Annotated in this window: 58 protein-coding genes, 2 tRNA genes and 1 other RNA gene (2 of these 61 running past the window's edge); 35 read left to right on the top strand and 26 right to left on the bottom strand. The window is 31.7% G+C overall.

The window, feature by feature from the left end; translation table 4 throughout:
• From H6411_RS01600 to tsf, 17 genes are all read left to right on the top strand, one after another.
• Positions 1-394: the final stretch of an FGGY family carbohydrate kinase gene (locus tag H6411_RS01600; protein ID WP_216082894.1), read on the top strand. Its footprint begins 1,031 nt before the window's first position; 394 of the gene's 1,425 nt are visible here — the last part of the coding sequence; its start codon lies beyond the left edge, outside the window; the stop codon is at positions 392-394.
• A gap of 21 nt (positions 395-415) precedes the next feature.
• On the top strand, positions 416-1,600 hold the full coding sequence (gene tuf / locus H6411_RS01605) for an elongation factor Tu (protein ID WP_216082895.1): 1,185 nt from the start codon (positions 416-418) through the stop codon (positions 1,598-1,600).
• A gap of 24 nt (positions 1,601-1,624) precedes the next feature.
• Entirely contained in the window at positions 1,625-2,899 is a 1,275-nt protein-coding gene (locus tag H6411_RS01610; protein ID WP_216082896.1) for an adenylosuccinate synthase, read from the top strand.
• Positions 2,900-3,715 (top strand): GTPase, encoded by an 816-nt coding sequence (locus H6411_RS01615; protein WP_216082897.1) that lies wholly within the window; start codon positions 2,900-2,902, stop codon positions 3,713-3,715.
• Positions 3,716-3,718: 3 nt separating this feature from the next.
• Positions 3,719-4,312 (top strand): hypothetical protein, encoded by a 594-nt coding sequence (locus tag H6411_RS01620; protein ID WP_216082898.1) that lies wholly within the window; start codon positions 3,719-3,721, stop codon positions 4,310-4,312.
• A complete protein-coding gene (gene mnmE / locus H6411_RS01625) occupies positions 4,313-5,611 on the top strand; it encodes a tRNA uridine-5-carboxymethylaminomethyl(34) synthesis GTPase MnmE (protein ID WP_216082899.1) in 1,299 nt (432 codons plus the stop codon).
• Positions 5,612-5,643: 32 nt separating this feature from the next.
• On the top strand, positions 5,644-6,585 hold the full coding sequence (locus H6411_RS01630) for a hypothetical protein (RefSeq protein ID WP_216082900.1): 942 nt from the start codon (positions 5,644-5,646) through the stop codon (positions 6,583-6,585).
• Entirely contained in the window at positions 6,585-7,337 is a 753-nt protein-coding gene (locus tag H6411_RS01635; protein ID WP_216082901.1) for a TatD family hydrolase, read from the top strand. Before H6411_RS01630 ends, H6411_RS01635 begins: the two co-directional genes overlap by 1 nt.
• Positions 7,338-7,616, top strand: a complete 279-nt coding sequence (locus tag H6411_RS01640; protein ID WP_246307723.1) for a hypothetical protein — start codon at positions 7,338-7,340, stop codon at positions 7,614-7,616. It abuts the gene before it with no gap.
• Positions 7,564-8,400 (top strand): protein kinase family protein, encoded by an 837-nt coding sequence (locus tag H6411_RS01645; protein ID WP_216082902.1) that lies wholly within the window; start codon positions 7,564-7,566, stop codon positions 8,398-8,400. Before H6411_RS01640 ends, H6411_RS01645 begins: the two co-directional genes overlap by 53 nt.
• Positions 8,382-9,539: a ribosome biogenesis GTPase Der gene (der, locus tag H6411_RS01650; RefSeq protein ID WP_246307724.1), complete on the top strand. Its 1,158-nt coding sequence runs from the start codon at positions 8,382-8,384 to the stop codon at positions 9,537-9,539. The genes H6411_RS01645 and der overlap by 19 nt, the downstream gene beginning before the upstream one ends.
• A gap of 44 nt (positions 9,540-9,583) precedes the next feature.
• Positions 9,584-9,706 (top strand): hypothetical protein, encoded by a 123-nt coding sequence (locus H6411_RS05860; RefSeq protein ID WP_246307732.1) that lies wholly within the window; start codon positions 9,584-9,586, stop codon positions 9,704-9,706.
• Positions 9,707-9,778: 72 nt separating this feature from the next.
• On the top strand, positions 9,779-10,084 hold the full coding sequence (locus H6411_RS01655; RefSeq protein ID WP_216082903.1) for an HU family DNA-binding protein: 306 nt from the start codon (positions 9,779-9,781) through the stop codon (positions 10,082-10,084).
• A gap of 118 nt (positions 10,085-10,202) precedes the next feature.
• The gene (locus H6411_RS01660) at positions 10,203-10,415 is read left to right on the top strand and encodes a hypothetical protein (RefSeq protein ID WP_216082904.1); all 213 of its coding nucleotides are present in this window, start codon (positions 10,203-10,205) and stop codon (positions 10,413-10,415) included.
• Positions 10,378-11,835: an amidase family protein gene (locus H6411_RS01665; protein WP_216082905.1), complete on the top strand. Its 1,458-nt coding sequence runs from the start codon at positions 10,378-10,380 to the stop codon at positions 11,833-11,835. Before H6411_RS01660 ends, H6411_RS01665 begins: the two co-directional genes overlap by 38 nt.
• Before the next feature lie 9 nt (positions 11,836-11,844).
• On the top strand, positions 11,845-13,248 hold the full coding sequence (gatB, locus tag H6411_RS01670; protein WP_246307725.1) for an Asp-tRNA(Asn)/Glu-tRNA(Gln) amidotransferase subunit GatB: 1,404 nt from the start codon (positions 11,845-11,847) through the stop codon (positions 13,246-13,248).
• Between the two features lie 19 nt (positions 13,249-13,267).
• On the top strand, positions 13,268-14,098 hold the full coding sequence (gene tsf / locus H6411_RS01675) for a translation elongation factor Ts (protein ID WP_216082906.1): 831 nt from the start codon (positions 13,268-13,270) through the stop codon (positions 14,096-14,098).
• Here tsf and H6411_RS01680 read toward each other — a convergent pair.
• The 3 genes from H6411_RS01680 to H6411_RS01690 are packed head-to-tail and all read right to left on the bottom strand — an operon-like array spanning position 14,095 to position 16,638.
• Positions 14,095-14,508 (bottom strand): SsrA-binding protein, encoded by a 414-nt coding sequence (locus H6411_RS01680; RefSeq protein WP_216082907.1) that lies wholly within the window; start codon positions 14,506-14,508, stop codon positions 14,095-14,097. The genes tsf and H6411_RS01680 overlap by 4 nt on opposite strands.
• Positions 14,509-16,401 carry a VacB/RNase II family 3'-5' exoribonuclease gene (locus H6411_RS01685; RefSeq protein ID WP_216082908.1) on the bottom strand — a complete coding sequence of 631 codons (1,893 nt, stop codon included), beginning with the start codon at positions 16,399-16,401 and terminating at the stop codon, positions 14,509-14,511.
• A 3-nt stretch (positions 16,402-16,404) separates the two neighbouring features.
• Entirely contained in the window at positions 16,405-16,638 is a 234-nt protein-coding gene (locus H6411_RS01690; protein ID WP_216082909.1) for a preprotein translocase subunit SecG, read from the bottom strand.
• A gap of 18 nt (positions 16,639-16,656) precedes the next feature.
• Between H6411_RS01690 and H6411_RS01695 the strand changes: the two genes are divergently transcribed.
• From H6411_RS01695 to H6411_RS01710, 4 genes are read left to right on the top strand one after another with little or no spacing between them, the layout of a single operon-like run.
• On the top strand, positions 16,657-16,821 hold the full coding sequence (locus H6411_RS01695; RefSeq protein ID WP_216082910.1) for a hypothetical protein: 165 nt from the start codon (positions 16,657-16,659) through the stop codon (positions 16,819-16,821).
• Positions 16,821-17,306, top strand: a complete 486-nt coding sequence (locus H6411_RS01700; protein ID WP_216082911.1) for a hypothetical protein — start codon at positions 16,821-16,823, stop codon at positions 17,304-17,306. Before H6411_RS01695 ends, H6411_RS01700 begins: the two co-directional genes overlap by 1 nt.
• 31 nt (positions 17,307-17,337) lie before the next feature.
• A complete protein-coding gene (gene ybeY, locus H6411_RS01705; protein ID WP_369408478.1) occupies positions 17,338-17,739 on the top strand; it encodes an rRNA maturation RNase YbeY in 402 nt (133 codons plus the stop codon).
• Complete coding sequence (locus H6411_RS01710; protein ID WP_216082912.1) at positions 17,739-19,511, top strand: lyase family protein; 1,773 nt, start codon at positions 17,739-17,741, stop codon at positions 19,509-19,511. Before ybeY ends, H6411_RS01710 begins: the two co-directional genes overlap by 1 nt.
• Here H6411_RS01710 and H6411_RS01715 read toward each other — a convergent pair.
• The 5 genes from H6411_RS01715 to H6411_RS01735 all read right to left on the bottom strand — a co-directional run bounded on the left by H6411_RS01715 (position 19,504) and on the right by H6411_RS01735 (position 23,088).
• Positions 19,504-20,280, bottom strand: coding sequence for a HemK family protein methyltransferase (locus H6411_RS01715; protein WP_216082913.1), 777 nt, complete (start codon positions 20,278-20,280; stop codon positions 19,504-19,506). The two genes, H6411_RS01710 and H6411_RS01715, sit on opposite strands and share 8 nt — an antisense overlap.
• Positions 20,281-21,369, bottom strand: a complete 1,089-nt coding sequence (gene prfA, locus H6411_RS01720; RefSeq protein WP_216082914.1) for a peptide chain release factor 1 — start codon at positions 21,367-21,369, stop codon at positions 20,281-20,283. It lies immediately after the preceding gene.
• A gap of 2 nt (positions 21,370-21,371) precedes the next feature.
• Positions 21,372-21,614 (bottom strand): 50S ribosomal protein L31, encoded by a 243-nt coding sequence (gene rpmE / locus H6411_RS01725; protein WP_216082915.1) that lies wholly within the window; start codon positions 21,612-21,614, stop codon positions 21,372-21,374.
• Positions 21,615-21,664: 50 nt separating this feature from the next.
• Positions 21,665-21,919, bottom strand: a complete 255-nt coding sequence (locus H6411_RS01730) for a hypothetical protein (protein WP_216082916.1) — start codon at positions 21,917-21,919, stop codon at positions 21,665-21,667.
• 185 nt (positions 21,920-22,104) lie between these two features.
• Positions 22,105-23,088 carry an adenosine kinase gene (locus H6411_RS01735; RefSeq protein WP_216082917.1) on the bottom strand — a complete coding sequence of 328 codons (984 nt, stop codon included), beginning with the start codon at positions 23,086-23,088 and terminating at the stop codon, positions 22,105-22,107.
• A gap of 72 nt (positions 23,089-23,160) precedes the next feature.
• On the opposite strand from H6411_RS01735, the gene H6411_RS01740 reads away from it, so the two are divergent.
• From H6411_RS01740 to lon, 10 genes are read left to right on the top strand one after another with little or no spacing between them, the layout of a single operon-like run.
• Positions 23,161-25,023: a hypothetical protein gene (locus H6411_RS01740; protein WP_216082918.1), complete on the top strand. Its 1,863-nt coding sequence runs from the start codon at positions 23,161-23,163 to the stop codon at positions 25,021-25,023.
• Positions 25,007-25,558: an MPN555 family protein chaperone gene (locus H6411_RS01745; protein ID WP_216082919.1), complete on the top strand. Its 552-nt coding sequence runs from the start codon at positions 25,007-25,009 to the stop codon at positions 25,556-25,558. Before H6411_RS01740 ends, H6411_RS01745 begins: the two co-directional genes overlap by 17 nt.
• Before the next feature lie 38 nt (positions 25,559-25,596).
• Positions 25,597-27,303 (top strand): phosphopyruvate hydratase, encoded by a 1,707-nt coding sequence (gene eno / locus H6411_RS01750; protein WP_216082920.1) that lies wholly within the window; start codon positions 25,597-25,599, stop codon positions 27,301-27,303.
• Positions 27,304-27,326: 23 nt separating this feature from the next.
• Complete coding sequence (locus H6411_RS01755) at positions 27,327-28,325, top strand: ATP-dependent 6-phosphofructokinase (protein WP_246307726.1); 999 nt, start codon at positions 27,327-27,329, stop codon at positions 28,323-28,325.
• A gap of 13 nt (positions 28,326-28,338) precedes the next feature.
• Positions 28,339-29,949: a pyruvate kinase gene (gene pyk / locus H6411_RS01760; protein WP_216082921.1), complete on the top strand. Its 1,611-nt coding sequence runs from the start codon at positions 28,339-28,341 to the stop codon at positions 29,947-29,949.
• 10 nt (positions 29,950-29,959) lie between these two features.
• Positions 29,960-34,195, top strand: coding sequence for a DNA-directed RNA polymerase subunit beta (gene rpoB, locus H6411_RS01765; protein WP_216082922.1), 4,236 nt, complete (start codon positions 29,960-29,962; stop codon positions 34,193-34,195).
• 8 nt (positions 34,196-34,203) lie between these two features.
• Complete coding sequence (gene rpoC / locus H6411_RS01770; RefSeq protein ID WP_216082923.1) at positions 34,204-38,139, top strand: DNA-directed RNA polymerase subunit beta'; 3,936 nt, start codon at positions 34,204-34,206, stop codon at positions 38,137-38,139.
• Between the two features lie 22 nt (positions 38,140-38,161).
• Positions 38,162-38,617, top strand: a complete 456-nt coding sequence (locus tag H6411_RS01775; RefSeq protein WP_216082924.1) for a RuvX/YqgF family protein — start codon at positions 38,162-38,164, stop codon at positions 38,615-38,617.
• A 9-nt stretch (positions 38,618-38,626) separates the two neighbouring features.
• Complete coding sequence (locus tag H6411_RS01780) at positions 38,627-39,817, top strand: trigger factor (protein ID WP_216082925.1); 1,191 nt, start codon at positions 38,627-38,629, stop codon at positions 39,815-39,817.
• 49 nt (positions 39,818-39,866) lie between these two features.
• Positions 39,867-42,272, top strand: a complete 2,406-nt coding sequence (gene lon / locus H6411_RS01785; protein WP_216082926.1) for an endopeptidase La — start codon at positions 39,867-39,869, stop codon at positions 42,270-42,272.
• Between the two features lie 14 nt (positions 42,273-42,286).
• On the opposite strand, the gene rnpB is transcribed toward lon, so the two are convergent.
• The 11 genes from rnpB to H6411_RS01840 all read right to left on the bottom strand — a co-directional run bounded on the left by rnpB (position 42,287) and on the right by H6411_RS01840 (position 48,855).
• Positions 42,287-42,623, bottom strand: an RNA gene (gene rnpB / locus H6411_RS01790) — RNase P RNA component class B.
• Between the two features lie 58 nt (positions 42,624-42,681).
• Positions 42,682-43,380 (bottom strand): tRNA (guanosine(37)-N1)-methyltransferase TrmD, encoded by a 699-nt coding sequence (gene trmD, locus H6411_RS01795; protein ID WP_216082927.1) that lies wholly within the window; start codon positions 43,378-43,380, stop codon positions 42,682-42,684.
• Positions 43,380-43,769, bottom strand: a complete 390-nt coding sequence (locus tag H6411_RS01800; RefSeq protein ID WP_216082928.1) for a 50S ribosomal protein L19 — start codon at positions 43,767-43,769, stop codon at positions 43,380-43,382. The genes trmD and H6411_RS01800 overlap by 1 nt, the downstream gene beginning before the upstream one ends.
• Positions 43,769-44,008, bottom strand: coding sequence for a 30S ribosomal protein S16 (gene rpsP, locus H6411_RS01805; protein WP_216082929.1), 240 nt, complete (start codon positions 44,006-44,008; stop codon positions 43,769-43,771). The genes H6411_RS01800 and rpsP overlap by 1 nt, the downstream gene beginning before the upstream one ends.
• Positions 44,009-44,469: 461 nt before the next feature.
• The gene (locus H6411_RS01810) at positions 44,470-45,075 is read right to left on the bottom strand and encodes a hypothetical protein (protein ID WP_216082930.1); all 606 of its coding nucleotides are present in this window, start codon (positions 45,073-45,075) and stop codon (positions 44,470-44,472) included.
• A gap of 130 nt (positions 45,076-45,205) precedes the next feature.
• Positions 45,206-45,403 carry a hypothetical protein gene (locus H6411_RS01815; protein WP_216082931.1) on the bottom strand — a complete coding sequence of 66 codons (198 nt, stop codon included), beginning with the start codon at positions 45,401-45,403 and terminating at the stop codon, positions 45,206-45,208.
• Complete coding sequence (locus H6411_RS01820; RefSeq protein WP_216082932.1) at positions 45,403-45,819, bottom strand: hypothetical protein; 417 nt, start codon at positions 45,817-45,819, stop codon at positions 45,403-45,405. The genes H6411_RS01815 and H6411_RS01820 overlap by 1 nt, the downstream gene beginning before the upstream one ends.
• Before the next feature lie 4 nt (positions 45,820-45,823).
• Positions 45,824-46,687 carry a hypothetical protein gene (locus tag H6411_RS01825; protein WP_216082933.1) on the bottom strand — a complete coding sequence of 288 codons (864 nt, stop codon included), beginning with the start codon at positions 46,685-46,687 and terminating at the stop codon, positions 45,824-45,826.
• Positions 46,688-46,689: 2 nt separating this feature from the next.
• A complete protein-coding gene (locus H6411_RS01830; RefSeq protein WP_216082934.1) occupies positions 46,690-47,598 on the bottom strand; it encodes a deoxyribonuclease IV in 909 nt (302 codons plus the stop codon).
• The gene (locus H6411_RS01835) at positions 47,589-48,020 is read right to left on the bottom strand and encodes an iron-sulfur cluster assembly scaffold protein (RefSeq protein ID WP_216082935.1); all 432 of its coding nucleotides are present in this window, start codon (positions 48,018-48,020) and stop codon (positions 47,589-47,591) included. The genes H6411_RS01830 and H6411_RS01835 overlap by 10 nt, the downstream gene beginning before the upstream one ends.
• Before the next feature lie 547 nt (positions 48,021-48,567).
• Positions 48,568-48,855, bottom strand: a complete 288-nt coding sequence (locus H6411_RS01840; protein WP_216082936.1) for a hypothetical protein — start codon at positions 48,853-48,855, stop codon at positions 48,568-48,570.
• Between H6411_RS01840 and H6411_RS01845 the strand changes: the two genes are divergently transcribed.
• Together H6411_RS01845 and H6411_RS01850 are read left to right on the top strand one after the other, a co-directional pair.
• Positions 48,856-50,928: a cysteine peptidase family C39 domain-containing protein gene (locus H6411_RS01845; RefSeq protein ID WP_216082937.1), complete on the top strand. Its 2,073-nt coding sequence runs from the start codon at positions 48,856-48,858 to the stop codon at positions 50,926-50,928. It abuts the gene before it with no gap.
• Positions 50,919-51,284 carry a hypothetical protein gene (locus tag H6411_RS01850; protein ID WP_216082938.1) on the top strand — a complete coding sequence of 122 codons (366 nt, stop codon included), beginning with the start codon at positions 50,919-50,921 and terminating at the stop codon, positions 51,282-51,284. Before H6411_RS01845 ends, H6411_RS01850 begins: the two co-directional genes overlap by 10 nt.
• On the opposite strand, the gene H6411_RS01855 is transcribed toward H6411_RS01850, so the two are convergent.
• From H6411_RS01855 to gmk, 3 genes are read right to left on the bottom strand one after another with little or no spacing between them, the layout of a single operon-like run.
• Entirely contained in the window at positions 51,281-51,799 is a 519-nt protein-coding gene (locus H6411_RS01855) for an NADPH-dependent FMN reductase (RefSeq protein ID WP_216082939.1), read from the bottom strand. The two genes, H6411_RS01850 and H6411_RS01855, sit on opposite strands and share 4 nt — an antisense overlap.
• Entirely contained in the window at positions 51,759-52,631 is an 873-nt protein-coding gene (locus tag H6411_RS01860) for an HAD-IIB family hydrolase (protein WP_216082940.1), read from the bottom strand. Before H6411_RS01860 ends, H6411_RS01855 begins: the two co-directional genes overlap by 41 nt.
• On the bottom strand, positions 52,631-53,197 hold the full coding sequence (gene gmk / locus H6411_RS01865) for a guanylate kinase (protein ID WP_216082941.1): 567 nt from the start codon (positions 53,195-53,197) through the stop codon (positions 52,631-52,633). Before gmk ends, H6411_RS01860 begins: the two co-directional genes overlap by 1 nt.
• On the opposite strand from gmk, the gene H6411_RS05865 reads away from it, so the two are divergent.
• Both H6411_RS05865 and H6411_RS01870 read left to right on the top strand, forming a co-directional pair.
• Complete coding sequence (locus tag H6411_RS05865; RefSeq protein ID WP_246307727.1) at positions 53,191-53,880, top strand: class I tRNA ligase family protein; 690 nt, start codon at positions 53,191-53,193, stop codon at positions 53,878-53,880. The genes gmk and H6411_RS05865 overlap by 7 nt on opposite strands.
• 107 nt (positions 53,881-53,987) lie before the next feature.
• Positions 53,988-55,868, top strand: a complete 1,881-nt coding sequence (locus H6411_RS01870; RefSeq protein ID WP_369408480.1) for a class I tRNA ligase family protein — start codon at positions 53,988-53,990, stop codon at positions 55,866-55,868.
• Here H6411_RS01870 and H6411_RS01875 read toward each other — a convergent pair.
• The 4 genes from H6411_RS01875 to H6411_RS01890 all read right to left on the bottom strand — a co-directional run.
• Positions 55,828-56,916 carry a calcium:cation antiporter family protein gene (locus H6411_RS01875; RefSeq protein WP_216082942.1) on the bottom strand — a complete coding sequence of 363 codons (1,089 nt, stop codon included), beginning with the start codon at positions 56,914-56,916 and terminating at the stop codon, positions 55,828-55,830. The genes H6411_RS01870 and H6411_RS01875 overlap by 41 nt on opposite strands.
• A 9-nt stretch (positions 56,917-56,925) precedes the next feature.
• Positions 56,926-57,001 (bottom strand) — tRNA-Trp (locus H6411_RS01880).
• 35 nt (positions 57,002-57,036) lie between these two features.
• Positions 57,037-57,127: transfer RNA gene (locus H6411_RS01885), tRNA-Ser, on the bottom strand.
• Positions 57,128-57,139: 12 nt separating this feature from the next.
• A protein-coding gene (locus tag H6411_RS01890; protein ID WP_216082943.1) for a DHH family phosphoesterase crosses the window boundary here: on the bottom strand, positions 57,140-57,671 show its 3' portion. Its footprint extends 527 nt past the window's final position; the window shows 532 of its 1,059 coding nt (coding positions 528-1,059); its start codon lies off the right edge, out of view; the stop codon is at positions 57,140-57,142.

Consider the following 57,671-nt stretch of genomic DNA (forward strand, 5'->3'; position numbering starts at 1 on the left):
GTCGGATGGAATAGATTTGAGTAAAGATAGAGGGGAGATAGTTTTTAAAGCTTATTTAAATGGTTTGGCTTGTTTGACTAAAGAAATGTTGAAGTGTTTTCAAGTTTTGGATTTTGATTTGAATGAGATATATGTGAATGGTTTAATTTCTACTTCTGATTATTTGAGAAAAGTTCAGTCTTTGATTTTGAATAAGCAGATAATTGCTTCTAAAGATGCTTTGGATAGCGCCTTAGGTGTTGCATATTTAGTTGGCTTATATAGCGGGATTATTACATGGGATCAAATACATGATTGGAATTCATTAGATGTCAAAACTGATTATCCTATTGATGATTTTTCTGCAACAAAAACTCTTGAAATGAAGTGAGAAAAATACAAATCTTCTTTATAATTATTTACAGATATTAATTAGATGTCAAAAGAAAAATTCGATCGTTCAAAAGATCATATTAATGTTGGTACAATAGGCCACATTGACCATGGTAAAACAACTTTAACAGCTGCAATTTGTACAGTTTCTGCTAAGCTAGGTTTAGCTGAGGCTAGAGACTATGCTTCTATTGATAGAGCGCCTGAAGAGAGAGCAAGGGGAATTACTATTAACACTTCTCACGTTGAATACGAAACAAAAACTAGACACTATGCACACGTTGACTGTCCCGGTCACTCTGACTACATCAAAAACATGATTACTGGTGCTGCTCAAATAGATGCAGCTATTTTAGTTGTTTCAGCAACAGATGGTACCATGCCACAAACAAGAGAACATATTCTTCTTGCTAGACAAGTGGGTGTTGAGAGAATGGTAGTTTTTTTAAATAAATGTGACATGGTTGAAGATGTTGAAATGCAGGAGTTGGTTGAAATGGAGATTAGAGATTTACTTACTTCATATGGTTATGATGGGGCTAATACTCCTGTTATTAAGGGTTCAGCCCTTAAGGCTCTTGAAGGAGATCCTAAGTATGAAGAATCTATAAAAGAACTTCTTAACTGTCTGGATGAGTATGTTCCTTTACCTGTTAGGGAAGTTGATAAGCCTTTCCTTCTTTCAATTGAAGATGTTTTAACTATTACAGGTAGAGGTACTGTTGTTACTGGTAGATGTGAAAGAGGTACTCTTAAAGTTAACGATGAAGTTGAAATTGTTGGTTTGAAGCCTACAACTAAAGCGGTTGTTACTGGTATTGAGATGTTTAGAAAACCACTTGATGAAGTATTAGCTGGTGATAATGCTGGTATTCTTCTTAGGGGTGTTGCAAAAGAAGAAGTTTCAAGGGGACAAGTTTTAGCTAAACCAAAAAGTATCACACCTCATAAGAAATTTACAGCTCAGATATATGCTCTTAAGAAAGAAGAGGGTGGAAGACATACAGCTTTCACTAAGGGTTATAAACCTCAGTTCTATTTCAGAACAACTGACGTAACAGGAACTATTGATTTACCTGAAGGTGTTGAAATGGTTATGCCTGGTGATAATTCAAATATTGTTGTTGAGTTGATTAACGTAGTTGCTATTGAAAAAGGTTCTAAGTTTTCAATTAGAGAGGGTGGAAAAACTATCGGTGCGGGGACGGTTGTCGATATTATAGAGTAGCTCCGTGCTCTTTTTTGGGGAGGCGTGAGTAAACAGATAGTTGCTGTAGTCGGTTCTTCTTTTGGAGACGAGGGAAAAGCAAAGATTGTAGATTGTTTGTCTAAAGATTTTGATTACGTAGTTAGATATCAGGGAGGGGATAACGCAGGACACAGTATTTATTTAGATGAAAAATCTAAGTATGTGTTTCAGTTGATTCCTACTGGAATTTTGAATTCTAAAGCAGTTATTTCTCATGGGGTTGTCTTAAATCCTGAACAACTTTTAAAGGAAATTACAAATGTAAGTAATTTGGTTTCTGTTCCTGGAAGATTGTTTATTTCAAACAACGTACATATAATTTTCGATTGAGCTATATCTTTAGATAAGTTAATAGAACAGATTAGAGGAGGAGATAAGATTGGCACTACTAATAAAGGTATTGGTCCATCTTATGCTTTTAAAGCTTTGAGAACTGGAGTAAGAGCGTGTGATTTATTGGATGAAGTTAAATTAAGAAAATGCATAGATTTCAATTTAAAGATATTGAATCCATTGTTTAAAGAGTATGGATACGATTTGTTTGATACTGAAACTTGTTTGAAAAAATATTTGGAATTGGGGCAAAAAATTAAGCCTTATTTGACAGATGTAACTGGTTTTTTACAGAAGGAAATTAGAGAAGGAAAGAAGGTTTTGTTTGAAGGAAGTCAGGGCTTGATGTTAGATCTAGATATGGGAACATATCCTTTTGTTACTTCATCTAATATAGTTGGAGCTTTGGTGAGTGGTACTGGTCTGTCACCAGCTACTTTTAAAGATGGTTTATTGGGTGTTGTTAAGGCTTATTCTTCTAGAGTAGGTTTTGGGGAGTTTCCAACTGAGATAGAAGATGAAAATTTGGCTGATTATATTAGAAAAACTGGGAATGAATATGGTTCTGTTACTTCTAGACCAAGAAGAATTGGTTGATTAGATTTGGTTTTCTTGAAGTATTCTGTTGATTTTTCTGGGATTACTGATGTGGCAATTACTCTTGTAGATGTCTTGAATGGTTTGCCGGAAGTGAAAGTTTGTGTTGATTATTTGGATGGGGATGGAAATTCTGTTTCTTGAAGCGCTATTAGAAAGAATACTAGCATTAAGCCTGTGTATAAAACGTTTAAAGGATGAAAAGATAATTATTCAAATATTAAGAAGTATGAAGATTTTTCGGCTGAGTTCAAGGAATTTGTAGACTTTGTAGTTAAGTTTTTAGGGGTTAGGACAAAAATAATATCTTTCGGAAAGACAAGAGAAGCAATATTGATCCTAGACTAAGTGAGTGTTAAGTTAGAGTGTCCTTTTCATATAAAGACAGCTCTATCTGATATTAAAAAACTCAAATCACATGTTGATTTGTTAATAGCAGTTTCTGATGCTAGGTCTTTGCAAGCTACTAGCGTTTATTCATCTTTGTTAAAGGATTTTTCTAATTCAGGAATAAAAATACTACATTTAATTAGTAAGTTTGATTTAGGAGATCCTAAAGAATTAAAGGAGTTAGAAAAAATATCTTTTAATTTCAAAGATCCAAAGAGTAGGATACCTATTCTTAAATTGATAAAACAATCTTTGCAGGAGAAAATATCTAGATATAAAGATTACAAACCTCATTTTCAGGTATTGATAGTTGGAGTTCCAAATACTGGTAAATCTACATTGATTAATTTGTTGAAAGGAAAGAAAGTTGCTCTAGTAGAAAATATTCCTGGAAAAACAAGACATATATCTAAGTTCCCTATAGGGAACAACATATGGGTTTATGATAGTCCAGGAATTTTTATTCATAAAAAATTAGAACAAAATCTTGCAGATAAATTATTTTTGGTTAATGCTATTCCTGCAAACGTAAGAGATTATTCTGAATTAATGAAAAAAGCTTATTCTTATCTTTTGGATCAATATTTATTAGAGATAAAAAAGATTCTAGATATTTCGGAAGCGCCTGAAGAATATGAGTTATTTTTAGAGAAATTGGCGGACAAATATAACTACAAAATTTCTGGAGGAAAATTGGATTTAGAGCGGGCAGAGAAAAAGTTTTTGGCTATATTAAGAGAAGGGAAATTTAGATTATCTTGAGATAAAGAGTAGAACATGAATAATTTTTATAAGCCTATTTATGCAACTATTAAACAGACCTGCAAATATTATTTGAGAAATCATTTCAAAACTAAATACGACTGTCTATCTAAATATGAAGATCAGATAGTTATTCTTGCTGTTTTCTTATTTATTATTTCTACTTTTATTTTTAAGACTAAGAAAGAAAAAGACTTTGATTTCGATTGGAAATCTTATTTTTATTTTTATAAACCGGGAGGAACACTAGTTCCTTTTATAGTTTGCTCTATTAGATATTTGTTAGATATTTATTCAGATATGGAGAACAAAGATAAGATAATTGCAAATATACCTGATTTAAAAAGTAACTTTATTGATCAATATGAGTTTAGTTTTTTGTCTAAATTTAAAAACATAGATCGTCACGTAGATTTAAGTAAATATCCACATTTGTTGGAATTAGTTTTGAAAATACATAACATACACCAGTATGAGATTAGAAATGATAAATCTAAAGTATTGGATCTTGTGAATTACACCACTCAATGTAAGCAGATTGTGTTTGAAATTTTCAAATACAAAGCTGAATACATAATGTTTTCATTTTTTATTAATTTGAGTAGATAGATGTCCACTATTGTGGCATTAGCAACTCCAGCCGGAATAGGAGCGTTGCATGTTATCCGTTTGTCTGGAGCTGAATCTTTTTCAATAATTAATTCAATTACAACCAGTAAGATCGAAAAAACAGAAGATAGATTACAGATTACTTTTATTAAATCTAGGAATGGAAAACTAATAGATCAAGTGGTTATTAGTAAATATTATGCTCCGCATTCATACACGGGAGAAGATTGTATAGAGATAAGTTGTCATGGAAACATATTGATTTCTAAGTTGATTATTGATGAATTAATTAAAGCAGGAGCTGTTCATGCTCAGAGAGGAGAGTTTACTAAGAGAGCTTTTTTAAATAACAAGATAGATTTAAATCAGGCTTTGAATATAGAAGCTTTATTCCAAGCTAAGACTGAATTAGATATTTATTCTTCAGTCGCAGAGATTAAAGGCGCAAATTCTAAATTGATAAGAAAATATTTAGACAATTTGTTTTCTATTATTGGAGAGTGTGAATTGAATGTTGATTATCCGAGAGAAATAGAGAAAGAAGATACAGAATTTTTATTTTCTATAAGGGATAGAGTTCGAAATTTATTGTTTGAATTAGAGGATTTGTTGGATAAGTCTAAAAAACAGAAGTTGTCAAATTATAGAGTAGTTTTTATAGGTAAACCGAATGCCGGAAAGTCATCATTAGTTAATTATTTAATAGAGAAACCAAAGATTATTGTTTCGGATCAAGCAGGAACTACTAGAGATGCAATAGAGGTAGATTTTTATTTTGAGGGATATTTGTTGACTTTGGTGGATACTGCTGGAATAAATTCAGAAGAGGATTTTCAAAAATATGAAGAGGCAAATAAGAGTAAGTATGAAATAGGAACTTCTGATTTAATAGTTCATTTAGTTTCTTCTGAAGAAAAAAATATTGATGATAATTTTTGATCTAAACAAATTGGAAATAGACCTTGTATAAGGGTAATTACTAAATCAGATTTAAGCGATAAAAGATTGGAGAATTCTATTTCTATAAAGAATGGAGATATTAATTTTTTCTTAAATCAATTAAGAGAGCATTTGAGATCTGGTTATAGTATTGTAGGTATTAAGTCTCAGGAAAATATTAACTATTTGAACAACGCTTGTATATCTTTAAGAGAGTCATTAAGTTCTTTATTGCCTTTGGATTTATTTTTAGAGTATATAAATAATGCATATAGTGATTTAGGCGCAATAATTGGCGTTAATGTAAGTAGTTTTGACAAGATAAATAAATTGTTTGATAATTTTTGTGTTGGGAAGTAAAAGTTGTGAAATTTTTTGAGAAAAGTTTAGATATGCATCTTTTTAGGGCTCTACTTAAATCTCGTTTGGTTTGGATTGGTGCAGGAAGTAGCGCATCTTTGGGAGCATATTCTTTGGTTTCTCATACGAATGTTTTTCATAATTTGTCTTCTGTTTTAAATACAACAGTTGTTTATCCTGTGAAGAATTTTGTGTTTAAGCCAGTGGAGATAGCTGTTAAACATACGATGATTTCTGAATATGAGATTTCCGAAAAAGTAAAAAATTTAAATTTTTCTATTAAAGCAGATGAATCAGTTGAGACCGAAAAAGATTTATTTGTAGTTATTTATCAAGGAGGAAAACAATTGATTTTGACTATTAAAGAATGATTTTCAGAATTTTCTAAATTTATTAGTGAAAAGTTGGTTCCTTATTTGCAGAGCAAGCCATCTGGCGAGATAGTTGAAGATTTTGAGAGTTATTTAGAACCTGCTAGACATTTATTTTCCAGACCTAATACTGATAGATTACAAAGCAATAAAACTAGATGAGAACAATATAAGAAAGCTTTAAAAACTCCTGAGTTTTGATCTTCTTTACCTAGGATGAATAAGTTTTTTTTAGATTTTAAGGATGAGTTGAAACAATTAAGTGAAGCAGAAATAGCTGAGGTAGTTGATATTTATTTGGATAATCCTGTTGAAATGAATGAAAAAGTTAGTTTGATGATGGAAGCTCTGAAAGATGATCCTCAAGCAAAAGCAAAATTTACTCCTAAATTGATGATGGATTTTGTTAGAAGCGAAAATATTGATGAACTTAAAGCGTCATTAGCTGCTGATAAGGTTTCTAGAGGATTGACTGCTGTTTTTGATTTTTTAGGAGTTTCTAAAGAAACAAGTAAGCATCCAGATAAAAAGGGAATTGATACTAAAAAAATGGCTGAAGAAATAAATAATCTATTTACAAGTATTGCCTCCTTTTTTGCTTAATGAGTAGTCCTAGATTTTTTGACGCTCATGCTCACTTAAATTTGAATAAGTCCAGAACATGAGAGAAAGATAGTGATTGGATATTTAACAATGTTTCTACAACTTTTGAGGATTTTCAAGTAGCGCTTAGGCAATCCCTTAAACATGAGAATGTTTATGTTACAGCTGGTGTACATCCTTTAGAAATAAATGAGCACGATTTAGAGAGTACTATTCAGGCATTAGATAAAGAAATAGGAACGCATAGAAAAAGAATTATTGCTGTGGGAGAAATAGGTTTTGATTTTTATAGAGCTGATCAAAAGGAAGTTGAAAATAAGCAGAGGAGATGATTTTATGCTCAATGCGGATTAGCCAAGAAATATGATTTACCTTTGGTTATACATGTAAGAAAAGCGCATGATACTTTATTAGATTTGTTGGAAGGAATGGTTGATTTATATGGAGTTATTCATTGTTTTGAGGGGACAGAAGAGTATGCTTTAAGGTATTTAAGTTTGCCAAAAAAATGAATGTTGTCTGTTTCTCCTATTGTTTTTAGGCCAGGAAATGAATTTAGAACTTTTATTAGAAAAATTGATATAAACAGATTATTGGTTGAAACAGATTCGCCTTTTTTAACTGAAGATCATACTAAAGTAAAAGAGTTAATTGCTTTTGTTGCGAAAGAAAAAGAAATTGATTTCGAAGAGTGTAAAAGAATACTGTGAGAGAACTTTTGTAGTTTTTTTAAATTAAGCTTTAATAAGTAGATGGCAGAAAAAAAAGAAAATCAATTGTGATTAAGGGTGGCAACTATACAAGGAATTGTCTATGAAGATTATGTTAAGTTTGTTCAGGTAAAGAAACATAATGGTTTAATGATTATTAATAGAAACTACTCTTCTGTTATGGAACAATTGGCTGATGGAGAGATAGTTGTTCATGAAAAGTCAAATAAGGTAGTTATTGATGTTAAAGATAGTTGTCTTTCTGTGAATGATAATAGATGCAATATATACGGTACAGAAGCAAAAATTGTTGGTAAATAAGTCTCGTTTTTTATTTAATAAAGTTGTTCCTGAAGAGAATATTAGTTCGATAGAAAGAATATTTCAGGGATATTCGAACTATGTTTTTAAGGTTTTTACTGATAAAGGCAATTACTATAAAGTCAGAATAGGAAATCATAATGAATTAATTGATAGAGTAAATGAGCAAAATATTTTTAAGAATTTAAATTTAGAAGCTATTTATTATGAAATAGAAACTGGAAATGGAGTTTGGCATTGGATAGACGGAAGGAGTTTGCGTTTTGAAGAAGTGAATGAAGAAATAATTGGAAAATTGGTTTCTTTAATTGAAGATATTCATTCGAAAGGCACAGTAGGAGTTTTGCAGCATGATGATTTAGAGTTTTTGAATGAAGATAAGCTAGATTTTCAGAATGTGGTTTTGTATAGAAGGTTGGTTAATAAATATAAAAAAGAAATTAGGGTTTTGTCGCATAATGATGTTTCTTTGTCTAATTTAATATATGAACCTAAAACTGGAGAATTGACTCTTATAGATTATGAATGGGGTAGGGTTAATCATCCTTATTGGGATTATGGTAATTTTGTGAAAGAGTCAAATTTATCTAAAGAATTAATGATTTTGTTGGCGCAGGAAGCCAACTTATCTCTTTATAAGTTGTATGAGTTTGCGATTATTGCTACTCTTTATTCTTTTCAATTAAGTTTTGTATTTAAAGAACAAACTATAGGTTTGCAAGAATATAGAAATAGGTTGAGTAATCAGTTGTTGAGATATAAAGAATGTCTTTGAAGCAAGTAGTAATTGTAGGGAAACCAAATGTAGGTAAATCGCAATTATTTAATAGATTGACAGGAGAGAGGCATTCTGTTGTTTTTTCTGAACCTGGAGTGACTAGAGATAGAGTTACTTTGGAAGTTTCCTGATTTGATAAGAAATTTTTATTAACTGATACTGGAGGATATACATTGGATGAAATGTCTTTTCAAGACGAAATGAATAGACAGACAGAAATTGCTTTATCTGAGTCAGATTTAATAGTTTTGGTAGTTTCTTGCAAAGAGGGTATAGATAATGATGATGTTTATTTATCCAAAATATTGAAGAGGAAAAAAGCTAAGAATGTTGTTTTGGTTGCGAATAAATGCGATTGTTTAAAGTCGGGAGAAGATATAGGAGAATATAAATTGGGTTATGGAGATGCTTTATTTATTTCTTCCGAACATGGCATAAATACTGGTTTACTCTTAGAAACAATAATTGAAAAGTTAAATATAGGTACTTTTAAAGAAGAAGAGTTAGTAAGAGATAAAAGTAGATTGAGATTAGCTATTATCGGCAGACCTAATGTTGGGAAATCGTCTTTAGTAAATTCACTTCTTAAGGAAAAAAGAATAATTACTTCTGAAATAGCTGGAACAACTAGAGACGCTATAGATTTAGATTTTGAATTTTTAGGAAAGAAATATAAGTTGATTGATACTCCTGGAATTAGAAGGCACGCCTCTATATATAAAGATACTAAGGAAAAGTATTCTGTTCTTAGATCAAAAAAAGCTATATCTAGATCGGATATGGTTTTATTGGTTTTTGATATTTCTGAAGAGTTGTCTGAATTAGATGAAAGAGTGGGAGGTTTGATTTATGAAGCTAATATTCCTTCAATCATAGTTGTTAATAAATTTGATTTAGTGAAAGAAAATCATGAAGAAGTTAAAAAAGAGTTTGAGAAAAAAATTAAGAAGAAATTTAAATTTTTAAGTTGATCTCCGGTTGTTTTTGTAAGCGCAAAAGAGAGTTCTAAGTTAGATAGGATTTTTAAACAAATTGAATTAATTAAGACTGAGATAAATAAAAAAATACCGGATTATTTGCTACATGATTTTCTTTACAAAATTTCCTTTTTATTCTCTGTTCCTGCTGTTAAGGCCAAAAAATAAAATTATTTTCTTTATCCCAGGTAGATGGGCAAGTTCCTACATTTTTATTTCTTTGTAATAATCCTGATTTATTGCATTTTTCTTATGCAAGGTTGGTGGAAAACCAGATTAGAAGCGGCTTTGGTTATAAGATTGTCCCTATTACAGTTGTTTATAAGAAAAAATAATTTTTGTTTTTTATAAATTTTGCGTATATAATTATTTATGTCAAATATAAAAAATAAATAAAGATAAAGACAATGACAAAAGGAGAATTAGTTCCAAAAATTGCTGACAGATCAGGACATACTCAAAAGGAAGTTCAACAAATTTTAAAACACTTCCAAATTGCTATTCTTGAAGAACTTAAAGCAAGCAAAGAAGTTAAGATCCTTGAGCTTGGACAATTTAAAATTGTTGATAGAAGTGAAAGAACAGGTGTTAATCCACAAGATCCAAGTAAAAAGCTTGTGATCCCTGCAACAAAAGTTCCAAAACTTTCTCCATCAAGAAAATTCAAAGATTTTGTAGCAGGAGACGGGAACGCGGAAGACTTCACATACTAGATTTGTTCACTAGCATATGCCTAGTGATTTGATCTCTAGTTCAAAATATTTTTTAGAATTAGGAAAAAGAATATTCCTTTCCCCCTCCGATAAGGTAGTAGAAGATTGTAAGACCTGCTTGAAAGCAATGCAGGTTGATCTTGATGTTTTGACTAGCATTGATGTTAGTTCAGAGCCTATTCATTATCTTGTTGATGCAATAAAACTAGATTACGATCTTGCTTCCAAACAAATTTCTAATAAGAATTTGCCAGTGGAGAATGAGCATTTAATTAAATCGTTAGTCGAAAATTGTGTCATCTCAAATATTAAAGACCCTAAAGAAGTATAAGAATGTTGAGGAGTTATTACAAGCTCTTGAAAAAGTAAAAAACTCTAATTCTTATTTATTTGATTCTGTAAATAAATCAGGATTAATAAAGAAGTATTCTGAAGGCAGTTTTTTAGATAGCGCAGATAATTTATCTGGATATTTGTTTTCTATTAAAGATTTAATTTCTAATACAGATGGAATAGTTACAGGAGGATCGAAATTTTTAGAGAATTGTGAACCTCCATTTAATGCTTCTGTTTATAAAGCGCTGAATAATGCAGGAGCTTTGAATTTGGTAAATTCGAATTTAGATGAGTTTGGTTTAGGAGGCACAGGATTGTTTTCTTTTACTGGACAAACTCCTAATCCTTTTAACGAAGAATATATTTCAGGAGGTTCTTCTTCTGGAAGCGCTTATTGAATAAAAAATGAATTAGTAGATTTTTCTATTGGTTCTGACACTGGAGATTCAGCAAGGTATCAGGAATCTCTATGTGGTATAGTAGGTTTTAAACCCAGTTTTGGGATTGTTTCTAGATACGGTTTTTATCCTTTTTGTTCTTCTTTTGATACCCCTTCTATTCTTTCTAAGTCTATTGAAGTAATAGCGAAAGTTTTGTCTGTTATTTCTTTTCCTGATTCAAATGATTTATGCACTTTAGGAACTAAGAAAAAAAATTATTTAGAGGAATTGAAAAAACCACTTAATAAGAATTTGAAGATAGCTATTTTTGATCAAACTTTCTGAACTGCATCTAATTTGGAAACTGATGTGAGTAGGACTGTAAAGGATAAATTTGAGAAATTGGTCGAAAATATAAAGTCGGATTTAGGATTTAGTGTTGAGATTTGTAAATTTGAAGATCCTAGGTTATTGAAGTTGTGTGAATTGATTTACAGAGTTATTGCTTATTCTGAGAGTATTTCTAATTATTCAAATTTAACTGGAATTTTATTTCCTTTTAAAAAGAGTAAATCAGGAGTTGAAGTTTTAAATGTAGATAAAGGGAAAAATTATCAGGAGATTTTGTTTAATAATAGGTCTGTTTTAGGAGAAGAATTTGTATATAGGCAAATTTTGGGAAAACATTTTTTAGAGAAAGAGAACTATAAGGAAATATATCTGAGGTGTAAAAAGTTATTGACTGCTATTAATAGAGAGGTTAAAAGTTTGTTTGATAATTACGATTTGATTTTGTCGCCTACAACTATTGATTTGCCACCTAAGAGAAAAGAGTGAAAGAGAGGATATTCACCTAAAAATGTGTTGAATATTCTGTTGTTAGCTAATTTTTGTGGGTTGCCAGCTATTTCTATACCTTGAGAGACTGTTGAGGGCATGCCATTCGGATTACATTTGATGTCTAAATTTAAGAGCGATGACTTTCTGTTGAATGTTTCAAATTATTTAATGGATTGAATAGTTTCTAAGGATTAGATTGTTGAAGTGCAAAAGAACTTAGTTTCTATTGGTTTAGAAATACACGTTGCGTTAATTACAAATAAAAAGTCTTTCGCTCCTGAAAAAACAGATGAATTTTCTTGAATTTCTTTAGGATTCCCAGGAACTTTACCAGTTTTAAATATTGATGCAGTAGAGAAAGCAATTCAATTGTCAAAAGTTCTGAATTGTTGTATTAATTATGACTACATAGTTTTTGATAGAAAAAATTATTTTTACTACGATTTGCCTAGGGGATATCAAATCACTCAATATTTTTTTCCTTTAGGCAAAGAAGGACATTTAATTCTTTCCAACGGAAAAAAAATCAGGATCAACCAGGTACATTTAGAAGAAGATTCTGCTCAGCAGAGTAAGCAAGGGCATGAGGTTAGATTATTTTTTGGGAGATTAGGAAGATCAATAGCTGAAATAGTTACAGAACCAGATTTTCAAACTTATCAAGAAGTAGAGGAGTTTTTGCAAATATTGAGAAGGCTTTTTTCGTTTAATAATATTTCTAACGCATCATATGCTGATGGAGAGATGAGGGTTGATTTGAATATATCAGTTAGAGCTAAGGAATCTGACCCTTTGAATGTCAAGTCAGAAGTTAAGAATTTAAATAGCCTTTTAGCTTTAAAAAAATCAATTAATTATCTTACTGAGGTTCAAACAAAAGCTTTAATTGCAGGACAAGAAATAAATCCTTTTACTTATTTTTGAGTTGATAAGTTGAAGCGGTGTGAAGTTATGCGGAAAAAAGGAGAAGCGTCAGATTATTTTTATATCCCCGAATCTAATATCCCTCCTTTAAGTATTCCTATAGACAGATACGAGAAATTGACTTCTTCTCTTATAGTAGATTTTTCTTCACTAGAAGAAGAGCTACAAAATTCAGGTCTTAAAAAATCTGAAATTGATTATTTGTTAGATAATTATCAGGTTTATTCATACGTAAATAAATTGAACGAGAATTTAGGAAATATTGTTTTGTCTTATAACTGGATTGTGAATATAGTTTCTGGAATTATAGAGAAATTTAATTGAAATGATTTTCCCTATCCTGAAATAGAGAAAGCAGTTCTTGAAACTGAGAAAACAAAAAAAATCAGCTTAAAAATAGCAAAGAGCATAATTAAAGAAATTCTTACTAACAACACTACTTTTTCTGTTGCCTATAAAAAATTAAATGTTTCTTTAATTTCAAATGAAACTACTTTAAAAAATTTCCTGAAAGAAGCCTTTGAAACTTATAAAGATCAAATACCTAATTTGATGATGAATATGCCTAAATTAGAGAGGTTAATAATCGGGGAATGTATGAAGAGATCTAAAGGGCAAGCGGATCCAAGTTTGCTTAAAAAATATTTTGATGAGATGATTGTGCAATTCATATCTAAAAAATAGTTTTAAAATTAGTTTTATTATGGCTATAGATAAAGATTTAATACTTAAGTTAAGAAACGTTAGTCAAGCTGGTTTTGCTGATTGCAAGAAAGCTTTGGAAGAAAACAATAATGATTTGGATGCTTCCATTAAGTGATTAAGAAGCAAGGGAATCGCTAAAGCTAATAATAAAAATGCTCTTAAGGATGCTAAGGAAGGTGGAACATGAGCAAAAAAAGATGATAATGGTGTAGTTATATTGGAATTAAATTCTGAAACAGATTTCACCGCAAATAATAGTGAATTTTCTAAATTGGCGGAAGGAATTGCTAATGTAATTTTGGAATCCAAAACAACAGATAGAGAAACCATTTTGCAGTTGGAAATGGAAAATGGCGAGACGGTTAATAATAATTGTTTGCATCTGTCTTCTATTACTGGAGAGAAGATAGTTTTGACTAGAGTTAGATATTTTGCGTTGTCAGATAATGAATCTGCGGCTTGTTATAGGCACAATAATGGAAAGATTTCCACTGTTATTGTGTTTGATAAGAAGTTGCCGGATAGCGAAATAGCTGGTTTAGCTGTTCATTATGCTGCTAATAATCCTAGATTTATTACTGAATCAGAAGTTGATTCTTCATGAATTAATGATGAGAAAGAAATTATTTTGGAGGCTTTAAAGAAAGAGAATAAACCAGAACAGTTTCATGCAAAGATAGTAGAGGAGAGAATCAAGAAACTTATAGCTCAGAGCACTTTTGTAGAACAGAATTATCTTTATGATCAAACTAAAACTGTAAGAGATGTTCTTGCAAGTTTAGGAACTTCTATTAGGAAAGCTGTTTATTATGGTCTAGGCGGAGCTTAGAAGTATTTCATTTTCTTATCGTCTTTTCTTTTTATAGTTTCTAATTTTTGTTTGTTAGTGTAATTTAGTCGTTTTACTAACATTAGTTTGACTTTTATTTTGTGATTCTTTAAATATAGATTTTCAGGTATCATCAGGTATTTTTTTTCTTTGACTGTTCTTATTATTCGGTCTATTTCGTATCTATTTAGGAGTAGCTTTATAGATTTTCCTGGTATTAGACCTTTTAATCAAAGTTCATTTTTTTGAATTCATCCATAACTACCATTTAGAGATACCCTGTAATTTATTATCTTTTTTATTGAATCGCTATCTAGAACTAGCCCACATTCGTATTTATCAAAAGATTGATAGAATCTCGAATTTTTTTTGTTATTTAATAATTCTTTTGTTTTGTCATATTTCTTCATCTAAAGAATCTTCACTAATTTAAATTCTTTGCTATTGTAAATAGGTCTTACAAGTAATGCCCCTCCTAACTTTAATGATTCTTTGTATTTAACAAAACCTTCTACGTTTAAATCATCTAATCTTACGAATCCACCAGCTTTAGCAGGAGATATAACCTTGGCTTTAAATACTTGTTCAAGTTTTTGATTTAGGAATTGCATTATTTTGTTGTTTTCTATTGTTCTGCCTATTTCAGTAGCCTCTATTTCTTTTGCTGTGCAGTGTTTTGACATTTCGTCTAATTCTTTGTAAATTGGATCTGAGCTATTTTTAGGGACTGGATTTTTTTCAAATAGATATTTCCATAACATTCTGTGAACTAATGTATCTGGATATCTTCTAATTGGAGATGTGAAGTGTAAATAGTGTTGTAGGTTTAAACCAAAATGACCTAAATTTGTTATTGAATATTTAGCTTTTTGAAGCGATCTAAGAAGAAGAGTGCTGATTATTTCTAACAGAGGATGATTTTTGTTGTCTTCAAATCACCTATGAATAGCTTTTTGTGTTATTCCTTCTGACGGCAATTGTTGAATTTTGAATCCTAATTTTTCTACTTCTTGTATGAAATTAATTACTTTGCTTGGTTCAGGTCTTTCGTGAATACGATAAACAGCAGGAATTTTCTTATCTTCGCATATTCTGGCTATATTTTCATTTGTGAGAATCATGAAATTTTCTATCATGATTTGCGCTTCTCTTCTTACGTATTTATTTATGGAGATTATCTTTTTGTCATCATTTAATTGAATTTTTAGATCTGTACTTTCTATTGAAACATAACCTTTAGAAATTCTTGCTTTTTCTATTTCTCTATATAGAGCTAACCCATTTCTTAAAGATTCTCTAATTATTGGTTTTTCGTTGCTTAGGTCTGTTTTTTCTTCAAAGAAATTATTTACCTCTTCATATGTAAATCTTTTATGAGATTTGATGATGCCTGGAGTTACTTTTGTGTCTTTTCAAGATCATTCTCCTTTGGCATTTGTCAAAATTTCTACAACTATTGCGCATCTTTCTTCGTGTGGCACTAATGAACAAAAACAATTACATAACTTTTCTGGAAGCATAGGAACTACTTCGTCAAGAAAGTAGATAGAAGTTGCTCTATGAGACGCTTCTTCTATTAGAGAAGGGGAGTTTTTTATATAACTCCAAACATCAGCTATAGCAACGTATAAACGATAATTTTGACCTTCTTTTAAGACTGCTATAGCATCATCAAAATCTTTTGAGTTTTTAGGGTCTATAGTTACAAAAGGGATGTGTGTGAAATCTTGTCTTTCAGGGTCTTTTCTGTGCCCTTCTATGTCTAATTGAATGTTTTTTGTTTCTTGTTCTGTCTTCTCTGAAAATTTTTGACTTACTCCGTAATCTTCTAGAACTGAAGTTATATCTATTCCTGGGTCTTCTTGGCTACCTATTTTTTGGACTATTTCTCCTTCTAGATTGTCTAGTTGAAAATTAGTTAGTTTTATTTTTAGTTTTGAACCTATTGAGTGTTCGTTTTTAGGTATCGTAACTACTCTATTTAGTCTTTGATTGTCTAAAAGAATAAAGGCTTTATCTTCTTCTTGGTATATTAAAGAACCTACAAAGTATATCTTGGCTCTCTCTATTATTTTCGTTATCTTGGCTTCAAATCTTGTTTTGCAGTCTTCTGGATTATCGATATTTTCAAGTACTACATATTCAACAATATCTTTGTTTAAAGCTGTATTTATGTTGTCTCATCGAACATATAAATCAGTTCCTTCTATAAAGCCATAGTTATCTTGACTTTTAAAAGCACCAACTAGTCTTTGATCGGATGCTAACCTTTGAGCACTTCTAGGATTTTTTGGATTCTTCAAGTATTATTTATTGCTTTTGCTATGCAATATAGTAAAAATAATTATTAGTATTATTATCATGAACATTAGGATTCTCATTATCTTTACAAACCCATAATCCTTGGTTTTCTTGAAAATTTCTAGGTCATGGCCTGAAAGAGCTGCTAAACCTCCTGTAGAGCCCGAATTTGAGAGTAATAAACCTATAATTAAAGCCAGGATTCCTAATACGTAAATAGCTGTTTGATAAAACTCCATGATTTAAATTTTATTTTTATGAATAATAAAAGGAAGAAAGTTTGCCTTAATTGCAAAGGGAATTGAGAAGCGTGTCATGGCTATAAATGTTTATGTGTAGATGGTGCGTGTTGTGATACAGAAGAAGATAGATTAAATAATATGAAACACATGGCTTTTAGTTATGAAGAAGTAGAAGAATAATGTTTTACCTAATTAACAAGTGGTTATTCATAATATCTGCAAAAAGATTAATAAAGCAATACAGAGCTTGCTTTTCTGAATCTAGAAGTAAGCGTATATCAAAACGAGCTAAGGACATAGATGGATATTTGATTAAGTTAATTCAAGAGGTTTCTCAGGCTGGTGAATTTGCTGTTTCTTTTATGATTGATCAGAATCATAAAAATGATTTGCTGAATAAATTATCAGAAGATATAAAGGATAAATCTAAGGATTTTAGCGAAGCTTCTGCTGATACGGAAGATTCAAAAAAAGATTTTTTTGCGCCAGAAACAACTCTTTTGATTACTACTCCTGAATCGGAATTACTTATGGGATTTGATATTGAATCTGAGGATTCTATTTATAGAACTATTTCTACTGTTAAAGAGGATGCTGATAAAGCTTTAAATGATTTAAGGATTAAATTTGGAGGGGAAGCAGATATAGACGGCGATTCTGTATAGTTGATTTATTAATACGTCAGTTACTCCATTATTGGAGATAAATAATAAAAGTAAGTTCGATTTACCTAATCAATTGGATAACTATCTCGAAAGAATATTTCTAATTTTTTTAAATAGATTCAATTTAATAAATAGAAAATTGTTTGTAGAAATAGGAATATTTGAAGCAGATGTTATTAGAAAATTAAATAAGAGATATAGAGGTAAAGATTTAGAAACCGATGTTCTTAGTTTTCCTATGGAACCTCAATCAGGAGAGAAATTGTTGGGGGCAGTGTATTTTTGTTACTCAATAATAGAAAATAAATATGAGGACGTATTATTTGGATTTTGTTTTTTATTTGCGCATAGCTTATTGCATTTAATAGGTTATGAGCACAACGAAGAAATGTTTTCTATTCAAGATGAGATAATTAGAGAGGTGTTTGAATAGTGAAAGAATTTGAGAGAATAGCTAATTTATTTAGCAATAGATCGAGGTTTGAGCAATGGTCAAAAATAGAGAGAGCTTTTATTAAGTTTATTTTTAGGCAAAAAGATAGGAAAAGTTGGCCAAAGTCTGAAGAATTATTGTTGGAATGCAAGGTAGATCCGTTTGAAGTTTTGGGTGTTTTAGAAAAGCATGAAAATGAACATAGCGCTTTCAAAGGAGTTGTTCTTTCTAAGTCTTCCCTTCTAAATGATCCCAAATTTATATATGGTATAGATTACGCAGGTTTCGTTAATACGGGAAATTCTTTGTTAATTAAAGAATGAAATAATAATTTTTTTGTAAAAATAAAAGAGGTACAGAAAAAGTTAAAAGAAATAGCTTTTGAGTATAAGGAATTAGTTCAAATAGGAAGGACACACGGAGTACATGGAGAACCAACATCTTTCGGATACAGATTTGCAATCACTTACAACGACGTTTATCGCTGCTTGGATGCAATTTGTGATATGAGAAAATTTCTTGAAGTGGTTGTATTCGACTTTGATTCGTTATTTGATCCTTCAAATGGTTTGGAGTTGCAGACCTTTATAGCCGAAGAATTAGGACTTTTTTACGATACTGGTAATAGTTACAGAGTACATAGAGGAAGGTATTTAACTTATTTGGGTCATTTAAACGGATTGGCTCAAATCATCAACAAGCAAGTTTTGGATTTGAAGATGATGGGTTCTAAAGAGATAGGAGAAATTAAATTAGATGGTTCTTTGATAAGCGCTTTATCTAAGATTGAGCTTAGTGCTAAGTTGATAAATGAGCATCTGTTTGGATATGAAAGTTTGGGAGATGCTATCAGTTTGAATAGTGAATGTTTTATTAAGCAAAGTGAAGACTATTTATATGGAATCATGAGAGAAACATGACTTTTAATAAATAGGTATTTATTTGTTCTTGAAAATTTGGTTGTAGATAAAGAGAAGGTAAGTAGAAATATATTGAAGTCAGGAGAGTCTGTGTACTCTCAAAAGGTTTTGAATCATCTAATTAAAAAGACAGGTTTAAGTAGAAAAATTATTGCAGAAGATTTGAAGATGGTTGTTTCTTCTGTCGGAAATCAAACCTTTAGAGAGGCGTTGTCCAAATCAAGATACGCGCGTTATTTTTCAAAAGATGAATTTGATGTTATGTTTGATAGGGAAAGTTATTTAGTAAATATAGACCAGATTTATAAGAGAATTTTTGCTTCTGAATTTAAAGCTATAGCACTTAAAAAAGTTGTATGACATGAATGGGAGATTCATGATGCAATCGAAAGACTCGCTGTTGTTCTAAATAAGGAGTATGTTGGTTCTAAATTACCTATTGTCTTAGTCGCTTTTGCGGAGAGATCATTGGTATTTTTGGGGCATTTAATGTTGAAGTTAAATTTCCCAGTAACCTTAATGACATTTCCGCATAAGAGAGAAGATTTAGAAATTTCTGATATCAATTGCGATTTCGATTTAATTAGAAATCGAAGAATGTTGATTGTTGATTTCTTGATTCATAAAGAATCTAATTTGGATAACTTTATAGATAAATTGACTAGAAAGGTTACTCTGACAGATGTTAAGATTTGCGCTTTACTTAAGTTTAAGGATGTTACAGATGAATATTTTGTTGTAAATTGGAGCGCTATTGAATGCGAACCAGATGATTTTTATGCGGGCTTTGGAAAGGATTGTGGTAGTAGTGATTCATGTAGACATTTACCAGACATAGGAATAACTATCTAGTAATTAAAACTACTCTTAATAGATTGTTTAGATCTTTTATAAATTCTATTTTTCACTCTGAATGTTTTATCTTTTGTCATTTTTTTTCGTGTAAGGAGCTGCATTCCAAAACTACTATTTTTCATTCCGAATTGTTTCTCATTCAGTTCAACATTTTTTCGTAGTGTTCTCAACCGTCTAGTTCTGCAAATAGAGCTAAAGGAGGATCATATTTAAGTATTTCTTTATCTATAGGATCTTTTTTTCCAACATAAGGAAAGTTTGCTGTAATTATTTGATATGAATTGTTTGTTAAATGTTCAAATCAATCTTCTTGGATAACTTTAGCATTTATTCTGTGTTTTTTTAGATTTATATTTATATTTTCTATAGCTTTATTACTTATATCTAGAAGAGTTCCTTGTAATTCTTTATGTTGTTTTAGAAGAGTAATGCCTATTGCTCCTGTTCCTGCGCAAATGTCTATGTATTTTCCTGTTAGGTGTTTTTTTTCTAGAATTTCAATTATTAGTTCTGTTTCATTTCTTGGGCAAAAAACATGGTCTATCAGAGTGAATTCTTGGTTATAAAAGTAAACTTTTTTTAGTAATCTTTCTATTGGTTTCGGATCTTCAAAAAGCAACTTAAATTCTTCCAATGAGAAATCTATTTTGCAATTTTTATAAGTTAGATAATCTAATGTATTTTTTATTTTTTTGGATAGGTGAAAAGTCAAGTCATATGCTTTTTTTGAAAAGTTGAATTTAAATAGCAGCTCCTGAAAAGTCAATTATTTAATCATGATTTCATTTAAGCTTTTTTCCGCTTGATCATTGTTTAATACCTCGTGAATTTCAGTTAAGTTACCTCCTAACATAATTTCATTTAATTTGTTTATTGTTAAAGAAACTCTGTGATCTGTAATTCTGTTTTGTGGATAGTTATAAGTTCTTATTTTTTCGCTTCTACTTCCGCTTCCTACTTGTTTTCTGACCGCTTCATTTAATTCTTTAGTCAAAGCTTCTTGCTTTAATTCTCATAATTTAGATCTAAGCATTTTCATAGCAAATGCTCGGTTTTGAAGTTGCGATCGTTCCTGTTGACAAGCTACTATTATGCCAGTTGGCAAGTGAGTAATTCTTACTGAAGACTCGGTTTTATTAACGTGTTGTCCGCCTGCTCCACTTGCTCTATAAACATCTATTCTTAGATCCGATGGTTCTATATTTATTTCTATTTCATCTTGTTCCGGCATAACGCTTACTGTTATTGTTGATGTATGCACTCTTCCTTTTGCTTCTGTTACAGGAACTCTTTGAACTCTATGCACTCCACTTTCAAACTTCATTTTGCTATAGACTTTATCTCCTGTTAAAGAAAAAGCTAGAAAATATATGCCAGCTGAATTTTCGTGCACGTCCATAATCGTCAATTTCCATTTATTTAATTCTGAATATTTTTTGTAGACGTTGAATAAGTCTGCTACGAAAATAGATGCTTCATCTCCTCCGGCAGCAGACCTCATTTCGATTATTACATTCTTTTCATCTAAAGGATCTTCTGGTATCAATAATTTTTGGAATTCAACTTCTAGTTCGTCTACTTTATTTTTTCCTGCATCTAGTTCTGTTTGAGCTAATTTAATTAATTCTGAGTTATTTTCTTTTTTTATTATCTCTAGACATTCATCTATATTTCTTAATTCTTTTTCATAGACAACAAATTTTTCAACTATTTTTTCTAATTTAGATAATTCTTTATTAATTCTTATTATTTCTTTGCTTTCTGTTTCTTTTTCTAACTGATTGTTAAGATCTTCATATTTTTTTTTGAACGACTTTAGCGTCTCATAAAGATGAGGATTTGCATAAGACGACACGTCTATCCTTTTTTATTTTGGATGTAATTCTTCCCTGCTGCAAATTTATCTTTTAGTTTTTCAGCAGGACCTAAACTTCTGTTTAAATTAGTTTGACCTAAATAGAATGGATGACAGTTTGAGCAAATATCTACATTTACTACCTCTTCTTGATGAGAGCTTAATATTTCGTATTGTTTTTTGCAAGAAGTGCAATTGAAACAAACTATTCTAGGATCGAAATTTAATTTGTGTTTTTTGCCCAAGGTTAAATAATTAAATATATCTAAATTTTATTATTTAACTTTTTATATTCTTATAAATCTTTAATTTTGACGATTTTTTCCTTAGTATTTTTCTTGTATTGTTCAAAGAATTCTTTTATTTTTTTGTTTACTTCTTTTTCGTTTGTAATTATTTTTTCATTTTGATCTAATCCCAATTTGAAATTATTTTTGAAGTCATTTTCTTTTAGTTCTTTATTTACTTGATCAAATTCATCAATTATGAAGCTGGCAATTATTTTGTAGCTTTTCTTTTTATTTTCCATTTGGTGTTTTCTAGCGAACACCTATTTTTTAAAAAGATTTTTTTGTATGCAAAATTTAAAAATAAAAGTTTTTACAGAAATGCTTTGGAATTTAATTTAAGTTAGTTTTTTTGTTGTTTATATTCCAAAAAAAATAGTTCAAATTATTCGCTTCAATCTTCAAACTCGTCAAAATCTTCTTCTGGATCTCTTATTTCTAATTCCATCTATCTAACTAATTTATTTCTTACCTTTTCTTTTACTTCGTCATTCAGGCAAACACCTATTTTAGAAATTGCTTGGCCGGCCATGATATTAGCGATTTCAACTGACTTTTCTAATGGATATCCGCTAAAGTATCCAAATAATAAACCCGCTGCAAAGCAATCTCCTGCTCCAGTTGTGTCAACAACATTTTCTACGGCAGGTGCGTTCACGAACATTCTTTTACCTTTATAGATAATGTAACTTCCTTCTTTCCCTAATGTAACGGCTGCCAATTCAAAGTTTGATTTTTCTAGGTATTCAAGCATTTCTTCAATATCATTTTTGTCAAATAATTGCATAAATTCTTCACTTGTCCCAGTTACTATTGAGAAACAATTTATCGCTTGAAGAAGATTTTCTTTGTATCCAGGAACCTGAAAGATACTTGAAATAATTAATATAGTTTTTTTATTCAACTCTTTTGCTTTATGAGCTACCTTTTGAGCTAATCCATTAAGGGAAGCATTGCAGAAATGATAACCTTCAAAAAGAATTCCTTCTCAATCGTTAAGTATTTCTAGATCAAAAGGTTTGATGTATTCCTCGTGGGAAGCGCCAAAGATTGCAAACATTGTTCTTTGAGCATCGCTAGTGATACAAGCAACAACTTGCGTTGTGACCCCCCCAGGTTTAACAAAAGATAAATTTTCTACGTTACAAGACTTTAAAGATTTTTCAACTATCTTGCCTGTTTCATCATCACCATACTGTCCAACTAAACCTACTCTGTAACCTAATATTCCAATTCCTCTAGCAACGTTTGAAGAAGAACCTCCGCAGTCAATAAATACAAATTCTAAATCTTTGGTTATGTTTGATATCTCTTCTTTGGTTAAAATAGCGTTGGAACCTTTTATAAGTTTATTTTTTTCTAAGAATGCATCCTCTACGAATGCATAGGAGTCAATTAGAGGATTCCCGAAACAAAGCAATCCTCTTGACATAAAGGAAGTGGATATGTTAAATATTATAAAAGATCCCTTAGGGGTTTATTAATAAAATTTATTATGTAGTTTATGAGTAATTTGGAAGAATTAGCAGATAAAAATAAAAATTTAGACATTGCCCGAGAGAAGGTTGCGTCTCATTTAAATATAGATCTAAAAGAACCAAAACAGGAGAAAAGGATAGAAGCTCTTTCTAAGTTGTATGAGAAATATGTTGCCGGGATTGATTTGAATGGTTTGCTTTACAACGAAATAATTGAAGATGCTACTAGATTGATAGAGATATATAAAGATAAACAGAACCAATTGAATGATCTTTGTTCTTCAAATGAGACTTTTTCAGCTTTGAAGGTTAGATTGGAGAACATCAATTACAAATATAAAGGAGAAGTTGATGAATTAGAGAAAAGGATTTCCGTCAATCAAAGAGTTATTTATTCGTATGAAAGTAAATATATATATGACGAGGGTATAGATTCATTTAATAGAAAAAGAATTAAAGAGTTATCAGATAAGTGTTGAGACAACTGACTTAGGGCGCTGGATGTAAAAAAAGAGTGATGTAATACAGTTATTGGTTTTGAAAATAGAAAAGCTTTATTAGCTATTTCTAAGGCTTATATTGACTATCACATATTGGTAAACGCTGAGATTTCTAAGTGTTTTGATGAGTTAAGAAAAGATAAGAAGGAGGGTATCAGAGAATACTATGACATTTTGAGTAAGTATCAATTGCCTATCGAAAAAAGGATGGACTTCAAAGTGTTCTTACAAAAAATGATTGAGTCTAGGTTTTCTGATGCTATGGAAATTAAGACAATACTGGGGGATTTTGCCGATTTGCAAAGGAAACAAATAGATGATTTAGTTGAAGAAGTTAAAGAACAATACAGAAGAGATAAGAAGGATATTTATACAGTTATTAATCACTATAAGCAATTTTTGTTAAATAAACAGGTTTTATTCACCAATGAATCAGAACAGTTGGTTATTTACTTCAAGAAAAGATATATTGAAAAAATTGATTTGTTGTGTTCCAGATTTCAAATGCATAATGCTGAGATAACAGCAGAGAACAGAAAATTTACTAAGGAAAAATTGGATTTGATTAGAAAGATTATGACTGAGGAGTTCGATATTCGTTTGAATAATTTAAAGATTGAGTACTCTAAAAAGTTTATTCCTCTTATTGATAATTTTTGAAATATGGAGCAGATTACCGAGACCTCTTATGCTTTGGATGAAGAAAAATTAAATCAAAAATTGAAAGAAATAAAAATTGCTAAAAATTTAGGTTTGAAAGGTTTGATAGCTGATTTTGAGGCTGAAAGAGATAAGTTGAGACAATATTTTGATAAGAAAGTTGAGTTGGTTATGAATGTAAGTAAATTAGGGGTTGGAGATTTTGATTTTTATTTGAAAGATTTAAAGGAGGAATGTGAATTGCTTTGTTGTGAAATAGTTCATATGAATGCTAGATTTTGAAGTAAAGCAAATGCCAGATTTAATTGTGAAGCTAGAAAATATCTAATTAAATTAAGGGATCAGTATGCTCCTTATGTTCAATCTTGAAGAGCTGATAGTAAGCCATGAATTAATGAGTATTTGATAACTAATTTGAATCAAGAATTATTAAAGGCAGTTGCTGAAGCTTTAAGAGGTCTTTCTCCAGAGGCGGCACTTTATGAAAAAGCTTCAAAAGCTTTGTTTAAATTTAATGAAAAAACAAGAGCGGTATTGGTTGTTAGAGATAAGATCGAAACAGAGCAATTGATGTTATTAAATACTTTGCCTAAAGTGAATTTAGAATCAGTTATCGAGTTGTCTAATATTAAATTAGCAGAATTAAAAGAATGATGTGATGAGTATTGAACCAATTACAATAATTTTTACAACTCATTATTAGTTGGTCAAGATGAAATCAAGAATTAGTAATAAGAAACCAATTAAGTTTGGACAGGTTTTAACAATAACTAACTTTTCGTCTCCTAATGTGGACGATTATGCAGCTAATTTGAGAAAACAAAAGCCAGGTATATCTCATGAAGATTTAAACAGAGAGATTTTGGAGTTAGTAAAGAGGGATAGTTACTATAACGCTTTGATGGATGAAGTTGCTAGCGCTTACGAATTTGAATTGGATGAAGACGAGTTAAGGGAGAGAATGGAGTCTGTTTTGCAAGCAAATCCTAGCATGCCTGTGGAAAACGTTAGAAATATGGTTTCTATTCCAATTTATAAAAAATTGATTTATGACGATTTGGCTAAAGATTGAGAAGTTAGCATAACAGATGAGGTAGTTAAAGATACTCTTGAACAGTTTTATAGAGAAACAGGACAACCCATAAGAGAATATTTGATGGATAAAATTAAGTTTGAAGGAGTAAGAAGCACTCTTGTTGAACAGTTGATTACTGGAAGATTGATGAATGCTTTTAAACCGGTGTACAAATTTCCGGAACAATAATTTCCAAAAAAAGTATATAATTAAAAATAATATTGTTTATGGCATTCAAAATAGAAAACATTTTTGCTTATGAAATATTAGATTCAAGAGGAAATCCTACTGTAGCATGTATTGCAAAAGTTTCAACAGGACTTTTATCTAAAAGTTTTTTCTCAGCTAAAGCAATGGTGCCTTCCGGGGCGTCTACAGGAGAAAAAGAGGCCATTGAACTTAGAGACGGTGATTCAGGAAGGTTTGATGGTAAGGGCGTTAAAAGAGCTGTTCACTACGTTAACTATGTGATTGCAACTTCTTTGATAGAAAACAACATTGATCCATCTAAGCAACAAGAGTTGGATAGTTTTCTGATTGACCTTGATGGAACTGAAAATAAAGGGAGGTATGGTGCAAATGCTATATTAGCTGTTTCTCTTGCTGTTGCGAAAGCAGTAGCTAAGGCTAAGGGTATGCCTTTTTATCAATATATTGCTTCATTGATGGGGAATGCTTATCCTTCTAGATTTATCCTTCCGTTACCGATGGTGAATGTTATTAATGGTGGAGCTCACGCAGATAACACAATTGATTTCCAAGAATTTATGTTTATGCCAGTTGGCGCGGCTTCTATGCATGAGGCAGTAAGAATTTCTGCGGAATGTTTCCATGCTTTACAAAAATCTCTTAAAGAAAAAGGGTTAAATACTAATAAAGGTGATGAGGGCGGATTTGCTCCTAACCTTGGTTCTGTTGAAGAAGTTCTAGATATCATGATTTCTTCTATTGAAAGAGCAGGTTATAGACCCGGTTTAATTAATGGACAAGTTGCTATTGCTTTAGACGTTGCTGCTTCAGAGTTTTATGACGAAGAAACAAAATTATATAAATTTAGAAAGGCTATAAAGGCTAGACCTGAACTTGAAGATTCATTAGTTAAGACTACTGCTCAAATGATTGATTATTATGAAGAGTTGATTGAGAAATATCCTATTGTTTCTATTGAGGATCCTTTGGATGAGAATGACTGAGATGGCTTTGTTTTACTTATGGAAAGGTTAGGAAGAAAACTTCAAATAGTTGGTGATGATCTTTTTTGTACAAATCCTAAGATTACACAAGAAGGTGTAGACAGGAGAGTTGCTAATGCTGTTCTTGTTAAGATGAATCAAATTGGAACAATTAGTGAGACTTTGAAAACTATTCAGATTGCTAAAAATGCAGGTTGGGCATGTATCCTTTCTCATAGATCAGGCGAAACTGAGGATACATCAATTGCTGATATTGCTGTGGGTACTTCTGCTGGTCAGATTAAAACAGGTTCTACTTCTAGATCTGAGAGAATTGCTAAGTACAATAGATTGCTTGAGATTGAAATCGAGTTGACTACTTCAAATTCAGTATTCTATGGTTTAAATAGTTTGTTCAGTCTTGATTTTAATGAGGCTGAGTTGTTTAAATCTAGATCTTGTGAGATTGAAAGTATTCCTGAAGGACAACCATTGGCTCCTTCTGATTCAGATTATCCAGTTGTTAAAGAGGATATGAGAACAGATGCTGAAATTGAGAGAGAAACAGAAGAGCAATTCAAACAAGAGATGGATAGAAATACTACCCCAGTTACTTCTGGACTTGAGGATGGCGATTCTGAGTTAGTTTCTGAACCAAGTTCTGAAGAAGGGTTTGAGATTGAAACTGAGTCTGATAATGAAGAAATTAAGAAGGAAGAAGAATTAGTTGATTCAAAAGAAGAACAACAACCTCAAGAGTAGTTGTATTTGGTTAAGTAGTAGTTTTGGCAGAGATAAAGAAGTTAGCAGTTTTGACGTCTGGAGGTGATTCTCCAGCTATGAATGCCGCAGTGTATGGCTTTGCTTCTGCTGCTGCTGATAAGGGAATAGAAGTTTATGGAGTTATTGATGGTTATAAAGGTTTAATCCATGGTAATTATAGAAAAATAGATTTAAGAGAGTTTAAGAAGACTATTTTTTCTGCTGGAACGGATATTGGTTCAAGTAGATGTTTGGAGTTTAAGGAAGCAAAGGTTAGACAAGAGGCTGTAGATTTATTTAAGAAAAATAATTTTGATGGTCTTTTTGTTATTGGCGGAGATGGTTCTTACATGGGAGCCTCACTTATAAGTGAAATTGGTTGTCCTGTTGTTGTAGCTCCTGGAACTATTGATAATGACGTAGCCTCTTCTAAATATACAATTGGTTATTTTTCTGCCCTTGAAGAAATTTTTCAAGCAGTAAAAAAAATAAAAGCAACTTCTGAATCTCATTCTCAGGTTACTTTTGTTGAAGTGATGGGTCGTCACTGTCACGATCTTTCTGTGGCAGCCGCAGTTGCCGGGGCTGTTGATTATGTTGTGACTAATGCAAGTATAAAAACGGAACAGGAATTAGCAACCATTATTAAAGATATGATTGTTGCCGGAAAAAAAGGTATTGTTATCTTGGTTACCGAGAAGGTTTACGGTGTTGAGCATGGCTTTGAATTACCTTCTTTAAGAGATTTGTGTGTATTTTTAGAAAGAGCTGTAGGTAGACAAGTGAGGTATAGTGTTTTAGGTTACACCCAAAGAGGGGCCACTCCTACTTCATGAGATTTGTATGCAGCACAGAGATTTGGTTTGACAGCTTTTCAGTTGGCTTATGAGGGGAAATGAGGTAATGCTGTTTGTTTTGATGGGCACGATTTTGGAGTTGTTCCTCTTAAAGAAGCAGTGGCTATGCCAAAGCATGTTTCAAATAAATTGATAGATTTTGTTAATGCTGCCTATAAAATCTAAAGTCTAGACCTCCGTGAAATACTTACTTAAAAACACCAAGATAGTCTCTACTTTTGGGCCTTCTATTACTTTTGACCTGGATTTAACTACAGGCACAGCTCCTGAAGAACTTAAAAATAAAGTTCAGTGTGTTGTTAAGGATGTTATTTCTGCAGGGGTTAATTGTGTTAGATACAACTTTTCACATGGTCAAGTTGCTGAAAATACAACTAGAACCATGGCTATATTTAATGTTCAAAAAGAGTTTATTTCTAAGCAGGAAGGTTCAAGCAGAAGATATTTAAGATCTGTCGTTTTATTAGCTGATACAAAAGGCCCTGAGATTAGGGTTTTTGATATGGGCAAAGATGGTGTTTCTTACAATAGGGATCAAGAAATAATAGTTAGTTGCATTGAACAAAAAACTGGTTCATCAGAAGGGTTTTCAGTTTTTGATGCAACAGGAACTTACAACATGGCTAATGATTGTGTAGTTGGAAATTTAATTCTTGTTGAAGACGGAAAATTAACTTTAGAAATTTTGGAAGTTGATAAGGAAAGAGGTTTTGTTAAAGCGAAAGTTAAAAACACTTATCTATTAAAGAGAAACAAAAGAATTAATTTGCCTGGAGCTGATTATTCTATGAATTTCTTGAGTGATAAAGATACAAACGACATTAAATATGCTATTGACAATGGTTTTGAGTTTGTTGCTCTATCTTTCGCTAATAGCAGGGACGATGTTATGCAAGTTAGAAATCTAATTGAATCATATTGCAAAGAAAAACAGATTCCAAACATTATGAAGGTTTATTCAAAAATTGAAACTCTTAAAGCATGCAAAAATCTTGATGAGATTATTGATTCTTCAGATGGGATAATGATTGCAAGAGGTGATCTGGGTTTGGAGATTCCTTATTACGAGGTTCCTTATTGGACTCAACAGATTATTAAGAAATGTAGAAAATTACAGAAACCTGCTATTACTGCTACTCAAATGTTGGATTCTTTGGAGAGGAACGTGGTAGCAACTAGAGCTGAAGTTAGTGATGTTTATAGAGCTGCCGAAATGGGTTCAGATTGTACTATGTTGTCTGGAGAGACTGCGCAAGGACAGTTTCCTGTTTTAGCTGTTGAGACTATGACAAATATTGTTTACGAATCAGAAAAATATTTCAATAGTGCTAAATTTGAGAAATTGTTCTATGATGAGATTTTTGATAGTCTTGATAGCGGGGTTAAAAGTCAGTTTGAAGACTTTAAGAAGGCTTTGTCTAGTGTTGGAGGAATTCAAGCTATTGCTATGAAAGGGAAATCATTCTCAATTAAATTCTTGAAAGCGCTTTCAGCATTAAGAATGAAAATAAATGTTTTTGTTTTCCAAATTGTTGAAAATATTGAAGTTTGTTGCGGAGATCCGGATTGAAAAAATGAAGATTATTTGAATGCTAAAGTTCTTTCTGATTTAGCTCTTTATAGAGGGATTGATTTAGTGTTTGTGGATGGCAAAACTGATTCTAAGAGTTCTTGTGATATGTTAAAGGAATATTTAAGCTTTTATGGAAAAGATTGTAAATATCAGTCAGATGTAAAAACTGTGTTGTATTTTGATGAGGACGAAGGAAAGTGAAGATTAAGCAATTAAGTCTATATAGATGAAATTAGGAAAGTACCCCTTAAATAGCTTCAGTAAGCTAGTTAATAGACTAGATTTTGCTAAAGTTAAGTATCCAAATTTTAATCCCCCAGATCTTAAAGGGATTCAGATTCGCGCTTACGACAAGTTTATAAAAGAGGATCTTAAAAAGTTGATTTCTTCTTATTTTCCTATTTATTCTCAGAGTAGAAGTACAGAAATAGTTTTAGAAGATGTTCTGTTTCATGAGCCTGAGTTTAGTGAAGATGAAGCTCTTGAGAAAGGGAAGAGTTTTCAATATTCAATTTATATAAAAGTAAAGCTAACAAGTAAACAAGGTAAGAACACTGAACAAACAGCTAAAGACACTATTTTCTTGGGGAATATACCTGAATTGACTTCACGTTCCAACTATATCATCAATGGTATTGAGAAATTTATTATTAGTCAAATTGTTAGAGCTCCTGGTACTTACATTCTTAATAGATCGCAAATTAAGTTAACTAGTTCTAAGAAAAGGGTTCAGGAAGGTACTATTTGTGAACTACTTCCTATCAAAGGGAGTATGCTTTTGTTCAATTATGTTAAAGAGAAGGGAGGAAAATACATAGTTAAAGCCACTGCTAAGAATAATGTTGGTGATAGCGTAGTTCAATTTCCTGTTACTGTTCTGTTCAAAGCTCTTGGTATGAGTGAAGAGCAAATTCTTGAGCTTTGCGATAATGTCGATTACATTCAAAATACTTTAGACAAAGAAGATTACAACCCTCGAGATTTGATTTTTAAGGAGAATTCTCTTTACATGAAGTGGTTCAAAGCTAATGTTTTGAACGTGAAAGATTTTGATAAGTGATTGGAAGATTCAGAAGACACAATATACAAAACTCTTAATAGATTGTCTTATGACCTTTACAACAAAAATTGGGAGAAAATTGGAGATTTATTGAGTAAGTTGGAGACTGCTGCTGCAGATAGTACTTCAAGTGAGGAGTATTTAAGAGTTAAGGATTCTTTAGAAAAAGAAATTGAAAAATCAAGAAAAATACTTGAAAGCATAACAGTTGAATGGGCTTCTTATTTCTTGATTAATGAATTTGGCATTTCATATGAGTCAGCTAGTTATAGAGTTCATTCTTTCCAAGAGTTGCTTTGGTCATATTTGTTTGAAAGAAATTACTATGACATAGGAGTTGCTGGTAGGTTCAAGATAGATCACAAAATGGCTTTGGCCAATAGAATTTTCCAAAAGGTTCTGGCTCAGGACGTTAAGGATTTTGATGGAAATATTGTTTTCCCTAAAGGAACTTTCATGGGAAGAGCGGAGATTTCTCGTTTCGTAAATTTATCTAAGGAGAAAAAGTTAGATATTTTGAGCAAGACAGAGTTGCCTTATGCTCCACAAGATTTTCCTAATTACAAACATTATTCTTTTATAGAACTTGAATCTTTGTTGATTCATAAGACGAGATCACTTTCTTCCCCGGTTATCAAAATTCATGGTGTTCCTCAGTACAGAGAAGTAGAGCCTATTATTAGATTCGGAGATTATTTTGCGATGATCTCTTATATCGTTCATCTGTGAGATGAAATAGGAGGATTAGATGATATTGACCATTTGGGAAATAAAAGATTGAAGTTGGTCAACGAACTTCTTCAAAACAGAATCGTAATAGCTATGTCAAGAATAGCTAGGTTTGCTGTTGAAAGAGTTAATAATATGGAGGCGAGAATTAATTATGCCACTCTTAGAGATGCTCCTGATACTTCTTTCGTTATAAAGTCAATTTTGAACACTAAGCCGTTTCAGATTGTTATTAGAGAATTTTTTAATTCACACCAATTGACACAGTTCTTGGATCAACAAAATCCTCTTTCTGAGTTGACTAATAAGAGAAAGATTTCAGCTATGGGGCCTGGAGGTATTAAGAGAGAGGATCCTAACTTAAGTATTAGGGACGTTCACTATTCTCATTACGGAAAGCTGTGTCCTGTTGAAACTCCTGAGGGTATGAACATTGGTTTGATTATGGCTTTGGCTTCTTTTGCTCAATTAAATGAGTTTGGATTTTTAGTTACTCCTTATTACAAGGTTGTAGATGGTAAGGTTACAGACGAAGTGCATTGGTTGTCTGCTCTTCAAGAAGAGTATTACATTATTTCTGAAGCTAATGTTCCTAGAGACTCTGAAAATAGGTTAATTGGTTCTGTAACTGTTAGATACAAGGATTCTATTGAGACCGTTGATTCTAAATTGGTAGATTACATAGATGTTGGTTGTCATCAGTTAGTTTCTATATCTGCATCTTTGATTCCTTTCTTGGAGCACAACGATGCTAACAGGGCATTGATGGGTGCGAACATGCAAAGACAGGCTGTGCCTTTGTTATCTCCTAAGTCTCCTATTGTAGGAACTGGAGTTGAACATAAGATTGCTACTGACTCAGGATTAGTTGTTTTAGCTAAAGGGGATGGGGTTATTACTCATGTAGATGGAAAGTCTGTGACAGTTAAGTATGACAAATCCGATTTAGGAACTGAGAATACTAGATTCTATAAATTTGAAAGATCAAATCATAGTACATGTAAAAATCAGTATCCATTAGTTAGGGTAGGTCAAAAAGTAACTAAGGGTCAGGCTTTATGTAATGGTCCTGCTATGCAAAATGGGGAATTAGCGCTTGGTCAAAATTTACTTGTTGCGTTTACTACTTGATATGGGTACAACTATGAGGATGCAATTATCTTGTCTTCTAGATTGATAGAGGAGGATATTTATACGTCTATTCATATTCAGGAACATGTTGTTGAATGTATGAGAACAAAAATAGGTGATGAAGAGATAACTAGACAGATTCCTTATGTGACAGATTCAGAAAAGAAATATCTTGATGAGAACGGAATTATTATGGTTGGTGCGGAGGTTAAAGAAGGTGATATTTTGGTAGGTAAGACTTCTCCTACTGCTGTTACTGAGCAAACTTCAGAAGAGAGATTATTGCAAGCTATCTTCTCTGAAAAAGTTAAATCTGTTAAGGATAGTTCGCTGAGAGTCCCTGCTGGTGGCGGAGGTATTGTTACGAAAATTATGAGATTTTCTATTTACAAAAATGATAAGTTGAATGATGATGTAATTGAGGTTGTTAAGGTTTTCGTCGTTCAAAAAAGGAAAATCCAAGTTGGAGACAAGATGGCTGGTAGACATGGTAATAAGGGTATTGTTTCCAAGATTGCTAGAAGAGAGGATATGCCTTATCTAGAAGACGGAACTCCTGTTGACATTATTGTTAACCCTCTTGGTGTTCCTTCAAGGATGAACATTGGGCAAGTTCTGGAGACACATCTTGGTTTTGCTGCCAGAAAAATGGTGTTTAAACGATTGTTGGAGCTTTATTTTGAAGGAAATAAGGAATTGGCAAGTAGCGTGTTTGGGTTGGATCCTGAGACCACTGATAGATTATTTAAGGTTATGAAAGATCATTTGTCAGAAATAGGCGTGAAAACTCTTAATGATGCTAAAGAAATGAGTCAAGTTAATTTCACAATTATTTTGTCTAAGTTAGGTATGTCTGTTGATGACTTAAATATAAGGATTTCAACTCCTGTTTTCTCAGGTGTGACACATAAAGACTTGGTGGATATTATGAAAGAAGCTGAGATAGACCCTGCTACGAATAATGGTAAGTTCACACTTATTAATGGTAGAACTGGAGAGAAGTTTGCGAAACCGATTACGGTTGGAGTTATTTACATGTTGAAACTAGATCACATGGTAGATGACAAGATTCATGCTAGATCTGTAGGTGCTTACTCAAAAATTACACAGCAACCACTTGGTGGTAAATGTCAAAATGGTGGTCAAAGGTTTGGTGAGATGGAGGTTTGAGCTCTTGAAGCTTATGGTGCTGCTTATAATTTAAGAGAGTTGCTAACTATTAAGTCTGACGATATTCAGTCGAGACAGTCTGTTTTCTCCTCCATCATCAAGAAGCAGCCTCTTCCTACACCTAATATTCCTGAGTCATTTAAACTTTTAATTAAAAAACTGGAAGGTGCTTGCATGAAAATTAATGTTCAATATGGAGATGAGAACAAATTTATTAGTTGTCATGAGTTCATTGAGAAACAATTAAGTAGAGATACTGTTACTGTGGCTCCAGATAATTCTTCAAATAGAGGTTTACCACCAACTAGAAGTGCGACAGTTGCAAATGATTTTTCAATGGCTATAAGTAGAAAAAATAGTAAAACTAACTAAAAGACTTTATGGCGATAGTAAATAAAACACAAGTTTCAAGTACAAAAATACATCCGACTTCTACTGATAGAAGTAAATTTGTGAATGCAAATGAATTTACAGTTAAAGGATTGCAGATAAGTTTAGCTTCTCCTGAATATATTAGATCTTTATCAAAAGGAGAAGTTACGACTTTTGAAACTATTAATTACAAATCTCTTAAGCCAGAAAAGAATGGTCTTTTCTGTGAAGCAATTTTTGGCCCTATAAAAGATTATGAGTGTTCTTGTGGTAAGTACAAACAGGTTAAATATAAAGGCAAGAGATGTGAGAAATGCAAAGTATGTATTACTCAGTCATTAGTTAGAAGGGATTGGATGGGTCATATCGAGTTGGCTTGTCCTGTTGCTCATATTTGGATGATTAAAGAGTTGCCTTTGCCTGCGAAAATTTCTTTGATATTGGGTATCAAATATAAGAATGTTGAGGAAGTTGTTTACTTTAATAATTACATTGTTCTTGATTCTGGGACATCCCAAGTAGAAGATAAGCCTTTATTTAATGAATTGGAGATTATTGATGTTTCAGGATCAAAAGCTTCTGCGCCTTCTTTAGCTAAGTTGAGAAGCCTGCTTAGAAATATTTATGAAGGAATTTCTAAGGAAAATCCAACTAATTATCACATGAATATGGATTATCAACAAGGTAGAGCTTATTACAAAGCATTGACAAATTCCAATCTGCCTTTCTCAATTATGGATATGTTTGAATATCTTGAAAAGCATACTGGTCTTAGAGTTGGTATTGGTGCAGAAGCGATTTATGAGCTACTTAAGAAAATCGATCTTGAATCTTTAGAGTTTAAGTTGACTAAGGAGTTGAACGCAAGTTCTCAAATAAATTATTCTGATCCTAAGGTTAGAAAAATATTAGCTAGATTGCAAGTAGTTAGATGATTTAGAGAATCTGGAAACAGACCAGAGTGAATGATTCTTAAGGTTATCCCTGTTATCCCTCCTAATTTAAGACCTATTATTCAGTTGGAAGGTGGTAGATTTACTGCTTCAGATATCAATACTTTCTATAGAAGAATTATTGTTAGAAACGATAGATTGGCAAGAATTCTTAAGTTAAACGTTGCTCATATTATTGCTAATAATGAGAAAAGAATGTTGCAAGAGGCTGTAGATTCATTGATTGATAATGCGGGTAGAAAAAAACCTTTAACTGCTAAAGACAAGCATCCTCTTAAATCTATTACTGATCATTTGAAAGGTAAGCAAGGATTGTTTAGACAGAACTTGCTTGGTAAAAGGGTTGACTACTCTGGTAGGTCAGTAATTGTTGTTGGTCCTGAGCTGAAGATGTACCAAGTAGGATTGCCTATTCTGTTAATTCTTTCTTTATTTAAACCTTTTATTATTGGTGAATTAATAAGAAAAGTTGATGATCTTGGGAATGAATGCATGCCAATCGCGCCTAATATAAAAACTGCTGCTAAGATGATTTCTGAACAATCAGATGAGATTTGACCTGTCGTTCATAAAGTTATTAAAGAGAGACCAGTTCTTCTAAACCGTGCTCCTACTCTTCACAGATTGGGTATTCAGGCTTTTGAACCTATATTGGTTGAGGGTAAAGCTATTTGTTTGCATCCTCTTGTAACTACTGCTTTTAACGCTGACTTTGACGGTGACCAAATGGCTGTTCACCTGCCTTTGTCTAAGGAGGCTATTCATGAAGCAAGGTCTGTTTTATTGGCTCCTTGACAAGTTCTAGGGCCTAAGGATAGTAAGCCTATTGTTACTCCTTCTCAAGATATGGTTTTAGGTATTTATCATTTGACCACTGAAGATAAGTCAGGAAAAGGTAGTGGTACTATGTTTGCTACTCCTTTAGAGGCAATTGTTGCTTATCAAATGGAAAAAGTGGAACTTCATTCTGTGGTATTTATTCCTACAAGTAGTTTCCCTCAAAGAAAATTCCCTAAGAGCGGAGTGGTGATGACAACTATTGGAAAGATTATTTTCAATCAGATCTTGCCTGACACTTACAAGTATGTGACTGAAAGCAAGAATATGTCTGTGAATGAGAACGATATTTTGACTGGTCCTGTTGATAGAGAGTCAGCTTTAGCTTCTTATGTTGATAAAGATCCTTTCGACAAGGGAGTTATTAGTTCTTTGATTGAAGATCTTCATGACAACTACACATGCGTTGAATTGGCTCCTGTTTTAGATGAAATTAAGAATTTAGGATTTGAATATTCAACCCATTCATGTACTACTATTTCAGCTTTTGATGTTCCGCAGTTTACAGAAAAATATGCTCTTATTGAGGAGGCTGATCTTGAGGTTGAGAAACAAAAACAATACCTTAAAAAAGGTTTGATTACTAATGATGAGAAATATAAAAATGTTGTTTCTATTTGATCTAAGGTAAAAGATAAGGTTTCTGATCATATTAAGACTGCTCTTAATAGCGCAGAATTCAAAAATAATCCAATTATTATCATGGCGAGATCTGGTGCTAGGGGTAATATTTCAAACTTTATTCAGTTGTCAGGTATGAGGGGGTTAATGAACAGATCATATAACTATGATCAGAACTTGGATGCTAAGGTTATTCACGATATTATTGAGGTTCCTATTAAGAGATCTTTCATAGAGGGTTTAACTGTTATTGAATACTTCAATTCTTCATATGGTGCGAGAAAGGGTATGACAGATACAGCGATGAAAACATCTAAATCAGGTTATATGACTAGAAAACTTGTGGATGCTGCTCAAGAGGTAATAGTTAAGTCTGAGGATTGTGGATGTAATAAGGGATTGTTTATTGAGGCGATTATTGATGATGCTCAGAATTTCCCAATCAAAACTCTTCAAGAAAGAATTATGTATAAATGCGCTTATACAGATATAGTTCATCCAGAAACAGGGGAGATAATTGTTGCTGCAAATGAGCCGATTACAGCTGATTTAGCTAATAAGGTTGCTGAAGCTGGAATTACAAGAGTACAAGTTAGATCTGTTCTGCATTGTAGACAGCAACAAGGTGTCTGTCAGAGATGTTTTGGATTTGATTTAACAACCAAGAAACTAATAGATGTAGGCGCTGCTGTTGGGGTTATTTCAGCTCAATCAGTTGGTGAGCCAGCTATTCAGCTTACCATGAGAACTTTCCACTCTGGTGGTGTTGCCGGCGAGGCTAATATTACCCAAGGTTTTGAAAGATTGAAAAGATTATTGGAAATTGTTACTCCTAAAAAATGAGAACAGTCAGTTATTAGCGAGATTGCAGGAATAGTTCATAACATTGAGATTACTGAAGGAGAGAAGGTGATAACTGTTAAGAATGATATAGATACCAGAGAGTATGCAATCGATTTGAACTTGCCTGTGTTGGTAGAAGTAGGTCAGAGGGTTGAGTTGGGTCAAAGACTTTGTGATGGCTGCGTAGACTTGAAAAAACTTCTTGAAGTGTTGGGCATTGATGCTGTTAGAAGTTACATTGTTCAAGAAGTTCAGAAAGTTTATTGGATTCAAGGTATTGATATTTCTGAAAAGTACATTGAAATTATCGTTAGACAGTTGACTTCAAAAATGAAAGTTCTTTCACCTAATGATTCAAAGTGGGTTATGAATGAAATTGTCGATTACACAGTGTTTGTTCAAGAGTGCACCAAGTTACTGCTAGATAATAAAACTCCTCCTATAGGCGTGAATATTATTTTTGGTCTAGAGGAAGCGCCAGAAAAAACAAACTCTTTCTTAGCTGCTGCTTCTTTCCAAGATACTAAGAAGATTTTGACCGATGCTTCAGTGAAAGGTCAAATTGACTATCTAAGATCTTTAAAAGAAAACATTATGGTTGGGAACTTAATTCCTGCTGGAACAGGTTTAAAAACTCCAGATGAAATAGTTACTGATCCAAACTCCTTTAGTAGTCTGTTTAATTACTAATTGACGGTTTTTCCAGGTCGTAATGAGAGTCCTTGGAATAGATGTAGGAAGAAATAAGACTGGTTTGGCAATTTCTAGTGAGGAATTAGAGTTGATTACTCCTCTTAGAAAAATTGAAGTAAAGTTGGAACATTGCCCAGATAAGTGATTTGATGAATTGATTTATATTCTTAAAAAGCGTAGTTATGAAGTTCATGAGATAGATAAAGTGGTCATTGGAAGCTGGGAAGATAATGATTACAGAAATGTAGAGATGAAGAGATTAGTGAAATTGGCTATTAAGATGATAGAAGCTAAAACAGATTGAAAAGTTATATTGGTTAGAGAAACTAACACTACTGTAGAAAGTAGAAGAATTTTGAAAGAGTTGGGAATAAGCAAAAATAGCTCTCTACATTCAATAGATTCATATGCTGCTTTTCTATTACTGATAGATTACTTTGAGTTAGTAAAGCCTAGACAAGAAGATAAAAAATAATTCAGGAGAATGAAGATATTGAATGTTAAGGAAGATGGAGGCCATTTTATAGTCAGCATAGAGGCTGATTCAGAAAAGAGTCAGGCTATTTATGCTAGCCATATTGTTAATGTTGCGAAGAAGATATCTGTGCCTGGCTTTAGAAAAGGACATGCCCCTATTGATATGGTTATTAGTTATTTAAAAAATAGAGACAGATTAAAAGATGAGTTGCATAGAGTTGTTAACAGAATAATAGATTCTTCTGTTAGAGAGATTGCGACTGAAGACAAAGAATTAGATGAAAAGATTTTTGGTTTTCCAATTAAGAGCGAAATAACTGAATTTAATCAGCAGACTTGAAAAATGGTGTTTGATGTTACTTTTGAAAAGATGCCATCAGTGGAACTGCATGATTATTCTGAAATTGTAACTTTTTTTGAGTATATGGAAAATTCTGAAGATCTTTGCCTTGTTTCCTGCAAGGATGATGAAGTAACAAAAGATAGTGTTGTTTTTGTATCTTTGGTAGCTAAGAACTCTAAAGGAGAAGTCTTAGGCGAATATACCTATGATATTTTGAGGTTGGATTTGTCTACAACAAAACAGAAGCGTGAAATAGTGGATGCTATTATTGGATCTAAAGTAGGGGATAAGAAAAATGTGAAAGTAGCTTTTGGCGAGGATGAGGTTGATTTTACTATCTCAATTGTTGAGAATAATAGGAAATCTGATATAGAGAAGGCATTTCAAGAACTTAAATTTGATTCTTCGGTAACGGTTGAAGAATTTGCCGCAGAAGTTAAGAGCAGCAGTTTAGAGTACAACGGGGTTGTTAGACATAGGGATATTCTTAGGTGGTTGTTTTCTCATAAATTGGAACCTTTTCCAGTGGAGAATATAAGAAGAGAAGCGTATAAAACTTATAACCAGTTATCAAGGAATCCAGGAAATAAAGTTACATTTCAAATGGTTTTTATTGATCATGTTCATAATTTAACTTCTTCTTTGGTTCTTAAAGCTGTTGCTGAAAGAGAGAAAATAACAGTCGCAGAAGAAGATAAAGGTGCATTTGCTAAACATATTGAAGAGAATCCTTGAATATATGGTTATAAAAAAGTAGAGAGCGTATTTAATTGTCAGGAAGAAGTTCTTCAAGAATTTATCCTGCAATTTAAGGTTTTTAGGCTTTTGGATCAAAGGTTAAAATTTAGCAATTAATTTGATCATTTGCTAAAATAATCCCAAAAAGTAGATTTTGTATGCGGTTATGCCTGAATGTTTGCCTACAATCATCCTGTCGGATGATGTTGTTTTTCCCAATATACAGAGGGAATTAGAAATATGTAAGGCTTACAACATTGATGCTGTCAGATTATCTTTGGAGAAATATGGTGGCAGGCTGTTGATAACTTCAACCAAAAAGTTAAAGACTTCTAATTTAGAGAAAGGCGATGTTCTTGATATAGGTGTTGTTTGTGATGTTTTATCTTTAGAGGAGTTTAGGGAGGCCGGAGGAAGTAGAACTGTTTTAGTAATTCGCGGTTTAAGCAGAGCAAAGATTTCTTCTTGCGAGTCTAAAGTTGTTGAAGTCGGCGGAGAAAAAGGAGTTGGTGTTTGATTTTCGGAATGTAGATTAGTTAGAACCAGGCAACCAAACAGGAATAAGTGCAAAACAGCCATTTTAAAAGTATTTAGAAAGCAAGGTCTTTCTTTGTCCAAAGATGAGGATAAGACAAGAATATTAGTAAAGCTTTTGAGAGATAGTAGTGGAGATTTAGAGCAGATAATAGACAAAATTGCGGATGCTTGAGAGAAGGATCGAAAGGGTGTTTTAGAAGCTAAAAAGTTTCTTTTGTGCGATCCTGATCTATTCAATAGGTTGAATTTGATGCTTTCTATAGAGGGAAAAAAGAATAAGAGAGGAATAAATATTTTTGATTTGCCAACTGGTGATGATGTGCAGGCGATTATTGAAGACAAAATTTCTAAAAGAGTTACCAGGAATATAAGTAGACAGCAAAAAGAGTTTTACCTTAGAGAGAAATTAAGAGTTATTAAAGAAGAGCTAGGAGATTCTTCTTCAAAAGAAATAGAGGTTAAGAGAATAAGAGGTTTATTGGAGAAAGGTCATTTTCCTCCCAATGTAATAGAAAAGGCTAGGGAAGAATTGCAGAGGTTTGAGATGTGTTCTTCTTATTCAAACGAAGCTACTGTTATTAGAAGTTATTTAGATTGATTGTTGAATCTTCCTTGAATGTATGTTTCTCAAGATGAGACAGATCTTAAAAAGGTTCAGAAAACTTTGAATGATAGTCATTTTGGGTTGGAAAAAATTAAGGACAGGATTATTGAGTTTTTAGCTGTTAAGAAGAAATCTAAGCAAGAAACAGGAACCATAATTTGTTTTGTAGGGCCTCCTGGGGTTGGAAAAACATCTTTGGCTCACTCGATAGCTAAAGCTTTAAAAAAGAGATTTGTGAAGATTTCTCTTGGAGGTTTGTATGACGAGTCAGAAATTAGAGGACACAGAAGAACTTATGTGGCTTCTATGCCTGGAAAAATTATTAGAGGTTTAAGACAAGCAAAAGTTAAGAACCCTGTTTTTTTGTTAGATGAGATAGACAAGATTTCTGTTGGATACCATGGAGATCCTGTTCATGCACTTTTAGAGATTCTGGATCCCAAACAAAATACTGAATTTAATGATCATTATTTGGAAGAGGATTTTGATCTATCTAAAGTTATGTTTATTGCGACTGCTAACTATGAAGAAAACATACCTGATCCTTTATGAGACAGGATGGAAGTAATTCATCTTAGAACCTATACTGAAAAAGAAAAGTTAAATATTGCTAAAGAACATGTTGTTCCTGATGTTCTTAATAGTGTGGGATTGGAAAAAGATGATTTGCAGTTTACTGATGAAGCTTTGTTGTTCATTATTCAGAGATATACCAGAGAAGCAGGAGTTAGAAATCTTAAGAAAAATATTGAAAAAATAGCTAGAAAAGTTGTTAAGGAATTAGTAGTAGATAAGAACAAAGTATCTGTTATTACTCCTGTAGAGGTAAGGACTTACCTTGACTATGAGATATATGATGTGACTAAAAAGGACGATGAGAGTATTCCTGGAGTGGTTAATGGTATGGCGTATACAGATTTTGGAGGAGACTTATTGCCTATAGAAGTCAATCATACAGCAGGAAAGGGAGGACTTTCTTTGACTGGTAATTTGAAGGATACTATGAAGGAATCTGCAAATGTAGCTTTAGCTTATGTTAGAGCTAATGAAGAATTATTTGGTCTTAAGAATCAAGAGATAGATTGAAATAATATAGACATTAATTTGCATGTTCCTACCGGAGGTGTTCCTAAAGATGGTCCATCAGCTGGAGTTACTATTACAACAGCTCTTATTTCTTCTTTTTTGAATAAACCAGTTTCTTCAAAAATTGCAATGACTGGAGAAATTACTTTGCGTGGAAAAGTGCTGCCTATTGGTGGTTTAAAAGAAAAGGTAATATCGGCTGTTAGAGGGGGCGTAGATACTATCTTCTATCCTGATGAAAATACTAAGAATTTAAGCGATATTCCTGATGATGTTAAGGAGAAAGTTGAGTTTATTCCTGTTAAACATTACACTGAAATGTTTGAAAAGATTTTCGTAAAATAGCCAATATTAGGCTTAGTAAGCCTTATTTTGTCTAAGGTTGATAATTAATCTAATACTTAGAAAGTATTTCCTATCTCCATTTATTTCTTTCGATAGAACTCCCTGACCGTAATTTAGGTTTCTTCCTGAAGGGGTTTACCGCGTTTCACCTATATGTTTCCATATAGCTCGTCTCTGTGGCACTTTACAAGAATAAGGTAGTAGTTTCCCTTAGCCTTATCCTCGCCATCACTTTTTCAAGCGTCAGACTTTATTTTTTATGTGTCTGCATCAACACTACAGCCATTTCAGGACTGTGGAAGTAAGGACTTTCCTCTAACTTATAGAAATAAGCCAGCAATCAACACCTGCCTAGATATTGGCAATATAAAATTATATTTACAAAAAAAATGTATTCTTTTAAAGAGAATTAGGAGTTTTTATATTTCAAATTTTTTCTTTTTTTATCTATATACTTGTTGTACAGATCAGGCCTTTTTTCTTTGGTAATTCTTTCTTGCTCTCTTAATCTGAATTTTTCTATTTCTTTGTGATTTCCATTTAGATATATGTCAGGAACTTTGTGACCATCAAATTCTTGAGGTCTTGTATAAACTGGAAAATCTAGTAGATCACAATCAAAGGATTCTGTTTGTAAGGATTCTTGATTTATTACATTAGGAACTAGTCTAGTTATGCTATCTAGCAATACCATTGCTCCGAGTTCTCCAGAAGTTAATACGTAGTCGCCAATTGATATTTCTTGTGAAATATAGTTCTCTATTCTGGCATCTATGCCCTCATAGTGACCGCATATCATCACTATATGTTTATGCTTAACTAAATCTTTTATTAGAGATTGTTTTAGGGTAGTACCTGTTGGTGTTAACAAAACTATATGTTTGTCTAGTAATTGATGTTCTTTTAAAGCTTCAACTATTGGTTCTATTTTTAAAACCATTCCTGATTTTCCTCCGTATGCATAGTCATCAACTTGTTGTCATGGCTTCTTTCTTATGTTTATTACTTCTATCTCTATTAAACCTTTCTTAGAGGCTTTTTGTATTATGGAGCTATTTATATAACTCTCTAATGAAGATGGAAAGATAGTAAGAATAGTGAATTTCACTACTCTTTTTCTGTTTTCGATTTGACAGGTATTCTTTTTCTCATTCTTCTTAGCCTTTCAGTTAATCCTCTGTAGTTTCTTAAGTAGTAAAGGTTCGCCCTTCTTGTTCTAGCTAGATTATCTATTTTTATTTCTTCTATTAAAGGAGAGTGCAAGAAAAATCTTTTCTCTATTCAAAATTCGTCTAATTTTTTTCTTAATAGAACATTATGTGTAATTCTTTTTTTGTGATGATTGCTTATTACTATTCCCTGAAACTTTTGAATCCTAGATTTTTTACCTTCTGTGATTCTTTCTGATACAGTGATTGTGTATCCCGATCTTATTTCAGGAATACCTTCTTTGAATTGAAAAGCGCTTATGTAGCTATTTAATTCCTCTTTGTTCATTAATTATTAGCTTCAGTGATTTTTTTATGAAGACTCTTAACTATATTTGTAGGCTGCGCCCCAGTTGAAAGATATTTAGAATACTTCTCCAAATCTAGTTTTATGTCCTTGCTGAATGGATTGTATGTTCCTAATAGATCCAAATAGGCTCCATCTCTTTTTTTTCTGGAATCTATAAGAACTATTCTATAAATAGGTAATGCTTTCCTTCCTCCTCTTGAAAGTCTTATTTTCAACATAATTTCTAATAAATTTTATATCATTTGCGTTGTAAACATAAGCATATTCATTCTATATACATTTCTAACAAAAGCTAGTTTGAATAGGAAACTGATTGGTCATGAAATAGGATAAAGGGTATCTAAAAAAATTATGTATCTGAGAAATTGAGGAGATTTGTTGAATATATCTTTTAAATATTGGTCTTTGTGTTTTGAGATTAATTCGCTAGCTTTTTTAGATAGTCTATAGAACCTTATATTCTTTAGAGTTCCTGTTATTGCCAAGATAATTGTCACTAAGGGATATATAACTCACATGGCAAGCATAGAGTAGGAATGATTGATAGCTGCTATTTGTGCTACAGATAAAAGAACTATTATTCACAGCTCTATCTTCAATCATCTTCTGACTAATCTATCTTGTTTCTCTAGAAAGCCAAAAAATATGTATTTCCTGGTAATTGGATAGTTCTCACTGTTTATCATTTTTTCTTTTGTTGTTCATTGTTATTTGTTGCTTCTTTCTCCTCTTCTTTAACTTCTGTTTTTTTCTCATCATTAGTTTCTTCTTTTTTCTCTTCAACATCTTCAGTTTTCTTTACAGGAGCTAAGTTTTCTTCTAATTCTTCTTCGAAAGAATTGAATTTACCCATAGCTAAAGAGTCTTCATATAAACCTTCTCTTATTAGAAAGCTATAAAAAGGATCTGCAGCTATTTCTTCTTCGTCTGGAATTAATTCAAGACTACCTTTGATGATCATTTTTTTTACTTGTCATATTCTTAGAGTAAACATTCTGTACATAATTCAGAAGACGAACTTGATTGGAAATATTACAGGCCATAGAAAAGCATCTAAGACAATGATTATTCTTGTAAAGACTACTAAAGTTCTATAAGATTCTCCTAAGGCGTCTAATTTTTGAATATTGCTATATTCCTGCAAGGTCGTGTACAGGAGCATATTCCTTTTGTTGTTTTTGAAATAAATCACTAAAACTATGATTACGTGAAGAATAAAGGCAATGGCGATTCAAGTAATTTGTGTATCAAATTTTTTAGCACAAACCAATAAGCCAATGGTCATACCTCACAGATAGAGAATAGTCATTCACCACCCTCTTACTGTTCTTCTAAGTCGTTTAGTTAGGGGCTTAAGACTTTCTCATTCCTGGAGTGATTTATGGTGCTTTCTAAAAGTAAGGCCTGACATGTTGTTATGAAGTTCCAACACTCACTTCGTCCTTTTTAAAAATTGGTTTTTTCTCCTCTTTTTGTTCTCTAGAAAACACTATTTGACCTTCTGATCCATTAGTTATGTTAGAAGCAGAGTTCTTAGTGTAAGAGCTTGATGCTAAACCAACTGCGGTAATTACAAGAATAACTATTGAACTTAGTAAAATTTCGAATTTCATTAGTAAGTTGTGAATTTCTGTCTATATTTATCTCTTATTTCCTGGAAAATAAAGATAGTATGGTCTTCTAACTTATAGTATTTGTACCTTAGTGCTGCCTGAATTAAAGGTATAAAAGGCAGTAAATCTAAGAATGATAACAAAATTAAAATATTTCTGATTTTTAGTAGGTACTTTCTAGTATCTTCTTCATCTTCTATTAGTAAAAAATTGGTTATTTCCTTAAATACAGGAAAGCTTTTGTATCAAGATAGAGCTGTTAAAAAAGCTAATATTCAGAATAGGAAAACTATAGGTGTTGCTTTGTCTTCTATAAATATTGCTACAAAGAAAAAAATTAACTTTACAAACTCCAGAAAACACCATCATTTGCACATCTCTCTACTTTCATAGGAAGAAAATCTTTTGTTTTTCACTCAATTAGGATATTTTCAGCAACTGGTCTCATCTTATGCAATAAATATATTTTTCATTTACCTCTACTCCTGTTTCAGAAGATAGGAGTTGAATGGCATTCAAAACAGCTATATACTTGGGTTTTTTTAAAGATTTGCTATTTGAAGAAATTAAAAATACCTTGTCATTTATTTTCAGGTCGGGTTCAACAATTATTTCGCCTTGATGTCCTATGTAGGGGAATAAGTCTACTTTTGGACTTTCTTCGTTAGAAATTATCTCCATCATTCTGTCAACCCCTCTTTTTGATAACTGATTGATTTCTGCTTTTATTTCTTGATTTCTTATGCAACTTCTATATCTGAATCATTTCCATTCTTTAGTTCTCCTGAAATTAATGATTTGGAATAATCAAAGAGCTCTATCCATCATGCTGTCTTCATAAGCTGAGAAACTGTTAATTAGCCCTATATTTAGTCTGTTAACTAAATCGTTTCATCTTTCTTCTCCAATATATTTAGACAATTGTTCTTGCTCTCTAACAGTTAAACGATTCATTTGCAAGATCAAATGTTCTATAGAATTTTGAATCGTTTTACTTGTGTATATATCTGCTTCTTCTAATTTCATTTTTTGAATAAGCATCAGCTTTAAAAGCATTCCTGATACTTTAGTAATCAGAATATGAATATCTCCTTCCTCAGATAAATCTCCTATGTATCCTGAATATTTTTCTTGACCAATAAATTCACCTACTTTTCCGGTTGAAGTGGCGGTTATCCCTGAATAATCTATTAAGAACTCAGAAAGAGGGGTTTTTTGATGAACATGCTCTTTTACTGTTAAACAAAGTCCGTTGTACAGTTGACTAATGCTTTTTAATGTCATATTTATCTAGGTCTGTAATTTAACTCTTCTGGAATCGGTTCTCATTTTTTCTGTTTTATTAGTCTTATCTCATGTTTATATGGAGACATAGTCTTCTTTTTATTTTCTTTGGAAATTCAAAAAGGTGTTTCAATAATTATTGGCATATTAGCAAAGAAAGGATCATAAGCTCATTCTAAGAGTGGTTTAAATCCAATTTTTCCATATTCAAAATTAGCATGTTTGTCCTTTCTTCCTCCCCTTTCGCTAGTGGAATCGCCTAAGTGCAGTACTTTTACCCTATTTAATCCAATTATCGAATCTATCTTATTAAATAGATTGTCTCTATTTATAACATCGTACCCTGCGTCATGCATGTGCACAGTGTCTAAGCAAACGCCTAATTGCTTATGGTTATCGCATCCTTTTATTATTTCGCTTAATTCTTCAAATGTGCTACCTAATTGATTTTTCTTGCCTGGCATAGTTTCTAGACATATTGTCACATTCGTATCTTCTATTCTTTTTAGAACTATTTTTAAATTATTAATTAGCCTTTTCATCCCTTCTTCTCATGTTTGTTCTACGTGATAACCTGGATGTAACACAATGAAAGGGATTCCCATCTCATTTGTTCTTTTTACTTCTGAAACCATCTGGTCTATGTTGAAATCTTGATTTTCTGGTTTAGGATTTGCCAAATTTATGATGTATGGGGCATGCACAACACAGTTTTTGAAATCTATTCCATGTTTAAGTCCTAATTCTTTTGCTTCTTCCAAGAAAAGAGAGGAAATAGGTTCTCTTTTTTTGTTGTGTGGAGCTCCAGTGAAAATCATAAAAGTAGTGGCGCCGTTGTATATTGATTCCTCAACAACACCAACTAGGTATCTGTTTTTCTTATTTAAAGAGATATGAGATCCTAAAAACAACTTCTGCTATTTAACTCTTCAACAATAAGGTTACAACCTAGAAGTAAACATTCTTTTCTAGAAGGAAATTTTGAAAATTTACAAAAAAGCTTTAATTCTTCTGGAAGAGAAGGACTTGCTATACCTGTACTTAGCATTTTTCTGAAAGAAAAAAGAATATTTAAAGCTTCATCTTTTGTTTTATTTTCTATTGAATGAAGAATGGCATTTATGCATGCTCTCGATAGCAGACATCCTCTGTGAGAGAAATAGATATTTGATATTACTGGTTCAACAGTAGCTATGCTTATTTCACATCAATCTTCACACATTGAAGTTTTTGATGCTCTAGTAGGAACATTTATGTAGGGTAATTTTTTTTCGTATTTTTTAGAAATTCCTAGATTGAATATCTTTAGTTTATTCAGATCTTGCTTCTTCATTGTTCGTCTTTGAGCTTCGATCAGGTATTCAATAGTAAAGAATTTAATAATAAATTTTTACCACACTTTACTAATAGAGTCACTCTTACGAATAATCTAACCAGTATTTTTTTGATTTGAACAAATATGAGCAAGAAAATTAGTCTAGGGAAAAGTCATATCATTGTTCATAAAAAACAATAAAGACAGTTTTTTCAATTGAATTTTTCTATAGCTTCAAAAAGTTTTTGATTTTTTCTGTTGTCTACACTCTTAATGCCTAATTTATCTAGGAATTCCATGATTTTTTCTATGATGCTGTCTTCCAACTTATTCAGATTCATAATGTGAGCATACTCACTCTTTGTAATCCTTATAAATCCATGATACATGTAAAGGGAATTAGCCCAAAACATGATTATGACTCCGGCATAGGCAAAAAAGTCCATGCCAAAGAGCGCGTCTCTGACGACTAATAAATCATAATTATTTGTTCCTCTAAATGGTATTGATCTAAGAATAAACAATCAACCTAGCTGAATTATATAAATAGTGAACTATTAGTTTTTTAATCTTCATTATTTTTCTTTATTGGTATTCCGTAGGAGTAAGGATTTTCTCTGAAGAATGCCTTTTTTAATTTTTGAAAGTCGATCATTTTTTTTAGAGGAAGTTTTTTTAACAAGTGAATATTTCTAATTTCTATTTCTAAAAGTTGATTGATTTTGACAAGTTCTATTAATTCTTCTCCGCTCAAATGGCATCTTTCTTCAGGTAAATGAATTTTTTTTAAATTTTCTCATCATGTTTTTGTTTTGTAGAAGATTAATACTTCAGGTGACTTTGGGCCAAACATATGAAGATTTATTACCAGACAAATAATAATGATTGCGGTATCGCGGTTACACAATCATTAATTCAACATTTTTTTCAAAAAGAGATTTCTAAAGAAGAATTATTTCAAAAAGCGAACATAAAGGAGGAAGGACTTTCAATTTTAGATTTGGAGCTTCTTAATAAAAATTATGGCTTACATTTGGAAAGCTATTCTATGGATTTTGATGAATTTAAAGAATATGAATCGCAAGATTATTTTGTTTTAGTAATAAATAGAAACGGAGAGAGGCATTACACCATTGCTAACAAGAAAGGAGAAAAAGTAACTCTTTTTGATTCTGCTCTTGGGCAAGTGGTTCTTTCTATAGAAGAAGTTAAAGAAATATGGTTGGACTTATTTATTTCTGTAAAGCCAATTCAGAAAAACCTTGCTGAAACTAATTATTTTTCTAAGAAGGAAAAAGTAAACGTTTCAAATGTATTTCTTCTTTTTGTAATTAATTTAGTTGTTTTATTTCTGTCTGTTACTAGTACATATCTAATTAGGTACAGCTTTAGTCATGTCCAGAGCAATCATGAATTATTTAATCTTTTAAAAGTTTTGTTTGTCGTTGTTTTAGTTTATGGAATATTTCATTTTGGAGAATTTTTAGAAGAGTTAATAGTTTGTGAAAATAAGAACAAGTATTCCAAAGATTTATATGGAGAATTAGTTGATACCTTTAATAGAAAGAAGAACTCTTATTTTCACAAATTAGGAAAAAATCAATTTTTGTTACTTAAGGATCATATTGACTATATTTCCACATATCACTCAGAGTTCATAAATAAATGATTGATAAGTGTATTTACTTTAGTAGCAGTAAGCATATTTTTAATTTGTAATAGTTGATATTTTGTCATTCTGATTGTTGGATCTTTTTTAGTTCAGACAGTTTTTTGGAAATTATCTAAGAAGATTTATTTCAAGTATTTTCCTGTATTAAATGAACTTCAAAATGAAGGAAAGAGGCTTCTTTATGCGCAAGAAAATTTATTAAAGCTAGAGGTAAACGCCTATAAATTAGGTTCTTTAGGAGAGAAGTGTAAAGAGAATTATTTTGGCGAATTAGATGTTCACAAAGATTTAGATGTTAGGCAAAACATTTATTCCAAAATTAATTCTTACTTAAATAATCTAGTTTATGTATTTGTTTTTTCTTTAGTGGCCTACTATATTTTTGTTGGCGATTTAGATTTTGGTTACTTGATGATCATGAATCTTTTCTATTTTCATCTTGGAAAATCTTTTAATTCTCTAATTAATTACTACGGTTTTAGAGTGAAATATGACTACTCCAAAAAAATATATTCACAAATGTTGAATGTTGATACTTTTGATTTAGTTGTCCCTAATAAAGTAGAGATTCCTAAAAAGATAGCTATCAAGAATTTATTTTTTTGTTTATCTGGAAAGGTTATTTTCAATGATCTAAATTTGGAAATAGTTCCCAATACTTTTATTTATGGACCAAGCGGTACAGGAAAATCAATTCTCTACAAAATAATAGTTAAAAAATTAAATCCGGCAATTCCTTCTGTTTGGTTTGATGATCAGGAGACTTCTAGTATTGATGATTCATTGTTTAGAGAGTTGTGCATATATCAAATAAGTGATAGTTATATAGACCCTGGAGATTTAGACCTGGATTCATTTACTAAATTGTTCCCAAATTTAAAAAAATCAATATTAGAAATATGTAGTTCTATGAATTTAGATGTCTCTAGAAATATAGAAAGTTCCATGAATTTAAGTTCTGGACAAAGGCAATTAATAAATATTTTGTCTTTATTGAAATATAAAAATAAAGTTCTCTTGTTAGATGAAATAGCTTCTCATATAAATTCAGAAAACAGATTCAAGATTTATAAAGAAATAATTCCTTTTATTTCATCTAGAAATTTTTTAATTTGTAGCGAGCATACACCTGAGCTAAAGGCTTTATTCTCTAACTCAATTGATTTATCCAGAGAGCATTCAAAAATTTCGAAAGAGATCTTTTTAGAAATTGCAAATGAAGAGAACCAACAAGTTTTTGAAAATTGAGAATAGAGATGATTGATGTAGGAAATAAGGCTTATTTGTTTTTATCTGGAGCAGCTTTTATTTTGTTGTCTGGACAAATGGTAAAGATCAATAAATATGAACATAATAGTTTGTTGAATATGAGTAATAACTATGCGAAATTATTAGTTAAAGAAGATAGTTTTAAGAAGGCCAAGTTTAAGGTTAATGATCTCTTTGAATATTATTCAAACGGACAGTATTTAAGTAGATTGGTTGTTCATATAAATAAGCAAGTTGATCATTATGAGGTTATTTTCTCTAGGTCTTTAGATAATGTTGCTTTAGTTCCTATTTCTTATAAGGTTGGTACAACAAATATATGGTCTGAAATATTTACTTAAACAAAAATAGCTTTTACAAAGTTAGGAATTTTTTCTTCTGAGTATTCTTTGAAATTTATAAATTCAATATTTTCAGGTTCAAATATTTTCATAGTATTTAGAGCTGCTGGTTCCATGATTCTTTTATCTTTTTGTGTTGTGCTTGCTGAAATAAGGATTATTTTTTTATTTTTTAGAAAGTTTTTTTGTTTGAGGCTTAATCAATCAAGTATGTTTTTAAAAAATGCCGAGAAGTAACCATTATGCTCTGGAACAAAAAAGATTAAATGTTTAGGATCTTTTATGCATTTATAAATTTCTTCAATTTCTTTAGGTATTTGTTTTGAATCACACAATATCGGTGTAGCCTTAAATTTTTTTAAATCTAAAGTTTGACATTTGATTTTTTTTTGTTGTAAATAATTTAGACAATATTTATAAACTTTGGCATTTATAGAAGTTTCTCCTGAAGAGGCGGAAATCAGAAGCGTTGTATTATCAAAGATCTCGTTTTTTCATTTCATATATTGCGTCATGTACTGCTTCTCCTTTTTTGTTATCTACCTTAAATTGAATTTTGCTGTTGTCATATTTCAAGTGATTTGGTTTTGCATCTAGATCTACTCCAACACCAAAAGAAACATTTTCGAGCGACATAATGTCATTTTGTTCATTTCCTATGGCAGCAAAATCATTTACTTCAAGACCCATCTTGTTCGCAACTCTCTCTATAGCAAAAAATTTGTTTACGTCTTTATCAATGATTTCGATGTAATACTTGTTTCCGGATGAGAAGTAACATTTTTCTGCAAAAGACGCTTTTTCTAATTTCTTTTTACACTTTCTTACCCATGGAGCTCTAAGAATTATCATTATTTTTTGAATGTTTGAGCTATCGCTGAACATGCGAAGTTTTCTTTCCGGATATCTTTTTTTAAAGATTATTAAATAAAGCAGGAAAGAAAATATGTGATTAGAGTGATATAGTTCGTTTTGATTGTTTGTTACGAAGAAACTATATTTTTTCCCTTCTAAATAACTAATTATTTCGTTGCAGACTTCTGACTTGAAACACTGTCGAAAGATAGGATTTTCTAAATCTGTGGTTTTTAAGATAATTCCGCCGTTCATGCAGATCAAGTAAGGAATATCGTTTGTTGTCAAACCTTGATTACACAGATACTTAAATACTTCTTTAGTTTCCTCTACGTCTCTTCCTGTTGCTAGTATTATCTGGTTCTTTTCTTTTGAACAAAAATCTTTAATTGCTTTTATATTGTTTTCAGAAATTTTGGAATTGTCGTAGCAACCAGCTTTCAGCAGAGTTCCATCAATGTCAATAGAGATGCATTTAATAGTTTCAGACATTACAACTCGCTCGTAATTATTTTTTTAAGTTCATTCACGGCTTTCTGAATATCGTCATTTACCACCTGGTATTTGAAATTGCTAGCTTCAATTATCTCTTTTTCCGCTTTTTTTAGTCTCATTGAAATATCATGGTCATCTTCCGTTCCTCTATTTCTTAGTCTTCTTTCCAATTCTGATAAAGAAGTTGGTAATATGAAAATAGAGACAACATCTGGATATTTCTCGACAATTTGGTTGAATCCTTCTGTTTCTATTTCAAGTAAAATATTAATTCCTTGACTCAATTTTTCTTCCACTCATTCTTTGGGAGTTCCGTAGTAGTTATCAAAGAAATGTGCATATTCTAACATTTGGCCATTATCTATCTTTCTTTGAAACTCTTCTTTGCTAATAAAAAAGTAATCTATTCCGTCTTGTTCTTCTGTTCTTTTCTTTCTTGTTGTGCAAGAAATAGAAAACATAAGATTAAGGCTGGAATCTTTTATAAGCTCCCCAATAAGGGTTTTTTTTCCAACTCCGCTAGGCCCAGCAATAAGAATTAATTTGCCTTTTTTTGATGCCATATAAAAAAACTTTAAATATACCTAAAACCGATTTTCCGATGAGAGCTTCGTTGCTTTCTAATGAAAAAAAGTTTAAATCTTTTTGATCCTCTCAGAATCTTTATGACCAGCTTTCTACCAGAAATAATGCTCCTTCTTTTATTTTGCACGATGGCCCGCCATATGCGAACGGAAATATACATTTAGGACATGCTTTGAATAAAGTTTTGAAGGATTTTGTTTTGAGGTTTAAAGCTATAAATGGCTTTTGTATTGATTATTTGCCAGGGTGAGATACTCATGGCTTACCAATAGAAAATAAGGTAGAAAAAAAATTTAATTATGGAAAACAATCCGCTGTTGAAAAAAGAAAATTGTGCAAAGAGTATGCTCTAGAGCAAATATCTAAACAAAAAGAACAATTTCAAAGATTACATTTGTTAGCTGATTTCAAACGTTTTTACAGGACTTTAGATAATTCTTTTATTGAGAATGAACTTGATTGCTTTTACCAATTTTTAGAAAGAGATCTGATTTATTGAGATTTAAAGCCTGTTGCTTGATCTTGATCATCTAGAACAGCTCTAGCCGAATCAGAGATTATCTATAAGGAGGTAGAAACTAAAAGTATTTATTTTTGGTTTCCCGTTGTTTCTGATTGTCAATTAGAAAACGTTTCTATTAAGAAAGATGTTAGATTGTAGTTTGAACAACTACTCCATACACTCTTGAAGCTAATTTAGCTATTTGCGTTAATCCTGAATTTGAGTACGAATTGATAGAAGATATTGAAACTAATCATCAGTATATTTTGCTTTCAGGAGCGGCAGATACATTAGGTTTTAAATTCAAAAAGATTTTTTCTTTAAAGGGAAGAGAGTTAAGAGATATTTGTTATCAGAACCCTATTACTAAAGAAATTGGAAAAGTAATAACTGCTGATTTTGTTGTTAAAGGAACAGGAACAGGATTAGTGCATACGGCTCCTGGTTTTGGCCTTGAGGATTACTATGCTTGTTTGAAAGAAGGGATAAGGATATATTCGGCAATTAAATCTGATGGTCATTTTGAATTAAATACCAAGTTTGAACCTATAAATGGTTTGTTTTATTTGAAGGCTTCAGATGTGATTATTGAATGACTGAAGAGTAATGGCTATTTGTTTAAAGAAGAAGTTATTAAACATAATGTTGGTCATGATTGAAGAACTGAAAAGCCATTACTTTATATGGCTTCTCCTCAGTGATTTATCAATATTTCGAAACTTAAGAATGATATAAAAGGGAAGATAAAAGGCCAAGTAAATAGTTTTCCGGGCTGATTAAGCGGAAAATTAGAGGATTTGATCTTAAGCAGAGAAGAGTGATGTTTATCTAGACAAAGAGTTTGAGGAACTCCAATTCCTATTTTGTTTGACGAAGAAGGGAATCCAATATTAGATTTAAGACAAATTAGACACATAATAGAAATTTTTAAAAGAGAAGGGGTAGATATTTGGTTTGAAAAACCAGCAAATTATTTTTTACATCCGGATTTAGTTGAGCAATATGGAAGTAATCAATTATCTAAATCTACAGATATTTTGGATGTTTGATTCGATTCTGGTTGTAGTTGGAGGGTGTTGCAGGAAAGAGCTGATCTTTATTTAGAAGGGTTTGATCAATTAAGGGGTTGATTTAATTCTTCTGCAACTATATCTATCATTTTGAATAATCGAACTCCTTTCAAAACTTTACTTAGTCATGGTTTTGTTTTGGATAAGGAAGGAAATAAGATGTCCAAATCTAAAGGAAATGTTGTTGATCCTATTGAGTTGATCGATAAGTATGGAACTGATGTTGTTAGGTTATGAATTGGCTTGAATAATTTTTTAGAAGACATAAAAATATCTCAAGAATCAATAGAAAATTCAGTTAGTCTTTACAGAAAAATTAGAAATACTGTATTTAGATATTCGTTGTCTTTATTGGGAACAAATTTTTCATTAGATGAGCAGGTACTTCAGAATTTAACTAAACCAGAAAATATATATATTTACAAGTTATTTAGAGATAGTTGAATACAAATAGAAAAATATTTGTCTGATTTCTTATTTTTTAAGGCCATAAAAACTAGTCTTAATTTTTTGAATACTTACTCTAGTTGATATTTGGAAATATGTAAAGATGTTTTGTATTGCGGAGATGTTAATTCTATTGAATACAAGGAGATTATCAATATAGTTGGAGAGGTATTTGAAAAGTATTTGTTTTTCTACAGTATATTTATTCCTCAAACAGCCGAAGAAGCTTGATCTTACTATAGTACAAAACAAACAAGTATTTTTTTAGAAAAGATTAAGCCTTTAACTAAGCTGGATAGGGAATATGAATTAAATGAACAGGAATGAAATAAGTTTTGAGATCTAAAGAATGAAGTTTATATGAAGATAGAAGCTTTAAAGAATGAAGGGAGAATATCTGGTTCTGTAGAGGCAAAGTTGATTCTAGGAAAAGATAATTTAGTATCTGATTTAGATTTATTGAAATTGCTTAATATAGGTGAGTTAGATGTTATTGATGGCTCTGAAATACAAATAAGTAAATGCGAATTAGGTGTTTGCGAAAGATGTAAGAGACATAAGTCATGTTTGGATGGAAACAAATTGTGTTCTAGGTGTAGCCAAGTAGTGTATTCGCAACAACATAGATAGTTAGTATTATTGTTCCATTTGTGGCAATAATAGATGTTCTTCATTTCTTTCTATTCCAAAAGGTAAAGATAAATAAGAAGATAAGAATTAGATTTAGTAATAGTCATATTGTTATTTTTTGAGAGGTTATTTCGTGTGTTCCTGTGTGGTGGAAATTTTGTTTGCCGAAAATAGTATTTAGAGAAATTAGATTTGAATAGAAAGGAAGAGTTAAGTTAAATAGAGAAGATCCAAAGAAACCACTTACAGCCATTTGGTATCTTTTTTGTTTAAGAAGGAAATAAAGAACTGAGAATTCTGGAGAAGAAGTAACAAAAGAAAGAAGAACTCCAAAGGAAGTGGATGGATCCATAGGGAATTTGGAAGCTAATTGAAAATTTATGCATGAGAAAGCTCCAAATAAACTTCAAAGAGATAATGTGATAATTACTAATGCAGGTTTTCCGCATTTGGTGAAATACTTGGGTTCTTCTTTTTCTGAGATAGTAGTAGTTGATGTATAGGTATATCTAATGTAGAAAAGCCAGATTCCTAAAAAGATAAGATTCAGCATACTGAATCCTCCAACTGTTAAATATTGAAAGATTAGAGGTCAAGAAAAAATAAATATCAGAATAGTGGTTTCTAGCATTAATAGTTTTCAGGAAAGTATGGAATCTTTTCAGAAGATGTCTACCATTTGTTGTATGTCGTGGTCATTTTTTCTGATCTTGTAGTAGATGGCTAAACCTATCATTACTACAGCTAAGAATACAACTTGTCATATATTTGCTCCAGTTATGTTGTAGAAGCTTTCAGCAGAATTTATGGGGATAGTACTTGCGTTCCCGCCTAAGTAACTTCTATCTAATCATCCTGCACTTAGTGAATTAACAAATTCAGGGAAAGAAGTTCCTACAGATAGAAAGACAGCACCAATAAATGTTTCAGATAATTTGAACTTGTCCGATACCGCTTTTATAGCCTCTATGGCTCAAAACGCTGTTACTAGGATCCCTAGAAAACAGAGTATGAAGAGAATTGAAGCAGTAGAAATATCTATTTGCAAATTTAAAAATGGCGGGGGTGGAAGGACTCGAACCCACAACACGCGGTTTTGAAGACCGCTGTTCTGCCAATTGAACTACACCCCCCTTGTCTATCCTATAACAAATAGTAGACTAAAAAATGGCGGAATAGAAAGGATTCGAACCTTCGCGTAACGTTAATTACCTAACAGCTTTCCAAGCCGTCCCCTTCAACCACTTGGGTACTATTCCGGGTTGTTTTCACTAAAGGCTCTTGTATTTTTTGAGCCTTTTTATAAGAGATAATCTTCAGTTTTTTTTCTTTTCTAATAGACTTACATTTGCGAAACCGTGATTTGCTAAATATTCATCTAAGGTTGCAAGCAGTTTATAGTAATTGCTTTTTTTATCGAAAGTTACGGCTGCCATCTTACTGTGACCTCCTCCTCCATAAATTTTTGCTATTTGATTGATAGTTAGATCTTTTGATCTAATTGAACATTTTCATTTGTCTGTTGATTGTTCATAGAACAATACACTTCAACATTCAATATTACTTATATTTTCAAGCATTGTAATGATAGCAGGCACATTTTTTATTTTGTATTTATTCATCATCTTCGGAGTGACAATTGCAAATATAAGTCCATTTTTGGTTATGTAACAATTCTCTAATATTTTTATTTCTAATAGTTTTTGTATTAGGGGTTTTACAAATACTCAGTTGTGAATTGATGCTCTATTTAATCCTTTAGAAACTAGGCTTGCCAATACTTGATATGTTGATGGAAGCATA

Origin of the sequence: Candidatus Mycoplasma haematohominis, from assembly GCF_902712995.1 — a bacterium.
GTDB classification, from domain to species: Bacteria; Bacillota_I; Bacilli_A; order Mycoplasmatales; family Mycoplasmoidaceae; genus Eperythrozoon_B; species Eperythrozoon_B haematohominis.